At 31.8% G+C, this 57,671-nt stretch carries 62 protein-coding genes and 1 CRISPR repeat array (2 of these 63 only partly in view); of the genes, 57 read left to right on the forward strand and 5 right to left on the reverse strand.

What is annotated here, in order from left to right:
• The 36 genes from rplC to B8869_RS11195 all read left to right on the forward strand — a co-directional run.
• Positions 1 to 354, forward strand: the 3' portion of a protein-coding gene (gene rplC, locus B8869_RS11020) for a 50S ribosomal protein L3 (protein ID WP_084231652.1). The gene continues 279 nt to the left of window position 1, outside the view; only the last 354 of its 633 coding nucleotides appear in the window; its start codon lies beyond the left edge, outside the window; it ends in the stop codon at positions 352 to 354.
• Between the two features lie 18 nt (positions 355 to 372).
• Positions 373 to 996 carry a 50S ribosomal protein L4 gene (gene rplD, locus B8869_RS11025; protein ID WP_084231653.1) on the forward strand — a complete coding sequence of 208 codons (624 nt, stop codon included), beginning with the start codon at positions 373 to 375 and terminating at the stop codon, positions 994 to 996.
• The gene (gene rplW, locus B8869_RS11030) at positions 996 to 1,286 is read left to right on the forward strand and encodes a 50S ribosomal protein L23 (protein ID WP_084231654.1); all 291 of its coding nucleotides are present in this window, start codon (positions 996 to 998) and stop codon (positions 1,284 to 1,286) included. Before rplD ends, rplW begins: the two co-directional genes overlap by 1 nt.
• An 11-nt stretch (positions 1,287 to 1,297) precedes the next feature.
• Complete coding sequence (gene rplB / locus B8869_RS11035; protein WP_084231655.1) at positions 1,298 to 2,128, forward strand: 50S ribosomal protein L2; 831 nt, start codon at positions 1,298 to 1,300, stop codon at positions 2,126 to 2,128.
• Positions 2,129 to 2,142: 14 nt separating this feature from the next.
• The gene (gene rpsS, locus B8869_RS11040; protein ID WP_084231656.1) at positions 2,143 to 2,424 is read left to right on the forward strand and encodes a 30S ribosomal protein S19; all 282 of its coding nucleotides are present in this window, start codon (positions 2,143 to 2,145) and stop codon (positions 2,422 to 2,424) included.
• 13 nt (positions 2,425 to 2,437) lie between these two features.
• Positions 2,438 to 2,773 carry a 50S ribosomal protein L22 gene (gene rplV, locus B8869_RS11045; protein ID WP_040552264.1) on the forward strand — a complete coding sequence of 112 codons (336 nt, stop codon included), beginning with the start codon at positions 2,438 to 2,440 and terminating at the stop codon, positions 2,771 to 2,773.
• 11 nt (positions 2,774 to 2,784) lie between these two features.
• Positions 2,785 to 3,561, forward strand: coding sequence for a 30S ribosomal protein S3 (rpsC, locus tag B8869_RS11050; RefSeq protein ID WP_084231657.1), 777 nt, complete (start codon positions 2,785 to 2,787; stop codon positions 3,559 to 3,561).
• 24 nt (positions 3,562 to 3,585) lie between these two features.
• The gene (gene rplP / locus B8869_RS11055) at positions 3,586 to 4,017 is read left to right on the forward strand and encodes a 50S ribosomal protein L16 (protein WP_004820338.1); all 432 of its coding nucleotides are present in this window, start codon (positions 3,586 to 3,588) and stop codon (positions 4,015 to 4,017) included.
• Positions 4,007 to 4,213 carry a 50S ribosomal protein L29 gene (gene rpmC, locus B8869_RS11060; protein WP_084231658.1) on the forward strand — a complete coding sequence of 69 codons (207 nt, stop codon included), beginning with the start codon at positions 4,007 to 4,009 and terminating at the stop codon, positions 4,211 to 4,213. The genes rplP and rpmC overlap by 11 nt, the downstream gene beginning before the upstream one ends.
• Positions 4,214 to 4,216: 3 nt before the next feature.
• Positions 4,217 to 4,471: a 30S ribosomal protein S17 gene (gene rpsQ, locus B8869_RS11065; protein WP_004820342.1), complete on the forward strand. Its 255-nt coding sequence runs from the start codon at positions 4,217 to 4,219 to the stop codon at positions 4,469 to 4,471.
• A gap of 14 nt (positions 4,472 to 4,485) precedes the next feature.
• Positions 4,486 to 4,854 carry a 50S ribosomal protein L14 gene (rplN, locus tag B8869_RS11070; RefSeq protein WP_084231659.1) on the forward strand — a complete coding sequence of 123 codons (369 nt, stop codon included), beginning with the start codon at positions 4,486 to 4,488 and terminating at the stop codon, positions 4,852 to 4,854.
• Positions 4,855 to 4,867: 13 nt separating this feature from the next.
• Entirely contained in the window at positions 4,868 to 5,170 is a 303-nt protein-coding gene (rplX, locus tag B8869_RS11075) for a 50S ribosomal protein L24 (protein WP_004820345.1), read from the forward strand.
• An 11-nt stretch (positions 5,171 to 5,181) separates the two neighbouring features.
• A complete protein-coding gene (rplE, locus tag B8869_RS11080; RefSeq protein ID WP_084231660.1) occupies positions 5,182 to 5,724 on the forward strand; it encodes a 50S ribosomal protein L5 in 543 nt (180 codons plus the stop codon).
• A gap of 12 nt (positions 5,725 to 5,736) precedes the next feature.
• Positions 5,737 to 5,922 carry a type Z 30S ribosomal protein S14 gene (locus B8869_RS11085; RefSeq protein ID WP_084231661.1) on the forward strand — a complete coding sequence of 62 codons (186 nt, stop codon included), beginning with the start codon at positions 5,737 to 5,739 and terminating at the stop codon, positions 5,920 to 5,922.
• Positions 5,923 to 5,946: 24 nt separating this feature from the next.
• The gene (rpsH, locus tag B8869_RS11090) at positions 5,947 to 6,342 is read left to right on the forward strand and encodes a 30S ribosomal protein S8 (RefSeq protein WP_084231662.1); all 396 of its coding nucleotides are present in this window, start codon (positions 5,947 to 5,949) and stop codon (positions 6,340 to 6,342) included.
• Positions 6,343 to 6,351: 9 nt separating this feature from the next.
• Positions 6,352 to 6,888: a 50S ribosomal protein L6 gene (rplF, locus tag B8869_RS11095; RefSeq protein WP_084231663.1), complete on the forward strand. Its 537-nt coding sequence runs from the start codon at positions 6,352 to 6,354 to the stop codon at positions 6,886 to 6,888.
• A 10-nt stretch (positions 6,889 to 6,898) separates the two neighbouring features.
• A complete protein-coding gene (gene rplR / locus B8869_RS11100) occupies positions 6,899 to 7,261 on the forward strand; it encodes a 50S ribosomal protein L18 (protein ID WP_084231664.1) in 363 nt (120 codons plus the stop codon).
• A gap of 14 nt (positions 7,262 to 7,275) precedes the next feature.
• Positions 7,276 to 7,782, forward strand: coding sequence for a 30S ribosomal protein S5 (rpsE, locus tag B8869_RS11105; RefSeq protein ID WP_004820358.1), 507 nt, complete (start codon positions 7,276 to 7,278; stop codon positions 7,780 to 7,782).
• Positions 7,783 to 7,796: 14 nt separating this feature from the next.
• On the forward strand, positions 7,797 to 7,964 hold the full coding sequence (rpmD, locus tag B8869_RS11110) for a 50S ribosomal protein L30 (protein ID WP_004820360.1): 168 nt from the start codon (positions 7,797 to 7,799) through the stop codon (positions 7,962 to 7,964).
• Between the two features lie 13 nt (positions 7,965 to 7,977).
• Positions 7,978 to 8,427: a 50S ribosomal protein L15 gene (gene rplO / locus B8869_RS11115; RefSeq protein WP_084231665.1), complete on the forward strand. Its 450-nt coding sequence runs from the start codon at positions 7,978 to 7,980 to the stop codon at positions 8,425 to 8,427.
• The gene (gene secY, locus B8869_RS11120; protein WP_084231666.1) at positions 8,427 to 9,707 is read left to right on the forward strand and encodes a preprotein translocase subunit SecY; all 1,281 of its coding nucleotides are present in this window, start codon (positions 8,427 to 8,429) and stop codon (positions 9,705 to 9,707) included. The genes rplO and secY overlap by 1 nt, the downstream gene beginning before the upstream one ends.
• A gap of 9 nt (positions 9,708 to 9,716) precedes the next feature.
• Positions 9,717 to 10,364: an adenylate kinase gene (locus B8869_RS11125; protein WP_084231667.1), complete on the forward strand. Its 648-nt coding sequence runs from the start codon at positions 9,717 to 9,719 to the stop codon at positions 10,362 to 10,364.
• Positions 10,364 to 10,615 carry a KOW domain-containing RNA-binding protein gene (locus tag B8869_RS11130; RefSeq protein WP_084231668.1) on the forward strand — a complete coding sequence of 84 codons (252 nt, stop codon included), beginning with the start codon at positions 10,364 to 10,366 and terminating at the stop codon, positions 10,613 to 10,615. The genes B8869_RS11125 and B8869_RS11130 overlap by 1 nt, the downstream gene beginning before the upstream one ends.
• A 17-nt stretch (positions 10,616 to 10,632) precedes the next feature.
• A complete protein-coding gene (gene infA / locus B8869_RS11135; protein ID WP_004820369.1) occupies positions 10,633 to 10,851 on the forward strand; it encodes a translation initiation factor IF-1 in 219 nt (72 codons plus the stop codon).
• A 54-nt stretch (positions 10,852 to 10,905) separates the two neighbouring features.
• Positions 10,906 to 11,019, forward strand: a complete 114-nt coding sequence (gene rpmJ, locus B8869_RS11140; protein WP_004820371.1) for a 50S ribosomal protein L36 — start codon at positions 10,906 to 10,908, stop codon at positions 11,017 to 11,019.
• A 10-nt stretch (positions 11,020 to 11,029) separates the two neighbouring features.
• Entirely contained in the window at positions 11,030 to 11,392 is a 363-nt protein-coding gene (rpsM, locus tag B8869_RS11145; protein WP_084231669.1) for a 30S ribosomal protein S13, read from the forward strand.
• Between the two features lie 12 nt (positions 11,393 to 11,404).
• Positions 11,405 to 11,803 (forward strand): 30S ribosomal protein S11, encoded by a 399-nt coding sequence (gene rpsK, locus B8869_RS11150; protein ID WP_084231670.1) that lies wholly within the window; start codon positions 11,405 to 11,407, stop codon positions 11,801 to 11,803.
• Between the two features lie 31 nt (positions 11,804 to 11,834).
• The gene (locus B8869_RS11155; RefSeq protein ID WP_084231671.1) at positions 11,835 to 12,782 is read left to right on the forward strand and encodes a DNA-directed RNA polymerase subunit alpha; all 948 of its coding nucleotides are present in this window, start codon (positions 11,835 to 11,837) and stop codon (positions 12,780 to 12,782) included.
• 13 nt (positions 12,783 to 12,795) lie between these two features.
• Positions 12,796 to 13,137, forward strand: a complete 342-nt coding sequence (gene rplQ / locus B8869_RS11160) for a 50S ribosomal protein L17 (RefSeq protein WP_004820380.1) — start codon at positions 12,796 to 12,798, stop codon at positions 13,135 to 13,137.
• A gap of 132 nt (positions 13,138 to 13,269) precedes the next feature.
• A complete protein-coding gene (locus tag B8869_RS11165) occupies positions 13,270 to 14,256 on the forward strand; it encodes an IS30 family transposase (protein WP_084229742.1) in 987 nt (328 codons plus the stop codon).
• Between the two features lie 152 nt (positions 14,257 to 14,408).
• On the forward strand, positions 14,409 to 15,557 hold the full coding sequence (locus B8869_RS11170; RefSeq protein ID WP_084231672.1) for an ISL3 family transposase: 1,149 nt from the start codon (positions 14,409 to 14,411) through the stop codon (positions 15,555 to 15,557).
• A 282-nt stretch (positions 15,558 to 15,839) separates the two neighbouring features.
• Positions 15,840 to 17,084 (forward strand): ABC transporter substrate-binding protein, encoded by a 1,245-nt coding sequence (locus B8869_RS11175; protein WP_084231673.1) that lies wholly within the window; start codon positions 15,840 to 15,842, stop codon positions 17,082 to 17,084.
• Positions 17,085 to 17,097: 13 nt separating this feature from the next.
• Positions 17,098 to 17,946, forward strand: coding sequence for an ABC transporter permease (locus B8869_RS11180; RefSeq protein ID WP_084231674.1), 849 nt, complete (start codon positions 17,098 to 17,100; stop codon positions 17,944 to 17,946).
• Position 17,947: 1 nt separating this feature from the next.
• The gene (locus B8869_RS11185; protein ID WP_084231675.1) at positions 17,948 to 18,757 is read left to right on the forward strand and encodes an ABC transporter permease; all 810 of its coding nucleotides are present in this window, start codon (positions 17,948 to 17,950) and stop codon (positions 18,755 to 18,757) included.
• The gene (locus B8869_RS11190) at positions 18,750 to 19,763 is read left to right on the forward strand and encodes an ABC transporter ATP-binding protein (RefSeq protein ID WP_084231676.1); all 1,014 of its coding nucleotides are present in this window, start codon (positions 18,750 to 18,752) and stop codon (positions 19,761 to 19,763) included. Before B8869_RS11185 ends, B8869_RS11190 begins: the two co-directional genes overlap by 8 nt.
• A 14-nt stretch (positions 19,764 to 19,777) precedes the next feature.
• Positions 19,778 to 20,674, forward strand: coding sequence for a nucleoside hydrolase (locus tag B8869_RS11195; protein ID WP_084231677.1), 897 nt, complete (start codon positions 19,778 to 19,780; stop codon positions 20,672 to 20,674).
• Between the two features lie 41 nt (positions 20,675 to 20,715).
• On the opposite strand, the gene B8869_RS11200 is transcribed toward B8869_RS11195, so the two are convergent.
• Positions 20,716 to 21,291 (reverse strand): xanthine phosphoribosyltransferase, encoded by a 576-nt coding sequence (locus tag B8869_RS11200; RefSeq protein WP_084231678.1) that lies wholly within the window; start codon positions 21,289 to 21,291, stop codon positions 20,716 to 20,718.
• A 102-nt stretch (positions 21,292 to 21,393) separates the two neighbouring features.
• On the opposite strand from B8869_RS11200, the gene B8869_RS11205 reads away from it, so the two are divergent.
• From B8869_RS11205 to B8869_RS11825, 14 genes are all read left to right on the forward strand, one after another.
• Positions 21,394 to 21,915 carry a nitroreductase family protein gene (locus B8869_RS11205; protein ID WP_084231679.1) on the forward strand — a complete coding sequence of 174 codons (522 nt, stop codon included), beginning with the start codon at positions 21,394 to 21,396 and terminating at the stop codon, positions 21,913 to 21,915.
• The gene (gene tsaE, locus B8869_RS11210; protein WP_084231680.1) at positions 21,893 to 22,345 is read left to right on the forward strand and encodes a tRNA (adenosine(37)-N6)-threonylcarbamoyltransferase complex ATPase subunit type 1 TsaE; all 453 of its coding nucleotides are present in this window, start codon (positions 21,893 to 21,895) and stop codon (positions 22,343 to 22,345) included. Before B8869_RS11205 ends, tsaE begins: the two co-directional genes overlap by 23 nt.
• Complete coding sequence (gene tsaB / locus B8869_RS11215) at positions 22,339 to 22,998, forward strand: tRNA (adenosine(37)-N6)-threonylcarbamoyltransferase complex dimerization subunit type 1 TsaB (RefSeq protein WP_084231681.1); 660 nt, start codon at positions 22,339 to 22,341, stop codon at positions 22,996 to 22,998. Before tsaE ends, tsaB begins: the two co-directional genes overlap by 7 nt.
• A complete protein-coding gene (rimI, locus tag B8869_RS11220; protein ID WP_084231682.1) occupies positions 22,979 to 23,413 on the forward strand; it encodes a ribosomal protein S18-alanine N-acetyltransferase in 435 nt (144 codons plus the stop codon). The genes tsaB and rimI overlap by 20 nt, the downstream gene beginning before the upstream one ends.
• Positions 23,414 to 23,425: 12 nt before the next feature.
• Positions 23,426 to 24,424 carry a tRNA (adenosine(37)-N6)-threonylcarbamoyltransferase complex transferase subunit TsaD gene (gene tsaD / locus B8869_RS11225; RefSeq protein ID WP_084231683.1) on the forward strand — a complete coding sequence of 333 codons (999 nt, stop codon included), beginning with the start codon at positions 23,426 to 23,428 and terminating at the stop codon, positions 24,422 to 24,424.
• Between the two features lie 231 nt (positions 24,425 to 24,655).
• Positions 24,656 to 25,378 carry a CRISPR-associated endoribonuclease Cas6 gene (gene cas6, locus B8869_RS11230; RefSeq protein WP_084231684.1) on the forward strand — a complete coding sequence of 241 codons (723 nt, stop codon included), beginning with the start codon at positions 24,656 to 24,658 and terminating at the stop codon, positions 25,376 to 25,378.
• Between the two features lie 8 nt (positions 25,379 to 25,386).
• Positions 25,387 to 27,093 carry a type I-B CRISPR-associated protein Cas8b1/Cst1 gene (cas8a1, locus tag B8869_RS11235; RefSeq protein WP_084231685.1) on the forward strand — a complete coding sequence of 569 codons (1,707 nt, stop codon included), beginning with the start codon at positions 25,387 to 25,389 and terminating at the stop codon, positions 27,091 to 27,093.
• A complete protein-coding gene (gene cas7i / locus B8869_RS11240; RefSeq protein ID WP_084231686.1) occupies positions 27,090 to 27,974 on the forward strand; it encodes a type I-B CRISPR-associated protein Cas7/Cst2/DevR in 885 nt (294 codons plus the stop codon). The genes cas8a1 and cas7i overlap by 4 nt, the downstream gene beginning before the upstream one ends.
• The gene (cas5, locus tag B8869_RS11245; RefSeq protein WP_084231687.1) at positions 27,961 to 28,755 is read left to right on the forward strand and encodes a CRISPR-associated protein Cas5; all 795 of its coding nucleotides are present in this window, start codon (positions 27,961 to 27,963) and stop codon (positions 28,753 to 28,755) included. The genes cas7i and cas5 overlap by 14 nt, the downstream gene beginning before the upstream one ends.
• Before the next feature lie 11 nt (positions 28,756 to 28,766).
• Positions 28,767 to 31,058 (forward strand): CRISPR-associated helicase/endonuclease Cas3, encoded by a 2,292-nt coding sequence (locus B8869_RS11250; protein WP_084231688.1) that lies wholly within the window; start codon positions 28,767 to 28,769, stop codon positions 31,056 to 31,058.
• A gap of 11 nt (positions 31,059 to 31,069) precedes the next feature.
• Positions 31,070 to 31,561, forward strand: coding sequence for a CRISPR-associated protein Cas4 (gene cas4 / locus B8869_RS11255; protein ID WP_084231689.1), 492 nt, complete (start codon positions 31,070 to 31,072; stop codon positions 31,559 to 31,561).
• Positions 31,562 to 31,570: 9 nt separating this feature from the next.
• The gene (gene cas1b / locus B8869_RS11260) at positions 31,571 to 32,563 is read left to right on the forward strand and encodes a type I-B CRISPR-associated endonuclease Cas1b (protein WP_084231690.1); all 993 of its coding nucleotides are present in this window, start codon (positions 31,571 to 31,573) and stop codon (positions 32,561 to 32,563) included.
• 1 nt (position 32,564) lies between these two features.
• Positions 32,565 to 32,843, forward strand: coding sequence for a CRISPR-associated endonuclease Cas2 (gene cas2, locus B8869_RS11265; RefSeq protein ID WP_084231691.1), 279 nt, complete (start codon positions 32,565 to 32,567; stop codon positions 32,841 to 32,843).
• Between the two features lie 187 nt (positions 32,844 to 33,030).
• Positions 33,031 to 42,372: direct repeats of the CRISPR family, unit length 30 nt; unit sequence GTTTCAATAGAATCAAAGTGAAATGTAAAT.
• 130 nt (positions 42,373 to 42,502) lie between these two features.
• Positions 42,503 to 42,667: a hypothetical protein gene (locus B8869_RS11825; RefSeq protein WP_200806011.1), complete on the forward strand. Its 165-nt coding sequence runs from the start codon at positions 42,503 to 42,505 to the stop codon at positions 42,665 to 42,667.
• A gap of 667 nt (positions 42,668 to 43,334) precedes the next feature.
• Here the strand turns inward: B8869_RS11825 and B8869_RS12270 are convergent.
• Entirely contained in the window at positions 43,335 to 43,460 is a 126-nt protein-coding gene (locus B8869_RS12270; RefSeq protein WP_268802079.1) for a hypothetical protein, read from the reverse strand.
• Positions 43,461 to 43,960: 500 nt separating this feature from the next.
• Positions 43,961 to 44,947, reverse strand: a complete 987-nt coding sequence (locus tag B8869_RS11270) for an IS30 family transposase (RefSeq protein ID WP_084229742.1) — start codon at positions 44,945 to 44,947, stop codon at positions 43,961 to 43,963.
• A gap of 306 nt (positions 44,948 to 45,253) precedes the next feature.
• On the opposite strand from B8869_RS11270, the gene B8869_RS11275 reads away from it, so the two are divergent.
• On the forward strand, positions 45,254 to 48,691 hold the full coding sequence (locus B8869_RS11275; RefSeq protein ID WP_084231711.1) for a pyruvate carboxylase: 3,438 nt from the start codon (positions 45,254 to 45,256) through the stop codon (positions 48,689 to 48,691).
• A 145-nt stretch (positions 48,692 to 48,836) separates the two neighbouring features.
• On the opposite strand, the gene B8869_RS11280 is transcribed toward B8869_RS11275, so the two are convergent.
• Positions 48,837 to 49,859, reverse strand: coding sequence for an ornithine cyclodeaminase (locus B8869_RS11280; RefSeq protein ID WP_084231692.1), 1,023 nt, complete (start codon positions 49,857 to 49,859; stop codon positions 48,837 to 48,839).
• 210 nt (positions 49,860 to 50,069) lie between these two features.
• Here B8869_RS11280 and B8869_RS11285 point away from each other — a divergent pair, with 210 nt between their 5' ends.
• From B8869_RS11285 to B8869_RS11310, 6 genes are all read left to right on the forward strand, one after another.
• The gene (locus tag B8869_RS11285; protein WP_084231693.1) at positions 50,070 to 51,320 is read left to right on the forward strand and encodes a helix-turn-helix domain-containing protein; all 1,251 of its coding nucleotides are present in this window, start codon (positions 50,070 to 50,072) and stop codon (positions 51,318 to 51,320) included.
• Between the two features lie 169 nt (positions 51,321 to 51,489).
• Complete coding sequence (locus B8869_RS11290; protein ID WP_084231694.1) at positions 51,490 to 52,251, forward strand: mannonate dehydratase; 762 nt, start codon at positions 51,490 to 51,492, stop codon at positions 52,249 to 52,251.
• Between the two features lie 84 nt (positions 52,252 to 52,335).
• The gene (locus B8869_RS11295; protein WP_084231695.1) at positions 52,336 to 53,502 is read left to right on the forward strand and encodes an iron-containing alcohol dehydrogenase; all 1,167 of its coding nucleotides are present in this window, start codon (positions 52,336 to 52,338) and stop codon (positions 53,500 to 53,502) included.
• A gap of 68 nt (positions 53,503 to 53,570) precedes the next feature.
• Positions 53,571 to 55,097 (forward strand): NAD(P)/FAD-dependent oxidoreductase, encoded by a 1,527-nt coding sequence (locus B8869_RS11300; protein ID WP_084231696.1) that lies wholly within the window; start codon positions 53,571 to 53,573, stop codon positions 55,095 to 55,097.
• On the forward strand, positions 55,097 to 55,561 hold the full coding sequence (locus B8869_RS11305; protein WP_084231697.1) for a tRNA (cytidine(34)-2'-O)-methyltransferase: 465 nt from the start codon (positions 55,097 to 55,099) through the stop codon (positions 55,559 to 55,561). The genes B8869_RS11300 and B8869_RS11305 overlap by 1 nt, the downstream gene beginning before the upstream one ends.
• A gap of 250 nt (positions 55,562 to 55,811) precedes the next feature.
• Complete coding sequence (locus tag B8869_RS11310; protein WP_084231698.1) at positions 55,812 to 56,450, forward strand: hypothetical protein; 639 nt, start codon at positions 55,812 to 55,814, stop codon at positions 56,448 to 56,450.
• 538 nt (positions 56,451 to 56,988) lie between these two features.
• On the opposite strand, the gene B8869_RS11315 is transcribed toward B8869_RS11310, so the two are convergent.
• A protein-coding gene (locus B8869_RS11315) for a helicase HerA-like domain-containing protein (RefSeq protein ID WP_084231699.1) crosses the window boundary here: on the reverse strand, positions 56,989 to 57,671 show its final stretch. Its footprint extends 739 nt past the window's final position; the window shows 683 of its 1,422 coding nt (coding positions 740–1,422); its start codon lies beyond the right edge, outside the window — the gene reads right to left on this strand; its stop codon occupies positions 56,989 to 56,991.

The raw sequence follows: 57,671 nt of genomic DNA on the forward strand, positions 1-57,671 counted from the left end.
GACGAAATTAAAGTTGACATCTTCCAAGTTGGCGAATGTGTTGACGTAACTGGAACTTCAAAAGGTAAGGGAACTCAAGGTGTTATTAAGAGACACGGTTTCGCTCGTGGTAGAGAAACTCACGGTTCTAAGTTCCACAGAATGCCTGGTGGTATGGGAGCTGCTTCTTATCCTGGAAAAGTATTCAAAGGTCATAGAATGGCTGGAAAGATGGGTAATGACAGAGTTACTGTTCAAAACCTTGAAGTTGTTAGAATTGATGCGGATAAGAACCTAATTCTTGTAAAAGGAGCTGTTCCAGGAAATAAAAAGGGTCTTGTAACAGTTAGACAAACTGTAAAGAACCATAAGTAAGTGAAAGGAGGGTTTTAAATGCCTAAAGTTCAAGTTATTAATATGAACGGTGAAAATATTTCTGAAGTTGAATTAAACGAAGAAATTTTTGATATAGAAGTAAATGAACACGCTGTCTATCTAGTAGTAAAAAACATTTTAGCTAATAGAAGACAAGGAACAAAGAGTGCTAAAACTCGTTCAGAAGTGCGTGGTGGCGGTAGAAAACCTTGGAGACAAAAGGGTACAGGACGTGCTCGTCAAGGTAGTATAAGATCTCCTCAATTTAGAGGCGGTGGAGTTGTATTTGCACCAAAGCCAAGAGATTTCTCTTACACAACTCCTAAGAAAGTTAGAAGACTTGCTCTTAAGAGTGTGTTAACTTCTAAACTAAGAGATGGAGAAATAATTGTACTTGATAACATCAAATTTGATGAAGTTAAGACAAAGAACTTCCAAAAAATGTTAAACACAATAGGTGCTGACAGAAAAGCATTAGTGGTAACTGCTGAGAATGATAAAGATGTTGTAAGAGCTGGAGCTAACATAGCGGGAGTTCAAACTTCAGAAGCTCGTAACATCAATGTATATGACTTATTAAAATACAACTCATTAGTAATCACTCAAGATGCACTTAAAGTGGTTGAGGAGGTATTTAACTAATGAATTACTATGACATTATTAAAAAACCAATAGTAAGCGAAAAGAGTATGGACCTTATCGAAAATGGTAAATACACTTTCGAAGTTGATAAACATGCAACTAAAACTGAAATAAGAGCAGCAGTTGAAACTGTTTTTGGCGTAAAGGTTAAGACTGTAAGAACTATGAACATGGCAGGAAAGCTTAAGAGACAAGGTGCTCATCAAGGTAGACGTCCTAACTGGAAAAAAGCAATAGTTCAACTTACAGAGGATTCTAAATCAATTGAATTCTTTGATGGAATGGAATAAGGAGGTAGACAATGGCTATAAAAGGATATAAACCAACCTCTCCTGCGCGTAGACAGATGACTGTTTCTACTTTTGAAGAAATAACAAAAACCACTCCTGAAAAGAGCTTAACAGTAAGCTTAAAGAGTTCAGGCGGTAGAAATGCTCAAGGTAGAATCACTTCACGTCACAGAGGCGGCGGAGTTAAAAGAAGATACAGAATTATAGATTTTAAAAGAAATAAAGATGGAGTACCTGCTAAGGTTGCAACAATAGAATACGATCCAAACAGAACTTCATATATAGCACTTTTAAATTATGCTGATGGAGAAAAGAGATATATCATCGCTCCAGAAGGATTAAAAGTTGGAGATACTGTTGAATCAGGTTCAAATGCTGATATCAAAGTAGGTAATGCTCTTGAACTTAAAGACATTCCTGTTGGTACAACAGTTCACAATATTGAAATGACACCGGGTAAAGGTGGACAACTTGCAAGAAGTGCTGGTACAGAAGCTCAATTAATGGCTAAGGAAGGAAGATTTGCTCAACTTAGACTTCCATCAGGAGAGTTTAGAAGAGTGTTCTTAAACTGTAAAGCTACAATTGGTTCTGTAGGTAATGCTTCTCACGAACTTATCACTCTAGGTAAGGCTGGAAAGAGCAGATATCTTGGAAAGAGACCTCATGTAAGAGGAACTGTAATGAACCCTGTTGATCACCCTCATGGTGGTGGGGAAGGTAGAGCTCCAGTAGGTAGACCTTCACCAATGACTCCTTGGGGTAAACCAGCTCTTGGTCTTAAGACAAGAAAGAAAAACAAGAAGAGCGATATGTATATCGTAAGAAGAAGAACTAAGTAAGCGGGAGGTATAGAATGAGTAGATCACTTAAAAAAGGACCTTTTGCAGATGAACATTTGCTAAAGAAGATAGATGAATTAAATGAATCAAATCAAAAGAAAGTTATAAAAACATGGTCTCGCCGTTCAACTATATTCCCTGAAATGGTAGGACATACTATTGCAGTTCATGACGGCAGAAAGCATGTGCCAATTTTTATAACTGAAGATATGGTTGGTCACAAACTTGGTGAATTCGTTCCAACAAGAACTTATAGAGGACATGTTGCTAAGAACGAAAAGACTACAAGGAAGTAAGAGAGGGGATAAGATGGAAGCAAGAGCAATTGCAAAATATGTAAGAATTTCACCGCTCAAAGTAAACTACATCTGTGCTGAAATTCGTGGAAAGCAAGTCGACGAAGCCCTTTCAATGTTAAAGTTTACTCCAAAAAGAGGAGCTAAAGAACTTTATAAAGTGCTTCATTCTGCTGTAGCTAATGCTGAAAATAATTTAAATATAGATAGAGAAAATTTATACGTTAAGAATGCATTTGCTAATGATGGTCCTACAATGAAGAGATTTCGCCCTAAGGCTAAAGGGATGGCTTATCCAATACTTAAGAGATCAAGTCACATCGGCGTTGTAGTAGCAGAAATGGAATAAGGAGGGTATTAATGGGCCAAAAGGTTAACCCACATGGACTTCGTGTCGGCATAATCAAAGATTGGGATTCAAAATGGTATGCAAACAAGAAGAATTTTGCAGGACTATTAGTTGAAGACAACGAAATTCGTAAATATGTAAAGAAAAAACTTTATACAGCTGGTATTTCTAAAATAGAAATCGAAAGAGCTGCAAACAAAGTTAAGGTTTCAATATCTACTGCTAAACCAGGTATGGTAATTGGACGTGGCGGAGTAGGCGTTGAAGAACTTAGAGCTGAACTTGAAAAATTAACAGGTAAAAGCGTAGTAATTAATATAGAAGAAATTAAAAACCAAGATTTAGATGCAATACTTGTTGCTGAATCAATTGCTGAATCACTTGAAAGAAGAGTTTCTTTCAGAAGAGCAATGAAACAAGCTATTCAAAGAAGTATGAGATCAGGAGCACAAGGTATCAAAACAGCTGTTTCAGGTCGTTTAGGTGGAGCAGATATGGCAAGAACTGAAGGATATTCAGAAGGAACTATACCTCTACAAACACTAAGAGCTGATATTGATTACGGATTTGCTGAAGCTGATACAACTTATGGTAAGATCGGTGTAAAGGTATGGATTTATAAGGGAGAAGTTCTTCCAGGAGTGTCAGGAAACAGAGTTAACGATGACAACAGAAAAAGAAGACCTAAAAACAAAGATCAAAGAGATAGAGATAACAAGAACAACAGAAAGAGAAACTTTAGAAACGATCGTAATAACCAAAGAGGTTCTAAAGAAAGATCAAACTGAGCTTTTTAAAAGGAGGAAAACAGTATGTTAATGCCTAAAAGAGTGAAGTATCGTAGAGTTCATAGAGGTAGAATGAAGGGTAAGGCACTTCGTGGAAACACCCTTACTTACGGAGAATATGGTCTTCAAGCACTTGAACCTGCATGGATTACTTCAAATCAAATAGAATCGGCACGTCGTGCTATGACAAGATATATCAAAAGAGGCGGTAATATCTGGATTAAGATATTCCCTGATAAGTCAGTAACTGAAAAACCAGCTGAAACTCGTATGGGTTCTGGTAAAGGGGCTCCTTCATATTGGGTAGCAGTTGTAAAACCAGGACGTATCATGTTTGAAATGAGTGGAGTAAGCGAAGAAGTAGCTCGTGAAGCTATGAGACTTGCAGCTATGAAACTTCCAATTAAAACAAGATTCGTTATGAAAGAAAAGGATGGTGAATCTAATGAAGGCTAAAGAAATTCGCCAAATGTCAAGTGAAGAACTAAATAAAAGAGCAAACGAACTTAAGAATGAACTCTTCAACTTGAGATTCAGACTTGCAACAGGACAACTTGAAAATCCTGCAAGCATCAAAGCAGTAAAGAAAGATATTGCCAGAGTTAAGACCATTCTTAAAGAACGTGAATTAGAAGTTGGAAAGGAGGCATAATCCATGGAAAGAAATCATAGAAAACAAATCACAGGAACAGTTGTCTCCGATAAAATGGATAAAACAATAGTAGTAGCGGTGGAAACTTTCAAGGTTCACCCAATCTATAAGAAAAGATTCAAGAAAACCACTAAATTCAAAGCGCATGACGAAAAAAATGAATGTGGAATCGGCGATAAAGTAAGAATTATGGAAACAAGACCACTATCTAAAGACAAGAGATGGAGACTTGTAAATATTATTGAGAAAGCTCAATAAGTAAGGAGAGATCAATGATACAACAAGAAACTAGACTACGTGTTGCTGACAATTCCGGAGCTAAAGAACTACTTGTCATTAAAGTCCTAGGTGGTACAAACAGAAGAATCGCAAACATTGGTGATGTTGTAGTATGTTCTGTTAAAAGTGCAACACCGGGCGGTGTTGTTAAAAAAGGTTCTGTAGTTAAAGCAGTAATCGTAAGAACAAGCAAAGGAATTAGCCGTGCAGACGGATCATATATAAAATTTGACGACAATGCAGCAGTAATAATAAAGGATGATAAGAGTCCAGTAGGAACTCGTATCTTCGGACCGGTTACAAGAGAACTTAGAGGCGAAAACTTCATGAAGATTATCTCTTTAGCACCGGAAGTACTATAATCGGGAGGTAGAAATGCGTATTAAAAAAGGTGATACAGTTAAAGTAATTGCCGGAAAAGACAAAGGAGCTACCGGTAAAGTACTTAAAACTTTCCCAAAAGAAGATAGAGTTGTAGTAGAAAAGGTAAATGTAGTAACTAAACATTTAAAACCTAGAGGACCACAACAAGCGGGCGGTATTGAAAAGCAAGAAGCTCCAATTCATGTTTCAAATGTACAATACTTTGTAGACGGAAAAGTTTCAAAGATTGGTTACAGAATTGAAGACGGCAAGAAAGTTAGATATGCAAAATCTAACGGAAAAACTATTAAGTAAGGAGGTAGAATATGACTTCAAGACTACAAGAAAAATATAATAATGAAGTAGTAAACTATCTACTTGAAAAGTTTGGTTATAAGAACGTAATGGAAGTACCTAAGCTTGAAAAAGTTGTAATTAACATCGGACTTGGAGAAGCTAAAGACAATCCAAAACTTCTTGAATCAGCTATAAATGATTTAACTCTTATTTCAGGACAAAAGCCTGTTGTAACTTATGCAAAGAAGAGTATCGCGAACTTCAAACTTCGTGAAGGTCATAAAATAGGATGTAAAGTAACACTTAGAGGTCAAAAGATGTATGACTTCTTAGATAAATTAATGAACGTTGCACTTCCAAGAGTTAGAGACTTCAGAGGAATTAAGCCAACAGCATTTGATGGAAGAGGAAACTATGCTCTAGGCCTTAAAGAACAACTTATATTCCCTGAAATTGAATATGATAAAGTTGATGCTATAAGAGGTATGGATATTATCATAGTAACATCTGCTAACACAGACGAAGAAGCTAAAGCTTTCCTAGAAAAAATGGGAATGCCATTTACAAAATAGTAGGAGGTAACTGTGGCAAAGAAATCAATGGTTGCTAAACAAAAAAGAAAACAAAAGTTCAGCAGTCGTGAATATACAAGATGTAGTATTTGTGGTAGACCGCATTCCGTACTTAAGAAATACGGTATTTGTAGAATTTGTTTTAGAGAATTGGCTTACAAAGGACAAATCCCCGGAGTAAGAAAAGCCAGCTGGTAAACCTAAGAAGGGAGGCGAAAGCACATGATGACAGATCCAATCGCAGATATGCTCACCAGAATAAGAAATGGTAATAGCGCAAGACATAAGTCTGTAGATATACCTGCTTCAAACATTAAAAAAGAAATATCAAACATCTTATTAAAAGAAGGTTACATCAAGAATTTTGAAGTAATTGATGATGACAAACAAGGTGTTATTAGAATAGATTTAAAATATGGTGAAAACAATGAAAAAGTAATTAGTGGTATTAAGAGAATTTCAAAGCCGGGACTTAGAGTGTACGTTGGGAGTCAAGACGTGCCAAAAGTTTTAGGGGGTCTTGGAATCGCAATTATCTCAACTTCTAAGGGAATGTTAACAGATAAAGAAGCGAGACAAAACAACGTAGGCGGAGAAGTTATTTGCTACGTTTGGTAAGGAGGACATATGTCAAGAATTGGAAAAAAACCTATTGAGATCCCAAGTGGCGTTGACGTAAAGTTCGACGGAAATACAGTAACAGTAAAGGGTCCAAAAGGAGAATTATCTCAAACTTTTGATAGCTCCATGAAAATAAGCTTACAAGATGGAAGTCTTATTGTAGAAAGACCATCCGATAGCAAAAAACATAAGTCATTACATGGCCTTGTAAGAACTTTAATTCAAAACATGGTTGTGGGAGTTACTGAAGGTTACAAAAAAGAATTAGAAATAATTGGTACAGGATACAGAGCAGCTAAAAACGGTAAGAAATTAGCCCTAAACTTAGGTTTTTCACACCCATTAGAGCTTGAAGATCCAGCAGGAATCGAAACAGAAGTACCAGCTCCAACTAAAATCATCGTATCAGGTATTGATAAACAACAAGTTGGCCAATATGCAGCTTTAATTAGAAAATACAGACAACCTGAACCATACAAAGGAAAAGGTATCAGATATGTTGATGAATACGTAAGACGTAAAGTTGGAAAGACAGGTAAGTAGGAGGTAAACAGTGTTTAAAAAAATCGATAAAAATGCGAATAGAATAAAGAGACACAAAAGAATTAGAAATCACATCTCCGGTACCGAGTCACGTCCAAGACTTTCTGTTTTCAGATCAAGTGCACACATTTATGCACAAATTATAGATGATGTAAACGGAAACACACTTGTAAGTGCTTCAACTTTAGATAAGTCATTAGGACTTGAAAACACTAAAAACATTGAAGCAGCAAAGGTAATTGGAGAAACTGTAGCAAAGAAAGCTTTAGAAGCCGGCATTTCTGAAGTTGTATTTGATAGAAGTGGATACCTATATCACGGAAAAGTAAAAGCTCTTGCAGAAGCAGCAAGAGAAGCCGGACTAAAATTTTAACAGGGGAGGGAAATATGGAACGTTCATTAATCGACGCTAGAGAACTAGACCTTGAAGACAAAGTAGTAGCAATAAACAGAGTTGCTAAAGTTGTAAAGGGCGGTAAGAACTTCAGATTCTCTGCACTTGTTGTTGTAGGTGACAGAAATGGTCACGTAGGTATTGGAACTGGTAAAGCACTTGAAGTACCAGAAGCAATTAGAAAAGCAACACAAGATGCTAAAAAGCACTTAATAAAAGTAAACTTACTAGGAACAAGTATCCCTCACCAAATCACAGGAATTTTTGGAGCGGGTAAAGTATTTTTAAAACCAGCTAGTGAAGGTACCGGAGTTATAGCAGGTGGTCCTGTTCGTGCGGTATGCGAATTAGCAGGTATAACTGATATACGTACTCACAACTTGGGAACTTCAAATCCGAGAAATGTTGTTAACGCTACAGTTAAAGCACTTTCAGAACTTAAGAGTGCAGAAAGCGTAGCAAGACTTAGAAATAAGTCTGTAGATGAGATTTTAGGATAAGGGGGTAGAAGACTATGAAAATTAAATTAGTAAAGAGCCCTATCGGTAGACAAAAGACTCATAAGAAAACAGTTAAAGCACTTGGATTCAAGAAATTAGGACAAGTACTTGAAAAAGAAGATAATCCTCAAATCAGAGGTATGATAAAGCAAGTAGCATACATGCTTGAAATCGAAGAATAAGGAGGTGTAAGACGTGAAATTACATGACTTAAGACCTGCAGAAGGCGGCGGTGTAAGAGCCAAAAAGAGACTTGGTAGAGGTATCGGATCAGGTACAGGAAAAACTGCCGGAAGAGGACACAAAGGGCAAAACGCTAGAAGCGGTGGAGGAGTAAGACCTGGATTTGAAGGGGGTCAAATGCCTCTATTCAGACGTCTACCTAAGAGAGGTTTCACTAATAACTTCGCAAAAGAGTGGGCTATAGTAAATCTTGAAGCTCTTAACGTATTTGAAGAAGGAACAGAAGTTACACCTGAACTTTTAATAGAACAAGGTCTTGTTAAAGCAAGAAAAGCTAAAGACGGAGTTAGAATACTAGGCAACGGAGAAATCAATGTTAAGCTTACTGTAAAAGCTCAACACATCTCAAAGTCTGCGGCAGAAAAAATTGAGGCTGCGGGAGGAAAGGCCGAGGTGATCTAATGATTTCTACATTTAGAAATGCTTGGAAGATACCCAATTTGCGTAAAAAGATGATTTTCACTCTTTTAATGCTATTGGTATACAGACTTGGTTCACACATACCGGTTCCGTATATGAATGCTCAAGTCGTTCAAAAATTATTTAACGGAGCAAATCAATCAGTATTTGCTCTAATCGACTTGATGAGCGGTGGTAGTTTAAGTAACTATACAATATTTGCAGCTAATATATATCCTTATATTACTGCATCAATTGTATTGCAACTTTTGACAATAGCAATTCCTTCATTAGAAGCACTTGCTAAAGAAGGAGAAACAGGAAGAAAGACAATAGCAAAATACACTAGATATTTAGCTATAGTTATAGCTTTAGTACAAGCTTTAGGATATTCTTTCGGTTTCTTTGGAAAAGCTGTAATGGCAACAAACTTTATGGAAAAATCAGTAGTTGTTTTATCCATAGTAGCAGGTACAGCGTTTCTAATCTGGATTGGAGAACAAATTACAGAACACGGAATCGGAAATGGTATTTCAATAATAATATTTGCGGGTATCGTTACAAGATTCCCTAAAGATATAGCACAATCAATAGCTTTAGTAAAAGCAGGTAGAGCAAATCCTATATTCCTTGTTCTATTCTTATTGATTGTAATCGGAATAATCTTCTTTGTAGTTACACTTAACGAAGGTGAAAGAAGAATTCCAGTGCAATATGCAAAAAGAGTTGTAGGCAGAAAGATGTATGGTGGACAATCAACTCATATACCTATTAAGGTACTTATGACTGGTGTAATGCCAATGATTTTCTCAAGTTCAATCGTAGCAATACCAGCTACAATTGCAATGTTCACAAGAAATGAGTCAACAAAGAACTTTATATTAAAGTATTTCACAACACAAGGTGCAGTAGGAACTATACTTTACATTGTATTCACAGTACTTTTAATAGTATTCTTCACTTATTTCTATACATCAATTCAATTTAATACTGTAGAGTATTCAAAGCAAATGCAACAAAATGGTGGTTTCGTACCAGGAATAAGATCTGGTAAACCAACAAGCGAATATTTACAAAGAACAGTTAACAGATTAGTATTTCCAGGAGCTATAGCACTTGCGATATTAGCAATACTTCCAATACTACTTAATAAAATCAGTGGACTTCCATTTGCATTTGGTGGTACAAGTATGATAATCGTAGTAGGTGTAATCCTTGAAACTACAAGAACTCTAGAACAACAACTATTAATGAGACACTATAAAGGTTTCTTAAAGAAATAGGAGGAGAATATGAAGCTCGTTATACTAGGACCTCCAGGGGCTGGTAAAGGTACTCAAGCAGAGTCAATTATAGAGAAATATAACATTCCTCATATATCAACTGGAGACATTTTTAGAGAAAATATAAAAAATGAAACAGAACTTGGTAAAAAAGCTAAAGGTTACATGGACAAAGGACTTTTAGTACCAGATGAAGTAGTAATTGAAATAGTAGAAGATAGACTACAACGTGAAGACTGTAAAGATGGTTTCCTATTAGATGGATTCCCTCGTACAGTACAACAAGCAGTTAGCTTAGATGCTATGCTTGATAGAATGGGAACTAAACTTGATCGTGTTGTAAACATTGAAGTAGACCCTAAGATATTAGTTGAAAGAGCAGTTGGCAGAAGAATCTGTAAAACTTGCGGTGCAACTTATCACGTTAAGTTTAATCCTCCAATAGTTGAAGGAGTTTGTGACAAGGACAGTACACCTCTAATTCAAAGAGCAGACGATACGGAAGAAACAGTAAGCACGAGAATTAAGGTTTATTTAGACCAAACAACACCGCTTATTGACTATTACAAAGCTCAATCATTATTATTAAATGTTGATGGAGAGCAAGAAATAGGTGAAGTATTTAAAGCAGTAGTAAATGGGTTAGAAAATGACTAATGGAGTTAACAAATAATATAAAAATTGGTCAAGTTGTCAAATCGAAAACCGGGCGTGATGCAGGGGGAATATTTTTAGTCTATAAAGTTTTAGACAACGAATATGTTGAGATTGTAGATGGCAAGAGAAGAACGCTTGAAAAGCCTAAGAAAAAGAAGATGAAGCACTTAATGGTGTATAATGCTATAGAAGAGATTCATCCTCAAATCTTAGATGCTCACATAAGAAAGTTGCTAAAGCAATATATCTAAGAGAAAGGAGCCTTAGAGTGGCCAAAGAAGATGTAATTGAAGTTGAAGGAATAGTAGTTGATGCTCTTCCAAACACTCATTTTAAAGTTGAGTTGGAAAATGGACACGTTATTTTAGCTCATATCTCAGGCAAATTGAGAATGAACTATATAAGAATACTTCCAGGTGATAAGGTAACTGTTGAACTTTCCCCATACGATTTGACTAGGGGTAGAATTACCTGGAGAAAGAAATAATCCTATATCCGAAAGGAATACCCGTAAGGGCACATGAACTAGGAGGAATACAGAATGAAAGTTAGACCATCTGTAAAAAAGATGTGCGAAAAATGTAAGATAATTAAGAGAAAAGGCCGTGTAATGGTCATTTGCGAAAATCCTAAGCACAAGCAAAGACAAGGTTAAGGGGGAACTTATGGCAAGAATCGCTGGTATTGATTTACCCAGAGAAAAGCGTGTTGAAATAGGTCTTACCTATATCTATGGAATCGGAAGAAAGAGATCTCAAGAGATTTTAACTAAAGCCGATGTAAATTTTGATACAAGGGTTAAGGACTTATCTGAAGCGGAAGTAGCTCGTATAAGAGAAGAAATAGCTAATTACCAAGTAGAAGGAGATCTACGTCGTGAAGTTCAAATGAACATCAAGAGACTTAGAGATATCAACTGCTACAGAGGTATGAGACATAAAAAAGGCCTTCCAGTAAGAGGTCAAAAAACTAAAACTAATGCTAGGACAAGAAAAGGTCCTAAGAAATTAGTTTCTAAAAAGAAGTAAAGGAGGGGTAAAATGGCTAAAAAACAACAAAAAGCGACTCGTGTAAGAAGAAGAGAACGTAAAAACATTGAAAAAGGTCAAGCTCACATAGCTTCAACATTCAATAATACCATGGTTACCCTTACTGATATGTCAGGAAACGTAATATCTTGGGCAAGTGCTGGACAACTTGGTTTTAGAGGATCAAGAAAATCAACTCCTTTTGCAGCACAAGAAGCTGCACAAGAAGCTGCAAACAAAGCTAAAGAACATGGACTAAAACAAGTAGAGGTTTATGTTAAGGGACCGGGTTCAGGAAGAGAAGCTGCAATCAGATCATTACAAGCTTCAGGATTAGAAGTAACAATGATCAAAGATGTAACACCAATTCCACACAATGGTTGTAGACCACCTAAACGTAGGAGAGTTTAACGCACTCCTGTAGGCACAAAGAGGAGGACCCATGATAGAAATAGAAAAACCGAGCATTGAGATAGAAGAAATTAGTGATAGCGGTGAATATGGTAAGTTTATAGTAGAACCACTTGAAAGTGGCTATGGAATTACCATAGGGAACTCTCTTAGAAGGGTTCTTCTTTCATCACTACCCGGTGCTGCAGTTTCATTTATCAACATCAGAGGTGTTGAGCATGAATTTGATACAATTCCGGGAGTTCTTGAAGATGTACCGCAAATCATATTAAACATTAAGGGATTAGTTCTAAGAATGGATGAAGAGCTACCTGTTAAGCTTATTATTGAAAAGAAGGGCGAAGGGGTAATTACTGCATCTGATATTCAAGTAGGACCAGAAGTGGAGATAGTAAATCCTGATCACCACATTGCTACACTTAATGAAGATGCGGATGTCTATATGGAATTGACTGTAGAAAAGGGACGTGGCTATGAACCAGCTGAATTAAAGAAAGAAGAAATTTCTGAAATAGGCGTCATAGCAATAGATTCAAACTATACTCCAATTAAGAAAGTTAATTGGAAAGTTGAAAACACAAGAGTTGGACAAAGAACTGACTTTGATAAACTAATTCTTGAAGTTACAACAGATGGATCTATGAAAGCTGATGAAGCAACATCTCTTGCTGCAAAAATCCTAACAGAACACTTAGATTTGTTTATTGGTTTAACTGACCATGTGGATCAGGTCAACATCATGGTTGAAAAACCTGAAGATGATAAAGAAAAAGTTCTAGAGATGACAGTTGAAGAAATGGATTTATCTGTTAGAAGTTTCAATTGTCTAAAGAGAGCCAACATCAACACAGTTGAAGAACTTGCTTCTAAAACTGAAGATGAAATGATGAAGGTTAGAAATTTAGGAAGAAAATCTTTAGAAGAAGTTATTAATAAGTTAAATGAACTCGGACTTGGTTTGAGACAAGAAGACGAATAAAGAGGAGGGACACATGGCAAAGTTAAGAAAACTTGGTCGCCCAACTGCACATAGAAAAGCTATGCTTAGAAATCTTGTAACTTCACTTTTAAGAGAAGGACAAATAACTACTACAGTTACAAGAGCTAAAGAAACTAAGAGAATGGCTGAAAAAATGATCACTCTTGGAAAAAGAGGAGATCTTCACGCAAGAAGACAAGCTTTAGCTTATATATATGATGAAGATGTAGTTACTAAATTATTTACTGAAATAGCTCCAAACTATTCAGAAAGAAATGGTGGATACACTAGAATATTAAAGCTTGGTAACCGTCTTGGGGATGGCGCAGAAAAGGCTATAATTCAATTAGTATAAATAAGAGCCCATAGAGGCTCTTTTTTAATGGATAATTTATCATAACAAGTGCAACATAAATAAACTCATAGCTAATCAGCTGTGTTAATATGTAAGTGACCAAACAAAACATATTAAAAGGAGTGATTAACTATGAGCTATAACCATCTTACCATAGAAGAAAGATCTTGTATTTACCAATTTTTAAATTTAGGAATGAGTATAAGGAAAATTGCACAAGCACTTAAAAGGTCACCTAGTACAATATCTAGAGAAATTAAAAGAAATTCATCTAAGATAAAAGTTAGTAGGGGAAGTTACACTAAGTACTTTCCGATAAAGGCAAATGATAAATATATTGATAGAAGAAAAGACTGCCATAGAAAAAGTAAATTTTCTAAAGATGTTATTGATTATTTAACTGTAAAGATTAACGAACATTGGTCCCCTGAACAAATATCAAATAGAAACACAAATGAGATTCATGAATTACCATCTACATCAACGATATATAGAATGATACACGCCAAAAAGCTGCCAAAAACTAGTATGAAAAATTTGAGAAGAAAAGCTAAATTTAAAAGGCCAGCAGAAAAAAGAGGAAAATTCAATGATAAAGGTAGAACAATTAAGAAAAGACCTAAAGAGATATACAGAAGGCAAGAATTAGGCCACTGGGAAGCAGATACAGTGGAATCAGGCAGATTAGATCATAAAAGGAAAAGTAGATGTTGTTTCGTAACTTTAGCAGAAAGAAAATCTAGATATTATATAGCAATCCTAGTTGAAAATAGAAAGTCGGAAAGCGTAACACCAGCAATAATAAATGCATTAAAAGATTATCCAAAAGAATTAGTAAAAACAATAACCTTTGATAGAGGTAAAGAATTTTCAGAATTTGAGAAAATAGAAAAAGAATTAGGATGCAAAACTTATTTTTGTGATCCCTATTGTGCATGGCAAAAAGGTACAAATGAAAATAGTAACGGACTTTTGAGGGAGTTTTATCCTAAGGGTATGGATTTATCAGAAGTGAATATTGATGAATTAAATTATAACTTAAGTTTAATGAATAATAGACCTAGAAAATGTATAAAATATAAAACACCTAAAGAAGAACTTTTTGGTCTCTTACCATAGGTGTTGCATTTGATTTGACAATTCGTCTGCAAAAAAATTGCACTTATACGCTTTTAGTCCTAAACTTTAAGTAACCAACAACAAAGCTTGGAGGTGCATATAAGTGCAAAATAATAATATCATGAATTTGTTTGGTTTTAAAGATGTAGTTTTTGTATAGTGTTGATGAGAGTAATAATTTTGTTAATGTTCACGCTTCTGTTTCTAAGATGTCTATTTGTCCTCATTGTGGTTCTAAAAAGATTTGGGTTCATGATCATAGAATTCAAAAGATTAGGGATACTCACATCCGAGGTAAGAAATCTTTGATTTTCTTAAAGAAAACTAGATATGATTGTAAGTCTTGTGGTTCTCGTTTTGAGAGGAATCTTGATTTTATTGCCAAAGGTCATACTATGACCAATAGACTTGTTTTTGCTATTGTTTCTGAGTTTGATGAGCTTTATTCTATATCTTCTATTGCTAATAGGTATAATGTTTCATCAAACACAGTATTAAGAATTTTAAATTGTTTAAGTGCTTCTAGAGATAGGCTATCAGAAGTATTATGTATAGACGAATTTAAAGGTGATAGTGGAAATATTAAGTATCAGACTTCTCTTCTTGATGGATCTAAACACTCTATCATAGATATCTTACCATCAAGAGATAAGAATACATTGTATGGGTACTTTGAAAAGATACCAAACAAAGAAAGAAACGAAGTAAAATTTTTTGTAAGTGATATGTCTAAAACATTTAAATCAGTTAAGAAATCATTCTTTAAAAACGCAATACATATCATAGATAGGTACCACTTCATAAGACAAGTATCCTGGGCATTAGAAAATGTTAGAAAGAGAATACAAAAGGATGTATCATCAAAGCTTAGGAAATATTTTAAAAGAAGTAAGAGTTTAATTACAAAACCTGCCTCTAAGCTAACTTCAGAACAAGCTAATGAAGTATCACTTATGATTGAACTTAACAAGGAATTAAAAGAAGCATACAAGTTAAAAGAATTGTTCTACTGTGTGCCCTGTGGGTACCAGTATGTACTTAGTCAGCCAAACAAAACTAGAGCTAAAAAAGCTTTAAGAGAATGGATAAAAAGAGCAGATGAATCAAAATTAAAAGAATTTAAATCTTGTATCACTTCTTTTAATAACTGGTTTGAAGAAATATGTAATTCATTTGATTACTCTTGGTCAAATGGACCTCTTGAAGGAACTCATACAAAGATAAAAACATTAAAAAGAAATTGTTTTGGTATTAGAAATTTTGACTTGTTTAGAAAAAGAATTATGTTTTCATGTAAGTAGAGATTAGGAAAACGGGAAAATTTGCAAAACCCCTAGGGGTTTTATTTGCTATGCTTATTTTTAGTTGTTTTTTGCTATTTTAGTTTTGATATCTTTATTAGCGTCTATGTGCCCATTTTTACATAAAGAAAGAGACTCGAGTTAACGAGTCTCCCCAATATTTGACATAGAGCCTCTATAATTGTTACACTTATTTTTATGTCCAAATATTTGTAATTCATTTAAAAGTATAGTTATGATAAACTAAATGATAGGAAATATTTTTATTAAATAGGAGGATGTATGAAAAAGTTTTTAAAAGTCTGTTTGATTTTTGCTTTTGTATTATCTTTGGTAGCTTGTACGGCAAAAGAAGAGAAAAAAGCAGAAGATGTAAAAAAAGATGAAGTGTTGAGCTTAAACTTTGAAGACTACTTAGAAAAGTCTAAGGGCACAGAGGTTACGTTCTATGGTTGGGGTGGTTCAGACCAAACCAATGATTGGATAGACCACTATTTAGCTGATAAATTGAAATCAGAATATAACATAACACTTAAGAGAACAGGTATGAATATCGATGAAATACTTAATAATCTTCAAAACAGTGTTCAAGCAAATGAAGAAAAGGGAAATATCGATGTCATATGGATTAATGGTGAGAACTTCTATACAGCAATGGAGGGTAATTTGCTCTTTGGACCATTTGTAAATAAACTTCCAAACTTTGAAAAGTATGTAGATACAGAATCCGAAGATATTAAGTATGACTTTGGATATGAGACTAAAGGTTTTGAAGCTCCTTATGGCAAGGCGCAAGTAGTAATGATTTACAATTCGGATAAATTAAGTCCAATTACAAGTGCGGATGAATTTTTAGAAGCTGCTAAGGCAAATCCAGGTAAGTTGACTTATCCAGCACCACCAGATTTTACAGGTTCAGCGTTCGTTAGAAATATTGTATATGAAAAAGTTGGATATGAAAAATTAAAGGATATAGATCCTAAGGATAAAGAGGCTGTAAGAGAAGCTATGAAGCCAGCTCTTGAATATCTAAAAGAATTAAAGCCTTATTTATGGCAAGAAGGAAAAACATACCCTGCAGATTCAACTCAATTAGATAATATGTTTGCAGATGGAACAGTTTATTTTGATGTAAGCTACAATACAAACTTTGCTTCTAATATGGTTGATAAGGGAGTATTTGCACAGTCAACTAGAACATCAGTATTTGATAAAGGCACAATAGGCAACACCCATTTCCTAGCTATAGCAAAGAACGCACCTAACAAAGAAGGGGCAATGGTAGTTATAAATGAGATATTAAATTTTGAATCTCAAATGGAAAAATATAAACCTGAAGTTTGGGGAGATCTGCCAGTAATAGACAACTCAAAACTTTCAGAAGAAGAAAAAACAGCAATAGCAGGTGTGAAACTAGGTGTTGCAACAATAGCCCAAGATGAACTTATTTCAAAGAGACAACCTGAGTTACCAGCTGCAATGGTACCAGTGATCGAAGAAATATGGGCGGAAGAAATACCTAACTAAATAGGATAGGATAATGAATAAAAGATTAAGACCATACTTGGAAGTTATGCCAATTGTATTTCTTTTATTATTCATATTGATTATGGGAATATTCGGGGCTTTGATACAAAGCTTCGGATATTTTCCTATTATTGGATTAAAAGAATTTACAGTGAAATACTACATTCAAGTGTTTAAATCAGAAATATTTTTAAACAGTTTAATATATACAGTCTACACAACGCTTATATCATCTGTACTATCTGTTTGTATGGGCGTTATAATAGCAAGAATACTATTTAAAACTAAAATGAAAATAGAATTCTTTTATAAAATACCAATAATTATACCGCACATAACAGTGGTGCTTTTTGCTATTACATTTCTATCAGACACAGGTATTTTTTCAAGAATAGCTTATTTAATAGGCATAGAAAATTCACAGCAAATTTTTTCAAAAGTATTATTTAATAAAAATGGACTCGGAGTGATACTGTCTTATGTATGGAAGCAGACTCCCTATGTGATGTTAAGTATACTCACAGTATTAAAAAGAATGAATAGTAGCTATGAGGACGTTGCAGTCAACTTGGGGGCTAGTAGATTTTATACCTTTAGAAAAGTTACTTTACCTATGTTATTGCCTACAATACTATCTACATTCACGATAATATTTGCATTTTCATTTGGGGCTTATGAGATACCAATGCTACTCGGAGCGACCAAACCACGTGCACTACCTGTGCAAGCATTTATAGAGTATCAAAACCCAAACTTGTTAAATAGACCTTATGCTATGGCAATGAATATAGTGATAATTATATTTTGTGTGGGTTCTGTAATGCTCTTTAATTCAATTATTAGACGATTGGTGGAGAAATAATATGCATAAGAGATTTTTAGGGTGCAGATTGATTTTATGGTTGACTGTGATAGCTATAGTGCTCCCAATTTTTATTTTGATAGTCTGGTCGTTTACGAACAACTATATGTGGCCAAATATCTTTCCAAGCAGTTACGGTCTTAGAGGCTGGAAGTATGTTTTTCAAAATTCAAATAGAGTTTTAAATGCCTTAAGAAATAGTTTTATTATCTCAATGTTCACTACTGTTATAACTCTGATTATATCTATACCTTGTGCAAGAGCTTTGGCATTTGAAGAATTTAAGGGGAAAAAATTGGTTGAAGTATTAGTTCTTTCACCATTAGTTATACCGTCGGTTTCGATAGGCATGGGACTTAATATACAGTTTATAAAATTGGGGTTGGCACGTACATTCACAGGTATAGTGCTCGTGAGTATAGTGCCGTGCATACCGTATGCTGTGAGAATGATTGAGGAAGTATTTAGGATAGTGGGCCAAGAGCATTTCAAACAAGCCAAGGTATTAGGGGCAGATAATATATATATATTCAAGAAAATAGTGGTGCCTCTACTACTTCCGGGCATACTGTCATCTGGTATGATGTGCTATATAATTTCATTCAGCCAATATTTTTTGGCATATTTAATAGGGGGAGGCAAGATAATAACCTTCACTATGGAGATGTTTCCATTTATACAGTCTGGAGATAGAATGATGGGTTCTGTTTATGGAATAATATTTATATTTAGTACTATGTTTTTTTTAATAGCTATGGAGTTAATAATAAAGTATTTTTATAAAAAGGAAATAGAGGATTATTATGTATAGGAATGATGAGACTAAGTTGAGATTGAGTAAAATCGTTAAGAAATATGGGGAAAAAACAGTATTAAAAAGTTTGTCATTAGAAGTTAAATTAGGTGAGAAGCTTAGCATACTTGGGCCATCAGGTTGTGGCAAGAGCACTCTTTTAAATATAATGGCGGGGTTGATAGATGAGTTTGACGGCAATATATTTTTAAATCAGGAAGATATAACTACAAAGCCTGCTAATAAGAGAAATATTGTGATAGTTAGCCAAGATAATTTTTTGTTTCCACATATGAATGTGTATGAGAATATAGCTTTCCCGATGCGAGTTAGAAAGTTTGAAGAGGTTGAAATTAAAGTAAGAGTTATAGAACTTTTAAACGAGATAGGACTAAATGGATATGAAAATAAGAAGGTAAATAAATTATCCGGTGGAGAAAAGCAAAGGATAGCTCTTGCAAGAGCGCTAGCTGCAGAGCCGGAAATTCTATTGTTGGATGAAGCATATTCAAGTTTAGATACAAATCTAAGACATAAGATGAGAGAGCTTACCATATCATTACACAACAAACACAATATAACCACAATTTTGGTAACACATGACAAAGAAGAAGCTATGATGTTTAGCGATAGAATATGCGTAATGCTACAAGGCGAAGTAAAGCAAATAGACGAGCCACAAACCGTCTATAACATTCCAAGTTGTATAGAGGTGGCTAAGTTCTTAATGAGCGATAACTATGTAGGGCTAAAAGAAGCAATTGAAATTGGAGTTATAGATAGCAAAGATATTAGTGATTTTAAAGAAGAAAGTTCATTTTTAATTAAGCCAGAGGATATAGAATTAGGCTACTATAGAGATGGTGTTAAAGCAAAGGTAATAGACAAAAAATATTCAATAGGCAAGATAAAATATCAAGTTGAAATAAAGGGTTTTAGGTTGATCGTAGACTACTACAGACGAAATGAATTTGAAGTTGGAGACGAAGTTAGCATAAGAATTAAGCACTATGTAGTTTATTGATTGGAGAGTTATAAATGAAAAAAGTTATATTCGATTGTGATAATACCATGGGAATAGATAATCGTGATATAGATGATGGATTGGCTCTAGTATATTTGCTAAATAATGATGAAGTAGATTTAAAGGGCATAACTTGTACTTATGGGAATGATAGCTTAGAAAAAGTGTTTAAGCAAACCACAGAGCTTTGTAGAAGATTGCACATAGATGTTCCTGTATTAAAGGGCAATGGTAGTTTAGATATGCTAGATTATGTGGAATGTAAGTTTGAGACAGAAGAAAGTGAAGATTATTTATCGAATAAAGCTGCAAGATATATTGTAGAAATGGTAAATGAATCTCCAAATGAAATATCTATATTGGCTACGGGGTCTCTCCAAAATATATATGATGTTTGGAAAATTGATAACAGCATAGCAGATAAGATAAGAGAGATTGTGGTGATGGGTGGAATTACATCGGATTTATATTTTGACGGAAAAGTTATGAAAGAATTAAATTTTTCTGTTTGTAGCCAAGCTGCTCATTGTGTGATAAATGAATTTAAAAATTTGACAATACTCACTGGCAACAACTGTCTGGATATTGAGTTTACTCATGAGGATTTAGATAAGATAGAAAAAATAGGACAAGTAAAAAATAAGTTTATATACGATAAGATAATCAAGTGGATGAATGAATTTAAAGAGATGTATAATTATGATTCGATAGTTTTATGGGATGTTATAGCAGCCATATATTTGACTGATAAAAATTTATTTGAAGATAATTATGTAGATATAATTTCTACAGAAAAAGATTTGCTAAATGGAAGATTAGTTTTAGGAGAGAATGGGAAAAATACAAATTTGCCAGTGGCTAAGAATGCAAGCTTAATAAACCAAAAACTTATAGATACCGTATTTAAATAAAAAATCAGACTACTCAATGTAATCTGATTTTTTTAAGTATTTTATTTTCTAAATGTAAATTCTCCATTATCGATACTTTCGATAATAGCAAGAGATAGTAGGTCGTGTCCAGCATCTCTTATAATTTGTCCACCTTCTTGGAATCCTTTTTCTACCGCTACAGAAATTCCTTCAACTTTAGCTCCACTTTGTTCTGCAATAGATACTAAACCTTTAAGTGCGTTACCTTCAGCTAAAAAGTCGTCGATTAGAAGCAATTTGTCATCTTCATTTAAAAACTTTTTAGATACTGTAACGGTATATTCTTTATCAGTAGTGAAAGATTGAACTTTTGATTCATAAAGGTCGCCACCGATATTTTTTGTCTTTTGTTTCTTTGCAAAAACAACTGGCAAATAGCCGAATTTTTCTGAAACTACAGTAGCTAAAGCTATACCTGAAGCTTCGATTGTTAGAATTTTATTAATTCCTCTGTCTTTAAAATGGTTGTAAATTTCTTCACCTAGTTCGGATAAAAACTTTATATCAAGTTGGTGATTTAAAAAAGAATCAACCTTTATGATATTTGTTCCAAGTATATATCCATCTTTTTCAATTCTATCTTCTAATAGTTTCATTCAATCCTCCTAAAGTTATATTATTACAGAAAATTGGTTATTTTAAAAGAGGTTTAATAACATTTATAATATTTCTGTTATAATAATTTAAGGGAGGTAGGTATGTTTAAAGACTTAGTAGAGAAGAGAAGATCTATTAGAAAATATACAGAAGAGCCATTAAAAGATAGCGAAATACAAGATTTGATTTTGGCAGGACTAAAAGCCCCAACTGCAAAGAACTTAGATACAGTTGAGCTCATAGTGGTTGAAAATGAAAAGACACTCGAAGAGCTCTCTGAGTTTAGAGAAACAGCGGCTAAGCATTTAAAATATGCAAAGTGTGCAATTGCTGTAATATCGAATATAGAAGTTTCGCCAGATCACAATAGGCAAGACGCCTGCATAGCAGCTTCTTTTATATTGCTACAAGCTGAAGATTTAGATATAGGAGCTTGTTGGGTGAATGTATATAATAAATTCGACAAGAATGGAAAACCTGCCGATGAAAGAATAAGAGAAATACTAAACATTCCAAGTAAGTATAATGTGGAATGTGTTATTGCATTAGGATATAAGGCTGAAGAGCCTAAAGATAAAAAGGAAAAGAATTTTAAAGAAGATGTGCACTACGAAAAATATTAAATTAAATACATTGATAGATACAGAAAAGTTTGGAGAAAGCTTAGGTAAGATGCTAAGAGCTGGAGATGTGGTTTGTTTAAACGGTGAACTTGGAGTGGGAAAGACAACCCTAACGAAGAGCATAGCTAAGGGAATGGGAATAGAAGACTATATAACATCTCCGACATTTAATATAATAAATGAATATTATGGAGACCTTAACCTTTATCATTTCGACACATATCGTTTAGAAAATGTAGAAGAAGTTTCATACTTAGGATTTGATGAGTATTTTTATGGAGAAGGAGTCTGCGTGATAGAATGGGCAGACAGGATTAAAAGTTTTTTACCGGAAGAATACTTGGAGATAAACATTAGAGAAGATAGAACAGCACAATTAAAAGCTGTTGGAGAGCATTTTGAAGAAATATTGGAGAAGATAGAATGTTGACACTTGGAATAGATACATCAACCATGACAGCAACTGTCGGACTTTCAGACGGTCAAAAGGAAATAGTATCTTATGAAATTACAGAAGGAGTATTTAACTCAGAAGAACTTACAGATATGATAGAAGATATGTTTTCTCATGTTAAATACACAATCAAGGACGTTGAATTATTTGCGGTAGGAGTTGGACCGGGCTCATTTACAGGCACGAGAATTGCGGTTACAATGGCAAGGACTTTTTCACAAATTTTAAAGAAACCAATAGTGGGCGTATCTTCATTGAGAGCTATGAGCATGATTGATTCAAAAGAAGATGTATTGGTACTTGTTGATGCAAAGAGAAAGAGAGCTTATTACGGACTTTATTCTAGAAATGGAGAAGAAGTTATAATGGAAGATGGAATTAAAAATATAGATGAGATTCTTGAAACTATGGATAAGCCATTTAAAATAACAGGGACAGGCACTAAAGTTTTTGAAGAAAAATTAAATTCAGATAATATAATCAATAGAAATATAAGAGGAGTTAACATAGCTAAGCTTGGAGAAATGATTTACAAGGAAAGAGGAGCAGATAACTTAGAGGAAGTATTGCCAAATTATTTAGCAGTTTCTCAGGCAGAAGCTCAGTTTAATGAAAAACATGGACTTTAATATACGCAGAGCTAATTTTGAAGATTTAGATGGCATTCACAACGTTGAATCAAAATCATTCAGTGACCCATGGTCGAAAAGTCTTTTTAAAGTTGCATTGACAGATCCACTCACAGAGATATGGGTTGCAGAAACAGAAAAAATTGTAGGATTTATGATTTATTCTAAGTTGTTTGAAGTTAGCCTAGATAATATAGCAGTTTTAAAAGAGTGTAGAGGAAATGGAATAGGCAATAAATTATTAGAAAGACTTATGGAGTTTTCTAAAGAAAATGAAATAACCTTGGAAGTTGAGCACGATAACGAACCTGCAAAGAGTATATATGAAAAATTTGGATTTAAAATAGAGGGCATGAGACAGGATTACTATGGCAAAGGTCGACATGCGTATATAATGTGGAAAAGAAGTATTTAGTGGAGGAAGATAATGAACGTATTGGGAATTGAAAGTTCATGCGATGAAACATCAGTTGCCGTTGTAAAAGATGGCAGAGAGGTTTATTCTAATATCATTTCATCTCAAATAGCAACTCATCAAAAATTTGGTGGAGTTGTACCAGAAGTTGCTTCAAGAAAGCATGTAGAAGCATTTAATGGAGTACTTGAAACAGCTATGAAAGAGAGTGGACTTGAGTTTTCAGATATAGATTTAGTTGTTGGAACTAGGGGGCCGGGGCTTGTAGGCGCTCTTTTAGTAGGATTGTCAGGAGCTAAGGCAGTAGCTTACTCTTTGGGAGTCCCATTTGTTGGAGTAAATCATATGTTTGGACATGTGTGTGCAAATTATATAGCGCATAAAGATTTAAAACCACCATTTATTGGACTTATAGTTTCAGGAGGACATACATATCTTGTAAAAGTAAAAGATTTTGTGGACTTTGAATTGGTAGGAAGAACTCGTGACGATGCGGTTGGGGAAGCATTTGATAAAGTTGCAAGGAAGATGGGAATAGGATACCCAGGTGGGCCTATAATAGATAAACTTGCAAAAGAAGGAAAAGATGTATTAGATTTTCCAAGAGTAATGTTGGAAGAAGACAGCTATGATTTTTCATTTAGTGGTCTTAAGACAGCAGTAATAAATTATCTACATCAATGCGAACAGAAAAACGAAGAGTATAAAACAGAAGATGTAGCGGCATCATTCCAAGCTGCAGTTATAGATGTGTTGGTAGAGAAAGCTTTCAGACTTACTAAAGAAGAAAACATGGATAAAATAGTATTGGCCGGTGGAGTTGCTGCCAACGCAGGTTTGAGAAATGCACTTGAAAAAAGAGGAGAAGAAGAAGGAGTAAAAATATATTACCCTGATCTTAAACTCTGCACAGATAATGCAGCTATGATAGCATCAGCTGGATACTTCACCTATCTTTCAGGTGATTATGACAAAAAAGCATATGCAATGCCTAATTTAGGTTTGAAATAAGGAGAGTTGAAAGACTCTCTTTTTTATGCAAAGCAACCAAGAAGTTTGAATGGATAATTTCAATTTGATTCTATTTTAAATTTTTCTTTTGCAAATAAAGTAATTTACATTTCACTTTGAATTTATTTACAATTTATTATAACATAAATTGTCTTCCAAATAAAGTAAGGTTGACAAAAACGTTTGCCAAGAATATTATTATGGTAACAAGTAATAAAGGAGGTAGAATGAATGAGATTTAAGATAGATTTGCTTTTAAATAAAGATGAGATACTTAAAGATAAAAATCGTATCTTTATATCTTTATTTAAAACTATACTATTGGAATCGGATGAACAAACTTATCATGAGCTTTATGATAAGGGGAAAACGGAAAGAAAAGATTTCACATTCTCTATAAATATGCCAAAGTGCAAATTTAATAGAGAAACGATCAGTATTCCTGAAAAAAAGATTAGCTTGTTTTTTTCAGCTGCTGATTTGAAATTGGGAATAGCATTTTATAATGCCTTTATTAGAGCGAAAGGAAAAGTCATAAAGTATAAGGACTTAGAATTAAAAATAGTGAATATAGCACTTCATAAAGAAGTAGTATTCACTACTAATTCGACAGTATTTAGAACTAGTTCTCCAATTGTAATAAGAGAACATAACAAAGATACCAATAAAGACTGGTACTATGATCTATCAACAGAGGAGGGATATAAGCTATTTATTGAGAGTTTAAAGAATCAAGTACTATTGGATTTGCCTGGGAGTGAATATGATTTGAATGAATTTAAGGTTGAAGTAATTTCAAATAAGACAGTAAAAGTGAAGCATTATGGAATAGAAGTGCTTTCGAATTTGGCAACTTTTAAAGTTACTGCAAAACCTTACATATTAAGTTACATGTTAAATGCAGGGGTTGGAAGTTTTAAAAGTGCAGGTTTCGGGATGCTTACAGTAGTGTAGGAGGAGGTATGAGCAAGAATATTGAGTTAAAAGTATCTGATTGGATCTATAACGTAGGTTTATTAGGCCTATACAATATATTGGAATATAAAGATGAATTTGTTGAAGTAAAGAAAGATGGAATTAGCTTTGAACTCGAAGCTCTTGAAGGATTTGAAGAATATTATTTTAAATATTTGATTAAAAAATATTACAGTACATTGTCCATAAACAAGATAAATTCATTTGAAAATATTATCTCAAATTGGGAAGATGAAGATTTTAAAGTATTTGATGAAAAATCTTTAGAAACTCTTAATTTGCAAATAGAAAGCGTTAAAAAGTACATTACAAGCAATTCATACAAAAGTGCATATCAACTTATAGATAGTGAATTCAATCCACTAATTAAAGAAAAACAATTAAAGAAAATAAAATTGTCTAAAAAAGATACTATAGAAGGGAGACTAGAGGATATAAAAAATCAAGTTTCTATATTAAATGAAATTATAGAATATTTCAAAAGAAAGGATTCTATAAAATATATAGGAGCTAAAAATGTAATGTATACTTTAATTCGCAATGCTTGGGATAATGTGAGTATTTTAAATAGACAAAATAAAAATCCTGATATGTATGATGAAGTTGCAAATTATTTTGTGAAACCAGCGATTGAGTATTTAGACGGATATGAGAAAAGTAAAAATAAAGATAAATATTTATGTATGTCATGTGGTTCGAGGATTCCATCTTTGAATAACGATATTTGCTTTATAAGAGAATTAGGATTTGATACAAAGAAAAAAAATAGTCATGTATATGATTTTAATAATTATGTAGGAATATGTCCAATGTGTAAACTTGTGTACACGTGTATTCCAGCTGGATTTACTTATGCCTATAATAGGGGCTTGTTTGTAAATTATTCTAACAATTTTAAGAGCTTAATAGAAATAAATAATAATATCAAAGAGGATGTATTCAAAGAAACCAGTAAAAATACTTCAATCTATTATGCAATCCAAAAGAACATGGATGAAAAGTCAAATGAAGATATGAAGTATGAGTTATCAGATGTTCAAATAGTAAGATTTTTTAGAAATATTGATTCGGATCAGGTAAAGTATTCTTTCAATATTTTGAATAGACCAATTCAGAGAGTTATTAATGAGTGCTCAGGCAGTTTGAAATTTATCAGAGGGGCTTACTTTGAAGAAGGTAAGAAAAATGTATATGTTTATAATGAAGTAATGAACAATTTATTTAATAATCAAAATGATTTTTTAATTATTCATAAAATGCTTCATTATAAGATATCAAATCCAGATAAAACTAGGTATAGCAGTGAACATATTCAAAATGTCATTAGAATTAACAATAGTTATTTGAGGGAGGTTGGATATATGAATGACAAGAGTAATGGAAAATATTTATATTTTTCCAGGGTATCAGGAGAGAATTTAAGAGCTTCATATAAAAAAATGGATGCTGTAGAAAAGTTGAACGGAATAGCATATAGAATGTTGAATGCACTAAAAACCTCTAATAAGCATGCATTCATGGATACTTTGATTAAGGCGAGTATGTATGCAAATGAAGCAATAGATGATATATTTTCAAATACTATGGAAGATGATTTGAAGTTTAAAAATGCAGGATATTCATTTATAACGGGAATGTTAGGAAAACAAAACAATTCAAAGAACGATTCTGAAGATAATGGAGGAGAAATATGAATAATCAATTAAATCCAAAGGGATTAACTTTAACTATCATTTTTGAAGCTGAAAGTGCGAATTATGGCGAATCTGTAGGTAATGTGGCTTCACTTAAAAAAGTAGCAAGAAATAAAGGTGAACAATTTACGTATATTTCCAGACAAGCTCTCAGATACAACATAGTAGAGCAATTAGCTGAACCTATGGCAGATGTTAAAGAAGAAGGGAAAGGTGACAAAAAAGTTATTCAATTTTCTAAAGATGCAACTATAGATAAGTATCCTGAGATAGATTTTTTTGGTTATTTAAAAACTGAATCTGGAACAGGAGGAAAGAAAAGATCGGCAAAAGTAAGATTATCAAATGCAATTTCTCTAGAAACATTTAAAGGGGATTTAGACTTTTTAACAAATAAGGGATTAGCAGACAGATTGTCTAAAAGTATGAACATTGCTCAAGCGGAAATACACAAGTCATTGTATAGATATACTATAACAGTTGATTTAGACCAAATAGGCATAGATAAAGTTTATAACATTGAGATAGAAAATACTGAAAAAGCAAGAAGAGTTGGTAAGTTACTAGATACAGTTGCTTTATTATATAGAGATATAAGAGGTAGAAGAGAAGATTTAAAACCTTTATTTGCTATAGGTGGTGTTTATGATATTAAAAATCCATTTTTCAGTAGTGTTGTAGAGGTGAATGATGGAAAGATTGAAGTAGAGGCTATAACAGATTTACTTTATGAAAATATAAAAGAACAAACACATTGTGCGATTGTTAAAGGGAAATTTATAAATGAAAATGAAGTTATTGAAAAGCTAAATGCTGTTAAGATGCCTGAATTTTTCTCAGCTATAAAAGAAGAGGTGAAGGATTATTATGAGAGCCATTAAGATGGTGGCTTTTCAAGATCTAGTAAACTATAGAAAACCAATGAGTTTCCAAATTAAAGAAAGTTATCCTTTGCCACCTTATTCTACAATTATAGGAATGGTACATAACTTGTGTAAATATGAATCGTATATTCCAATGAAAGTAAGTGTTCAAGGGAAATATGTATCTAAGACAAATGATTTATATACAAGATATGAATTTAACAATGGGACCAAATTTGAGAAAGGAAGACACAATATAAATGTTGATGGGTACGGTGTAGCACAAGGAATTTCTACAGCAGAGCTTTTATCACAAATGGAGCTTATTATTCATATAGTGCCAGAAGATCAAGAAATAGTACAAGAAATTTATAGTTCATTAAAAACTCCGTGGGAATATCCTTCTTTAGGTAGGAGAGAAGATTTATTAAATATCAAATCTGTTGAGATAGTGGACATAATCGAAAGGAAGCTTGAACGTGAAGAGTATTTAGAAAATGACTATTATGCTTATGTGCCACTGAAGTATATACATTATAACGGAGAGAGTTACGAAGAAAGTTTGTATAATTCTTTTGAAAATATATTGATAGAAGATTCAGCTTTTAGCACGATTCAAAGCGGAACTAAAATGTTAATTAACAAAGATTATTTTTTAGAAAACTATGGAACTAACAAGAATATAAAAAATATTAGGTTGTGGAATAAGGTTGAAGTTATATATACTTCAAAGATTATAGCAACTAACGAAGGTAAAAAATGCGAAGATAGTGAAGGACAATTTGTATTTTTAGCTTAAGGAGTAATATTATGAAAAAGCAATTTTTAGCAAAGTCTAAACCAATAGAAACGATTCAAGAACACACTGATAATTTGTTAAGACAATTAGAAAAACTAAAGGATATATATCCAGAAATAAATGTTAATTGGGCTTTGCTAGAAATTGCATGTATATATCACGACTTAGGCAAGATGAATGATTTTTTTCAATATAAGATTAGAAAAGAAAAATTCAAAGGACTAGAAAATGAAATTCCACATGGAATTCTTAGCGCTTGTTTTTTAGATATTGAAGAATTAAGTAAGAAATACTCTCCTGAAGAAATAAATATATTGTATGCAGCCGTTTATTTTCATCATCATAGGAGCAAAATTAAACTTGTAGATAAGACAGACATTAGTCTAGCATGTGCCAATTTAGAAAAATATAGAGATGAATTTGAATATGATAAGTTTAAATTCCCAAAAAATATTGCATTAAACAGTAAATATATGCAGTTATCTGACATAAGTGGAGAAACTGAATTGTATTATAAATATGTAATGCTCAAAGGATTATTAAATAAAATAGACTACTCTGCAAGTGCGTATATAGATTCTTCAAATAAATATTTGGATGTTGAATTAAAAAATGATTTTCTTGAAGAAGCATTATCTAATTTTATGCGTAAGTTGGCAATTAGCTTAGAAAAGATGAATAAAGAAACTCCAGATTGGAATGAACTTCAAAAATACATGATGAGTAATCAAGAAAAAAATTTAGTTGTAATTGCTCAAACTGGCATGGGAAAAACAGAAGCTGGTCTTTGGTGGATAGGTAATAATAAGGGATTCTTTACTTTACCTATAAGAACTGCAATAAACGCCATATACGATAGAGTAAAAAAAGAGCTATTAGATGGAGAGAATTTTGATAATAAAGTAGGGGTTTTACATTCAGGAACGAAAAGCATATATCTAGAAGAATTAGATAAAGGTGAGATAAATAATTTAGATGAATATTTTTCAAGTACAAGACAACTTTCTTTGCCGCTAACTATCTGCACACTGGATCAGTTGTTTACATTTGTATTTTTACATAGGAATTATGAGTCTAAGTTGGCAACACTATCTTATTCAAAAATTATCATTGATGAAATCCAGATGTATAGCGCTGATTTGGTTGCATATTTAATACGCGGTCTTAAGATGATTCAAGATGTTGGAGGAAAATATGCAATATTAACTGCTACATTTCCAGGATTTTTGAAAAAACTGATGGAGAAAGAAGGACTTAAATTTGAAATGCCTGAAAAGGAGTTTGTTGATGATAAGATTAGACATAGTGTTGCTATAGTAAGAGATCAGTTATATGCAGAAGATGTGATTGAGAAGTATGACAATAATAGAGTCTTGGTAATTTGTAATACCGTAAAAAAATGTCAGGAAGTATATCAAGATTTGGAAAATATTATAAAAAAAGACAACTTAAATATTCCATTGAATATGCTTCATGCAAAGTACATAAAGAAGGACAAAGAGTGTAAGACAAAAGATATATTAAAATTTGGCAAATTATTTCATGATGAAAGAATTCCTAACACTGACAAGGGAATTTGGATTACATCTTCAATAGCAGAAGCTTCTTTAGATATTGATTTTGATATATTACTAACAGAATTATCAGAAGTATCGGGTTTATTTCAAAGATTTGGAAGATGCTATAGAAAGAGAGAGTGGACTGGAGAAGGATATAACTGTTATGTTTATGATGGAGGAGATAAAAAAACTTCTGGAATAGGTAATATAATAGATAAAGAGATTTTTAATCTTTCTAAGAAGTATATTAGAGAGTTTTTTGAAAATAATCCAAGTACATTGAGTGAGAGAAATAAAATGAAGTTAGTTGAAGAAATACTTTCGATGGAAAATGTTAGGGACACAGATTATTATCAAAAAATTAAGAAGACAATAGAATACATTAAGAATTTATTCCATGCTGAATTATCAAAAGAAGAGGCACAAAAGAATTTTAGAAACATATTGTCTGAAACCATAATTCCTAAAGGGATTTATGAAGAGAATATTGTTGAAATCAATGAATATATAGAAAAATTAAAGTCAAACGATAGTAGCCAATATGAGAAGTTAAGAGCAAGGAATGAATTGCTAAACTACACACTTGATATAGAAACAAGAATCTTAAATAAGATGGATTATATGGAAATTGATATTAATAGATATGAAAAACTCAAAATAGTTGATTGTGATTATGACTTTAGCTTGGGATTCAGAATAAAAGAGAAAGAAGAAAAGTTGGAATTATACGATAATTTCTTTTAGAGGTGAATTAAATGAAGCGGGTTACAGGACTGATGGTTTACTACTATCATGTTTGTAAAAGAAAATTATGGTATTTTGCTCATGATTTAAACATGGAACAAAACAGTGAAATTGTCGGAATGGGAAAATTACTCGATGAGACATCGTATGACAGAGAGAAAAAACACATCTTAATAGATGAATCCATAAACATCGATTTTTTAAAAGATTGGAAAATTGTGCATGAAGTTAAAAAATCAAAAACAATAGAAGAAGCTTCTATATGGCAAACCAAATATTATATGATGATTTTACAGGAAAAAGGTTTAGAGGTAGAAAAAGGAATTATTGATTTTCCATTACTTAGGAGTAGAGAAATAATAGAATTAAGTAAAGAAGATATAACCTATTTAAGAAGAGTTATGGTAGACATAGATTTAATAATTAATTCTGAAAAAGCACCTAATTTAACAGAGAGAAAAATATGTTCAAAGTGTGCTTATTTTGAATATTGTTATATATGAGGTGATAATATGCAAAATGATTACTATATTTTTCAAAATGGTGAGATTAAAAGAAAAGATAATACTATTACAATTATTACCGAAGATAATATAAAAAAAGATATACCTATAGAAGTAATATCTAATTTATATATCTTTGGTGAAGAAACATTAACAACTAAATTTCTAAATCATGCTGCAAGTTATAATATTGCTATTCATTTCTTTAATTACTATGGATTTTATTCGGGTTCATTTTTACCAAGAACAAAAAATTTAAGTGGTTATACGCTTATAAGACAAGCTGAACATTTTATCTATCCAGATTGCAGGTTAAAACTTGCTAAAGAATTTATAGAGGCTGGTTCATTCAATATATATCGAAATTTAAGGTATTATAGAGAAAGAGGTATTGATTTAGATGAAGAAATTTCTGAAATAAAATTTTTGCGTACAAAAATTAATACAGTAGACAGTGTTGAAGAATTGATGGGGATAGAAGGTAATATACGAAAGTATTATTATTCAACATGGAATAAAATAATAAAGCAAGATATTAACTTTGAAAAAAGAGTTAAAAGACCCCCGGATAATATGATTAATTCCTTAATATCTTTTATAAACACATTGGTATATACTAGCGTTTTGTCAGAAATATACAAGACTCAATTAAATCCTACAATCAGTTATTTGCATGTACCAGGGGAAAAGAGATATTCATTATCTTTGGATATAGCTGAGATTTTTAAGCCTTTGATTGCTGACAGGATGATTTTTAAATTATTGAATAAAAATATAATTACAGAAAGTGATTTTGAAGAGGAGTCAAACTTTTTATATATAAAAGACAATGCTAGACTGAAAATTGTAAAAGAGTATGATGAACGCCTTAAGAAAACTATAAAGCACAAAGAATTGAACAAGAATGTGTCATATAGATACCTTATGAGACTAGAAGCATATAAACTTATAAAGCATTTTACAGGTGAAAAAGAATACAAAGGATTTAAAATATGGTGGTAATATGTATATAATCTTAGTTTATGATATTACTTTAGATGAAGGTGGAGCTAAAGTTTCACGAAATACTTTTAAGATTTGCAAAAAGTATCTTACACATATTCAAAAATCTGTTTTTGAAGGAGAACTTGGAGAACTGCAATATGTCAAATTACAAAAAGAACTTTCGAGAAATATAAGAAAAGATAGAGATTCAGTGATAGTATTTCATAGTAATAATTCAAAATGGTTGAAAAAAGACTTCTTAGGAGTAGTGGATGATGCAACATCTCAATTTATTTGATATGTCGATGTGGAATTATGTTATAATGTATAGGTATCGACAGTATATATAAATTGACTTAGATACTAGCGTTATAATATATATTGACAAAAATATATTGTAAAGATGACAATATTTTTTTATAAAATTATTCATCGACAAAATAGTACATTTAAAGCATTGTATTTACTACTGTAAATTTGTACGTGTTTCAATAGAATCAAAGTGAAATGTAAATGTTGAAGAAGAGGTAAACAAGAAATTAGAAAATGAGTTTCAATAGAATCAAAGTGAAATGTAAATTTTAAATTGCTTATTTCAATGCGTTTTTCAACATTTGTTTCAATAGAATCAAAGTGAAATGTAAATTCAAAGTTTTTTAGCTTAGATTTCGCAAAATTTACCGTTTCAATAGAATCAAAGTGAAATGTAAATGATTTCAAGATAGAAAAAGAGTATTATACCAATTCGGTTTCAATAGAATCAAAGTGAAATGTAAATCTTTAACCTCTCTGTCTACAAAGCTTTTTAAAAATCTTGGTTTCAATAGAATCAAAGTGAAATGTAAATAATGATACAGAAGCTGTGAATCTGTATCAAAGAGTTGTTTCAATAGAATCAAAGTGAAATGTAAATTGGATTATTCCTGCTGATTTGATTGATGTACAGCAGGGTTTCAATAGAATCAAAGTGAAATGTAAATTTCGAAGTCTTTTGTTAAATCCCAAGATGATAGATTTAGTTTCAATAGAATCAAAGTGAAATGTAAATTTGTGGCCATCTATTAAAGCGAGGTAATGTCTCTTATGTTTCAATAGAATCAAAGTGAAATGTAAATTCAGGAACTAGTGGCTCTTTTAAATAAGTTGCTGGACGTTTCAATAGAATCAAAGTGAAATGTAAATATTTTTATGACGAAGAAAGCGGAAAAGTAAAAATCGGTTTCAATAGAATCAAAGTGAAATGTAAATCGTTAAAATACAATTAAGGAGGTTTTTTTAATGAATTGTTTCAATAGAATCAAAGTGAAATGTAAATCTTTAACCTCTCTGTCTACAAAGCTTTTTAAAAATCTGTTTCAATAGAATCAAAGTGAAATGTAAATTCGTTCCAGACCTTAAAAACTCCTTACAGGCCTTGCTGGTTTCAATAGAATCAAAGTGAAATGTAAATACATAGTTTTTATGATTTTTAGCATTAGCTCCAGCATGTTTCAATAGAATCAAAGTGAAATGTAAATCGTTAAAATACAATTAAGGAGGTTTTTTTAATGAATTGTTTCAATAGAATCAAAGTGAAATGTAAATAGTTAATGGGTGCGAATTTTAAAAACAGCTCATTGTTAGTTTCAATAGAATCAAAGTGAAATGTAAATAGTTAATGGGTGCGAATTTTAAAAACAGCTCATTGTTAGTTTCAATAGAATCAAAGTGAAATGTAAATACGCTTTAGGAGAGAATACGCTATCTAGTGCATAGCTGTTTCAATAGAATCAAAGTGAAATGTAAATACAAGATAATTTTTCAAGATGGTTCGCAGACAGGTTGTTTCAATAGAATCAAAGTGAAATGTAAATCCCTAGTCTTTTTTGTTATATGAAATTTTATTTTTCTAGTTTCAATAGAATCAAAGTGAAATGTAAATCTTTCAATATGTTTATTAAATTCCTTTAATATGTTGTGTTTCAATAGAATCAAAGTGAAATGTAAATGTAAGTTTGAAATTGAATTCTTTCATAAATTAAGTTAAGTTTCAATAGAATCAAAGTGAAATGTAAATAAGATAAAGACTATAGCTGCTCCAAATATCGCACTTTTGTTTCAATAGAATCAAAGTGAAATGTAAATTCACATCAAGAGAAAGCTATTTCTATAGCTTGTAAAAGTTTCAATAGAATCAAAGTGAAATGTAAATAGCATCTTCACAAGAGATGAGTTGGCATTTGAAGAATGTTTCAATAGAATCAAAGTGAAATGTAAATCAAGTCGGGCAGTTTGTGTCAAACTCAACTTTTCTGTTGTTTCAATAGAATCAAAGTGAAATGTAAATTATAGAGCCATCAGGGTTGTTTATTGTTCGTGTTTTTAGTTTCAATAGAATCAAAGTGAAATGTAAATAACAAATTGAAATACTGTTGTTAAACCGTCCCAAATGTTTCAATAGAATCAAAGTGAAATGTAAATTCACATCAAGAGAAAGCTATTTCTATAGCTTGTAAAAGTTTCAATAGAATCAAAGTGAAATGTAAATAGCATCTTCACAAGAGATGAGTTGGCATTTGAAGAATGTTTCAATAGAATCAAAGTGAAATGTAAATCATTTCAAAATGACAGGAAGCTTCAGCTTGAATCCGTTTCAATAGAATCAAAGTGAAATGTAAATACTTGTCCAAGCTATGTTTTATTAGTGAATCTAAGTTTCAATAGAATCAAAGTGAAATGTAAATAAAGATCCTTGGGGAGTTTATATAAATGCACTAAAGGTTTCAATAGAATCAAAGTGAAATGTAAATAATAGATTTAATATTGGAAAATTTAATATAAGAAGTAGTTTCAATAGAATCAAAGTGAAATGTAAATATCTCTGTGTGTTGATATTTCGTCCCACTCTTTAGTTTCAATAGAATCAAAGTGAAATGTAAATTTTCATTTTTAGGAGGAACAGACATGGATTTAATGCGTTTCAATAGAATCAAAGTGAAATGTAAATTGGATATGTAGCAAGAATCTCTTCTCTAGTAGCTTGTTGTTTCAATAGAATCAAAGTGAAATGTAAATTATAGTTTCATTTTCTTTAAGCTGTATATATTCTTTTAGTTTCAATAGAATCAAAGTGAAATGTAAATTTCAAGATTTTGGTAAAATTGCATTTACAGACAGGCAGTTTCAATAGAATCAAAGTGAAATGTAAATCTTAGGGAGCTTCTAGCACATGCTAAGACAGCTTGTTTCAATAGAATCAAAGTGAAATGTAAATACGTAATATTGTTGCGGAATTATCAACGAATCAAAATGTTTCAATAGAATCAAAGTGAAATGTAAATAAGAGCACTGCTTCGCAACTATGCTCTTTTAAATAAGGTTTCAATAGAATCAAAGTGAAATGTAAATAAGCTTTTGATGCTTTCAGTTGAGCATCGCTTGTTCTGTTTCAATAGAATCAAAGTGAAATGTAAATAATTATTTATGAATTGTTCCATATTTTCACTCCTTTTCGTTTCAATAGAATCAAAGTGAAATGTAAATGTTGATGTATAATCACCACCGCCGGAGCTTGTTGTTTTGTTTCAATAGAATCAAAGTGAAATGTAAATTACATTGAAAAAAATGTATGGACATACGGGTTAAAGTTTCAATAGAATCAAAGTGAAATGTAAATAGCACAATTCCGTTTAATACGCTTTCAACACTCACTCCTGTTTCAATAGAATCAAAGTGAAATGTAAATACTCCGTTATCGCCGTATATGTTTGTTACTTCGCTAGTTTCAATAGAATCAAAGTGAAATGTAAATTCCGCTAATGCTTGTTTAGCTTGTTCTTGTGCTTGTTTTGTTTCAATAGAATCAAAGTGAAATGTAAATTCTTTTGCCCATAAAGTTTGACCTTTTGTCAGATATGAGTTTCAATAGAATCAAAGTGAAATGTAAATCTATAGCTAGTCTGCCAGTTTCTCAATTCAACACTTTGTTTCAATAGAATCAAAGTGAAATGTAAATTGGTATAGTTTCTCTTTCAATATCAACTTTAGCTGTTAGGTTTCAATAGAATCAAAGTGAAATGTAAATTGGTATAGTTTCTCTTTCAATATCAACTTTAGCTGTTAGGTTTCAATAGAATCAAAGTGAAATGTAAATAAAACTCAAGGTAAAAATAACGGGCATACAGTTATTGCGTTTCAATAGAATCAAAGTGAAATGTAAATATACCTAGTGAGGATATACAAAAGCTATTTGAATTTGTGTTTCAATAGAATCAAAGTGAAATGTAAATATCTCTGTGGGTTGATACTTCGTCCCACTCTTTACTTTGTTTCAATAGAATCAAAGTGAAATGTAAATCTATAGCTAGTCTGCCAGTTTCTCAATTCAACACTTTGTTTCAATAGAATCAAAGTGAAATGTAAATGAATCTACAATTGAACTTGGAAATCAGAAACAAGGTGTTTCAATAGAATCAAAGTGAAATGTAAATGGTTCAACAGCATAAACAATAACATCTTTAGTTATCTCCGTTTCAATAGAATCAAAGTGAAATGTAAATCTATTAAAAGATAGCACAAGTTGCGAACGTCTTAATTTGTTTCAATAGAATCAAAGTGAAATGTAAATAAGAGATTAGAACAAAATCAAGAGTATCTAAATATGTTTCAATAGAATCAAAGTGAAATGTAAATAAAAACAAGAGAAAACAGTTAAGTTAAAAAAATTAGAGTTTCAATAGAATCAAAGTGAAATGTAAATTTAAATATATTGTCATAGTTGATATTAGGTCGGCGATTGTTTCAATAGAATCAAAGTGAAATGTAAATTGAGTAGATGTTACCTTTTACAAAATCCACTATAAAGTTTCAATAGAATCAAAGTGAAATGTAAATCTATATATATTACCATTATTATCTACAGCTATAGCGTTTCAATAGAATCAAAGTGAAATGTAAATCGGAATAACTATTTTCTCGCCGTAGGTAACTTTACTGTTTCAATAGAATCAAAGTGAAATGTAAATCTCTTTTTTATTGCAATTTTATAACAAGGGGGTGAAGAGTTTCAATAGAATCAAAGTGAAATGTAAATACAGTTCCAACTTTTTCGCAAAGAAGCTCATAATAAAGTTTCAATAGAATCAAAGTGAAATGTAAATAAGTATCGAGTGTTCACGAAAGAGGATTTAGGGAAGAAGTTTCAATAGAATCAAAGTGAAATGTAAATCAAAATTTTGATTTTCATAAAAGAGAGACAGAGCACGTTTCAATAGAATCAAAGTGAAATGTAAATATTCTTTACATGAATCAAGTCTCATAGCTCCAATATAGTTTCAATAGAATCAAAGTGAAATGTAAATTCTATAAACTCATGTGTTCCCTTAAATTTGTACTCTACGTTTCAATAGAATCAAAGTGAAATGTAAATCTATGCTTTCTTTATGCATTTGAGTAAGCTCATCCGTTTCAATAGAATCAAAGTGAAATGTAAATGAATATGATAAAAAAATTAATATCAAAGAAGAATATTTGTTTCAATAGAATCAAAGTGAAATGTAAATTTTATTCCAGTTAAATTTGTCTTATAAAGTGGAATATTGTTTCAATAGAATCAAAGTGAAATGTAAATACAAGAGCGCTAATGGATAGAGCTACTTTAAATTTGATGTTTCAATAGAATCAAAGTGAAATGTAAATAAGAAAACGGAGCAATGCTGTTAACTGTGTTCGGCAAAGTTTCAATAGAATCAAAGTGAAATGTAAATTGAGGTTTGGACAGACGAAGAAAATCTAATCGTAGGGTTTCAATAGAATCAAAGTGAAATGTAAATCTCTGCGCCAACAGAATGAGAGACAAAAAGGCTATGTTTCAATAGAATCAAAGTGAAATGTAAATGTTTATGAAATCCGCTTGTTGAACTCCCCCGTTTGTAGTTTCAATAGAATCAAAGTGAAATGTAAATCGTTAAAATACAATTAAGGAGGTTTTTTTAATGAACTGGTTTCAATAGAATCAAAGTGAAATGTAAATTTTAATATTTTCTTTTATTTCAGTTTTTGAATTATAGTTTCAATAGAATCAAAGTGAAATGTAAATATTGCTTTTGCTAACATGAACATGATTTCATTATATAGGTTTCAATAGAATCAAAGTGAAATGTAAATTCAAACCAAATAGCTCCACGTTTAACCCCGTTAAAATTGTTTCAATAGAATCAAAGTGAAATGTAAATTTTACGATAGCAGTATTTATCAACTCAACTTCGCTAGTTTCAATAGAATCAAAGTGAAATGTAAATGTGAACAATTAAATAGGATTTGCTATATGATGGAGCTGTTTCAATAGAATCAAAGTGAAATGTAAATGCCGATTAATCGGCAATTTAGAAAAAAGTAATGCGGCCGTTTCAATAGAATCAAAGTGAAATGTAAATTGATTTGTTTGGTGGCAGCGGTTCAACATTAATTGCGTTTCAATAGAATCAAAGTGAAATGTAAATGTCGCATCGTAGTTGTAGCAGACGAGCAAAGCTTTAGTTTCAATAGAATCAAAGTGAAATGTAAATATTTTTGACAGGGCGAGATATAATATAAAGACAGAGAGGTTTCAATAGAATCAAAGTGAAATGTAAATCTTGTTATTTCAACATTAGTTCCAGCTGATAACTTGTGTTTCAATAGAATCAAAGTGAAATGTAAATCCGTCAATTGCTGTTTCTATATCTTTTTCTCTTGTTTCAGTTTCAATAGAATCAAAGTGAAATGTAAATCATATTTGGCATTACTTTTTCATATTGAATCATATCATCGTTTCAATAGAATCAAAGTGAAATGTAAATATGAAAAAAATGACTACTGTGCCATTAAGTGAGTTTCTGTTTCAATAGAATCAAAGTGAAATGTAAATACAGAGAGATGCTTTAAGGTTGTTTGGTGTGGAATATAGTTTCAATAGAATCAAAGTGAAATGTAAATTTCCCATCATCAACTGTAACTGTAATTGTGTTTTGGCGGTTTCAATAGAATCAAAGTGAAATGTAAATATATACATCATAGCATGATCGTTATACTTGTTGAGTTTCAATAGAATCAAAGTGAAATGTAAATCTGCCGGAGCCAGCGCAATAGCTAATATAACATCGAGGTTTCAATAGAATCAAAGTGAAATGTAAATCAGAGATTTATACAGCTATTAAAGAATACAAAGGTGGTTTCAATAGAATCAAAGTGAAATGTAAATTTATACACATAGTAATATCCATTTTTTTCGCCGTTGTGTTTCAATAGAATCAAAGTGAAATGTAAATTTGTTAGACTATCAAAGACTTTATACTAAAGAACATGGTTTCAATAGAATCAAAGTGAAATGTAAATATATATCTACCATTTTCTATTTCATAATCAGTATAGTTTCAATAGAATCAAAGTGAAATGTAAATATAGTTTTAATAAATGTATTGGATTTATCAAAGAACAAGTTTCAATAGAATCAAAGTGAAATGTAAATATTCTTTTTACCAGGGCTTTTGGATGTGAGGTTTACGGTTTCAATAGAATCAAAGTGAAATGTAAATGCTAATTTAGGATTCATATTCAAATTAATATCGTATGTTTCAATAGAATCAAAGTGAAATGTAAATTGGAAGTAGACAAAGTAAATGTTTAATAAGAGTGTATGTTTCAATAGAATCAAAGTGAAATGTAAATCCCAATCGTCGCGGCTAAGACTGCAAGGGCAACACTTAGTTTCAATAGAATCAAAGTGAAATGTAAATTCTGCCCTACAGCTAAAGGGGTTATGTCTCCATATGCAGTTTCAATAGAATCAAAGTGAAATGTAAATTTGGCATTACTGTACTAAAAGTGTTGAGACTATAATGTTTCAATAGAATCAAAGTGAAATGTAAATCATGCTTTTGACGGCTGTATTGATTCTGATGTAAGGTTTCAATAGAATCAAAGTGAAATGTAAATATACAACTTATGGCTTAGCTAGTCAATCATCTAATGGGTTTCAATAGAATCAAAGTGAAATGTAAATTTTTTTAGAGAAAAGGAGTGGAAATATGGAACAATTCAGTTTCAATAGAATCAAAGTGAAATGTAAATAGAATATCAGAATCCAAAAATGATGGGTATGCTTCTATGTTTCAATAGAATCAAAGTGAAATGTAAATTTGATAGCATCTTGTAGTTTCATATACATTTCAAAGTTTCAATAGAATCAAAGTGAAATGTAAATCCGTTTATTTGCTTTTCAAATAGCTTAAAGTTTACGTTTCAATAGAATCAAAGTGAAATGTAAATCTTCAACAAGTTCTTCAAGTATCTCAAGTTTTCTATCGGTTTCAATAGAATCAAAGTGAAATGTAAATCTAACAAATTTCTACAGGAAGTCCTGTCAATTTTTGAAGTTTCAATAGAATCAAAGTGAAATGTAAATCGCACTACCGCCACTTCTTGGGAACTGTCCTTTTACGGTTTCAATAGAATCAAAGTGAAATGTAAATTTAGACGATAGTATCTATATGTATGAGTTAAAAGAGTTTCAATAGAATCAAAGTGAAATGTAAATTGTTTTTTTGTGCATTTAATTAATAGTGAGTTAAAAGTTTCAATAGAATCAAAGTGAAATGTAAATATAGCCAAACTTCCTAACACATCTTTAAAAGCAGCTTGTTTCAATAGAATCAAAGTGAAATGTAAATATATTCAAAAAAATCTATGTCTGATTTATTAAAACAGTTTCAATAGAATCAAAGTGAAATGTAAATATCAAGGTAAAGAACTTAAAAGAATTATCGATTCTAAGTTTCAATAGAATCAAAGTGAAATGTAAATCATCTACTCTATCAACTTCTTTTAATGTCAATTCAGAGTTTCAATAGAATCAAAGTGAAATGTAAATGCAGGGAATTGAAACAGACATGTCAACGCTGGAAAGGTTTCAATAGAATCAAAGTGAAATGTAAATTCAGGTAATGCTTCAAGTGTCAATTCAAAACCTGTTGCGTTTCAATAGAATCAAAGTGAAATGTAAATACTTTAGGTTTTGCGTATGATACATTTTTTACATCACGTTTCAATAGAATCAAAGTGAAATGTAAATTCAAGAACAATAAGAGATTTAAGCGTTTCAGAGATTTCAGTTTCAATAGAATCAAAGTGAAATGTAAATTAAAGAAAATGACGAAATGAAACAGTTTGTAAAGTCTGTGTTTCAATAGAATCAAAGTGAAATGTAAATCTAGTGGAGAAGAAAACATAATATATTTAGTTTCAAGTTTCAATAGAATCAAAGTGAAATGTAAATATGAGTATAGAGGTATCAATGTTATATTCTTATTTGGTTTCAATAGAATCAAAGTGAAATGTAAATAACTTCATGGAGCGGAGTTGTCAACAATTTGCCAAGTTTCAATAGAATCAAAGTGAAATGTAAATCTATTCAGTCTTTTAGCCTTGTAGCAAATCTGTTTCGGTTTCAATAGAATCAAAGTGAAATGTAAATACAGACGTACCTCTTGCTACAAGGGGGAGAATGGCTAGTTTCAATAGAATCAAAGTGAAATGTAAATAGTTCATTCCATCACTCCTCATAATAAAATGGTACTAGTTTCAATAGAATCAAAGTGAAATGTAAATATAGATTGCCAGACGGTAAGATGTATTACAACATAGCGTTTCAATAGAATCAAAGTGAAATGTAAATTTCTTCAGTATTAACACCAAACTCTGAATTTTTATCAAGTTTCAATAGAATCAAAGTGAAATGTAAATATAAATATGTGGATAAAGGTGTTGACAGATGGTATACGGTTTCAATAGAATCAAAGTGAAATGTAAATCAAAAAAGATGGCAAAAGGTAAGTGGAGTGACGAATATAAAATACAAAGGAAAAACCTTAAAAGCCGAAATACATTGGTATGAAGCAAATGGTCATATGAAAGAAATAAAAATACAAAGGGTGTTTGAGGATGAAAGTTAAATATCTAGGGAAAAGCGAAGGAATATCCCTAACAGAGAATAAAATATATGAAGCCCTAGGTTATGAAAGCGGATTTATAAGGATAATTGATGATACAGAAGAAGATTATTTATATGATCCGGAACAATTTGAGGTTTTAATAGAATCAAAGTGAAATATAAATTTGTTCTTCTTTCGTATAATACTCCGTTAAATGTGTTTGAGATTATGTTATTCAAATGAAAACTTAATGTGATTTTAATATATACTAAGAGAAAACAGGTAAGTATGAGATTCAAAATAACACTTTAAGTCGGCAAGTTTGAGAACAACAGTGTCTGAAATGGGGGGCGAAAGTTACTAAACTTTTAGGAATTAAAATTTGAATTTCAATAATGACATTGTAAATAAAATGCTTAAGAAGGTGAAATTATGGATAAAGAGATACAAAATTTTGTAGAAAAATTAGGATATAAAACAGTACAATATCTAGGGAACATAAAGGAGCTAAGATATATAATTTAATATATTTATAAGAATTTTGTTGCGAAGGATTGTATAGATATATTATCATGGAAGATGATAATATAAGAGCTTCAAGTGATGAAGAGTCACTTGCAATTATAGATTTTTTTCAGTGAAGCTGACGAAGAATGATAAGTTTGAGAATGATGTAATTTCCAATGAGAGTCGAACACTCTTGTATCTTAGATATTTTTTATCTTTATTTTCACTGCTCCATTTAGCGGAAGCTTTTCTTTGAGATTCTGTGCTTTTGCATTCTTTTTCTATTGTGTTTACCTCCTTTGTCTGTTAAAATATAGATAAGAATTAGAGAAAGGCTAAAAGCCTAACCCTTTGAAGATTTTGATTAGCTCCACAAGTGTTGTAAGTAAGTTAATAATTGCAGTTATTAACTCTAAGTACTCAGCATTGTGGGGTTTTTCTTTTTCTTCTTTCTTATCCAATTTTACCACCACCTTTAAGCCAAGAGGGTTACAAGGCTTTTACTTGACTTTCATCAACCTTGTAAATACAATATAAGATGCGTCTTAGTTTGAGAATGATGTAATTTCCAATGAGAGTCAAACTAAAGTATTTTGAGGTAATTTGAAGATGAATAAAGTTTTTCCTATAATAACGTTACTAACAATTTTTTTATGCTATTTTTGTATTTCAAAAAGAACATACCAACTAGAACATATACCATACTTAGCTACATATATATGATAGTGAACGTTCTCTTTTTAATAAGTTATGTTGTAAAGTATTTTTAATTAAAGCAATATTCTATACATGATTATTTGTTTAGAAATAATGTATAAAATTTATTGGTGTCGGAAGCGGAACTTGAATCCACACAGAACTGTACTCTAACATAGTCAAAATCAATCATAATATTTTAGAAAAGAGCATATACCGTTATGTTCTTTTTTTATGCGACGAATTGTCAAATCAAATGCAACACCTATGGTAAGAGACCAAAAAGTTCTTCTTTAGGTGTTTTATATTTTATACATTTTCTAGGTCTATTATTCATTAAACTTAAGTTATAATTTAATTCATCAATATTCACTTCTGATAAATCCATACCCTTAGGATAAAACTCCCTCAAAAGTCCGTTACTATTTTCATTTGTACCTTTTTGCCATGCACAATAGGGATCACAAAAATAAGTTTTGCATCCTAATTCTTTTTCTATTTTCTCAAATTCTGAAAATTCTTTACCTCTATCAAAGGTTATTGTTTTTACTAATTCTTTTGGATAATCTTTTAATGCATTTATTATTGCTGGTGTTACGCTTTCCGACTTTCTATTTTCAACTAGGATTGCTATATAATATCTAGATTTTCTTTCTGCTAAAGTTACGAAACAACATCTACTTTTCCTTTTATGATCTAATCTGCCTGATTCCACTGTATCTGCTTCCCAGTGGCCTAATTCTTGCCTTCTGTATATCTCTTTAGGTCTTTTCTTAATTGTTCTACCTTTATCATTGAATTTTCCTCTTTTTTCTGCTGGCCTTTTAAATTTAGCTTTTCTTCTCAAATTTTTCATACTAGTTTTTGGCAGCTTTTTGGCGTGTATCATTCTATATATCGTTGATGTAGATGGTAATTCATGAATCTCATTTGTGTTTCTATTTGATATTTGTTCAGGGGACCAATGTTCGTTAATCTTTACAGTTAAATAATCAATAACATCTTTAGAAAATTTACTTTTTCTATGGCAGTCTTTTCTTCTATCAATATATTTATCATTTGCCTTTATCGGAAAGTACTTAGTGTAACTTCCCCTACTAACTTTTATCTTAGATGAATTTCTTTTAATTTCTCTAGATATTGTACTAGGTGACCTTTTAAGTGCTTGTGCAATTTTCCTTATACTCATTCCTAAATTTAAAAATTGGTAAATACAAGATCTTTCTTCTATGGTAAGATGGTTATAGCTCATAGTTAATCACTCCTTTTAATATGTTTTGTTTGGTCACTTACATATTAACACAGCTGATTAGCTATGAGTTTATTTATGTTGCACTTGTTATGATAAATTATCATGCGTAAAATCACATAGAAATAGTATAGTCTAAAAGATTACATGTGCTCGATTTGAATAAAAAACTATCAAATCTTCAAATAATAGTATAAATTTATTTTTAATTCAATTAGGCTTTAAATAATCTTAAAAAAGATGTACAATAGATAAAAAGTTATAATAAAAATAGTTTTAATGATATAATTGCAGGGGGAGAAGATGGAAATTAAAAAGTTCAAGCGTATACTCGTTGCCAATCGTGGAGAAATTGCAATCCGTGTTTTTAGAGCTTGTAGAGAGTTGGGAATTCGTTCGGTAGCAATATATTCACAAGAGGATAGTCTTTCTTTATTTAGAACGAAAGCGGACGAAGCTTATTTAATAGGTAAAAACAAATCTCCAGTAGATGCATATTTAGATATAGATGAAATAATAAAACTTGCTCTTAACAAAGGAGTGGATGCCATACATCCGGGATATGGATTTTTATCTGAAAATCCTGAGTTCGCACAAAAATGTGAAGAAGCGGGCATCACTTTCATAGGGCCGACTCCTGAAATAATGCAAAGGTTAGGAGATAAAATTTCTTCTAAGATAGTAGCGCATGAAGCGGGAGTGGAAACTATACTGGGCGTGGATTCGCCTATAAAATCTGATGCTGAAGCTATGGAGTTTGCTAAAAAAGCAGGTTATCCTGTTATGATAAAGGCGGCTGCTGGCGGTGGCGGAAGAGGTATGCGTGTTGTAAACAATGAGGAAGAGCTTTTAAATAAATTCCATGCGGCTAAGAGTGAAGCTAAAAAGGCATTTGGAAATGATTCAATGTTTATAGAAAAATATTTAGAAAGACCTAAACATATAGAAGTACAAGTCTTAGGAGACTTATATGGAAATATAGTCCATTTATATGAAAGAGATTGTTCTATTCAAAGAAGACACCAAAAAGTAATTGAGTACACTCCAGCTTTTTCACTTCCAGAAGATTTGAGAAATAGAATTTGTGAAGATGCCCTTAAGATAACTAAGAGTTTAGGATATAGATCTGCGGGCACTGTTGAGTTTTTGGTAGATAAAAATCACAACCATTACTTTATAGAGGTTAATCCAAGAATACAAGTTGAGCACACTGTCACTGAAATGGTTACAGGGATTGATATAATTCAAGCACAAATCTTAGTAGCTCAAGGATATGCACTTAACAGCGAAGAAATAGATATCAAGAGTCAAAAAGATATTAAGTCAAGTGGATATGCAATTCAATGTCGTGTGACAACTGAAGACCCACTAAACAATTTTGCTCCAGACACTGGACAAATAACTTTATATAGGTCAAGTTCTGGATTTGGGGTAAGACTTGATGGAGGTAATGGATTCCAAGGCGCTGTAATAAGTCCATATTATGATTCGCTACTTGTAAAAGTAATTACTCATGGCAGAAGTTGGAACGACACTGTAAATAAGGCAATTCGTTCTATCAGAGAGTTAAAAGTGGGCGGAGTAAAAACAAATATAGGATTTTTACTGAATGTTTTAAATACAGCAGAGTTTAAAGACGGAAGTTGCGACACAGGTTTTATTTCTGACCACCCAGAGCTTTTCGATATAAAGCCAAAGTCTGATGCAGAACTTCATTTAATGAATTATATTGGGAACATTGTAGTAAATGATAAGAATACTCTTGATAAAAATACTTTTGATGTGCCTGTAGTTCCTAAGTTTGAAGTGAAATCAATTGAAGGAACAAAACAACTTCTTGATAAATTAGGTGCAAAAAAATTATCTGATTGGATATTGGCGCAAGATAGACTGTTGTTAACTGATACTACAATGAGAGATGCACATCAATCTTTAATGGCAACTAAGATGAGAACTAAGGATATGTTAAAGATTGCAGAAGCTACAAACTACAACATGAAAGAATTGTTTAGTGTTGAAATGTGGGGCGGAGCAACTTTTGATGTCGCTTATAGATTTTTACATGAAGATCCATGGAAGAGATTGGAGCTTTTACGTGAAAAAATGCCAAATTTGTTGATGCAAATGTTGATTCGTGGGAACAATACAGTTGGATATAAAAACTATCCAGACAATGTGGTTAAGAAATTTATCAGAGAGTCAGCTGAGACAGGAGTGGATGTGTTCCGTATCTTCGACTCACTTAACTGGTTAGATGGAATGAGACTTGCAATAGACGAAACTCTTGCAACTGGGAAACTTGCCGAAGGAACCATGTGCTATACAGGTGATATATTAGACGAAAGCCGTGACAAATATTCTTTAAAATACTATGTTGATTTGGCAAAAGAAATTGAAAAAACTGGTTGTCATATACTTGGAATAAAAGATATGAGTGGCCTTTTAAAACCTTATGCAGCTAGAAAACTTATAAAGGCATTAAAGAATGAAATTTCAATTCCAATTCACTTGCATACACATGATACAACTGGTAATGGAGTGGCTACAATTTTGATGGCTGCTGAAACTGGTGTAGATATAGTTGATACTGCGATAGATTCGATGAGTGGTTTAACTTCTCAACCAGCTCTAAACTCTGTTGTGGCAGCTCTTGAAAATACAAATAGAAGTACAGGGATAAGTCTTGACAGAGTAAATGAAATCTCAAACTATTGGTCAGCTGTAAGACCGGTGTATTCAAATTTTGAATCTGGACTAAAGAGTGGCACTACTGAAATTTATAAATACGAAATTCCGGGTGGACAATATTCAAACTTAAAGCCACAAGTTGAAAGTTTTGGCTTGGGACATAAGTTTAATGAAGTTAAAGAAATGTATAGAGAAGTAAACCAAATGGTTGGAGATATTATAAAAGTTACTCCGTCTTCAAAAATGGTAGGCGACATGTCAATCTTTATGGTTCAAAACAACTTAACTCCGGAAAATATTTATGAAAAAGGAGCTAATTTAGACTATCCAGATTCAGTGGTGACTTATTTCAAGGGAATGATGGGACAACCTTATGGAGGATTCCCTGAAAAACTACAAAAGATGGTTTTAAAAGATGAAGAGGCAATTACTGTAAGGCCAGGTCTTTTATTAGAAGACGAAGATTACGAAAAAGATAGGGAAGAGTTAAAGAAGATACTAAGAAGAGAACCAACTGAAAAAGATTTAATATCTTATTCTCTATATCCTAAAGTGTTTGAAGAATATGCTAAGAACTTTGATGAATATGAACAACTTTGGAGAATGGGTTCAGATGTATTTTTCCATGGATTAATGGAAGGAGAGACAGCTGAAATTTCTGTTGATGACGGCAAGAATTTAATAGTAACTCTTGTTGAAGTTGGAAAGATAAAAGAAGATGGAAAGCGTAGTTTAACATTTGAAATAAATGGATTACGTCGTTCAATAGAAATTGAAGACAAGACAAAGAGATCAAGTTTAAGTGTAAAAGCAGAAGAGGTTAGACTTGCAGATGAAGAAAATAAATCAGAAGTTGGCTCCTCAATACCTGGTACAATAGTTAAAATATTAGTTAAACCAGGAGATATCGTAAAAGAATCTCAACCATTGATGGTGGTAGAGGCTATGAAGATGGAAACAAATATAATTGCTACACAAAATGGTAAAGTCAGAGAGATTTTGACTAAAGAAGGGGAAAGTGTAGTAAGCGGTCAACTTGTAGCAACAATAGAAGATTAAAATTATAATAAAAATAAAGGTAGTGTCTCAGTGAGAATAGGCTGAGATACTACCTTTAAACTATTTTTACAGAAAAGTAAATTTACAACTATTATTTAAATTAGCAAATAGTGAGCAAATTTATGCATTAACAATATTAATATAATTATTTAATTAAGCTATATAGGTCTTTAGGATTGTCAATAAGTGGAACTAAAACTTCTTCAGTACCAATGTTGTTGTCTTTAGCTAATTGATAAATCAATCTTAAGATTGAGAAATCTTCAAGCGCAAATCCAACTGAGTCAAAGATTGTGATATCATCTTCTTTTCTATCGATACGTTTTTGAGATTTTATAACTTCAGCAATTTCAGTTACCTTAAAGTCATCTGCCATGTGTTGGATTTCGCCTTCGATTCTGCTTTGAGGTTCAAATTCTACATAAACATCTCCCATAAATAGAATATCAGATTCTAATTCTGTCTTTCCTGGGCAATCTCCACCAACGCAGTTTATATGCATTCCAGGTTCAATCATATCTTTTGTAAGTATAATTGAGAACTTCTTATCTGCTGTAACAGTTGTTACTATATCAACACCCTTACAAGCTTCTTTTGTGCTGCTACACTTAGTCACTTTCAAATCTGTGTATTTAGAAAGGTTAGATATAAGTCTATCAGTTGCAGCTTCATCAACGTCATAACAATTTATTTCTTCTATGCCTAGTAGCTTATGGAAAGCTATAGCTTGGAAATCACTTTGACATCCATTACCTATAAGAGCCATCTTTTTAGGATTTTCTTTTGCTAAATATTTTGCAGCCATAACTGAGTTAGTTGCAGTTCTTATAGCTGTAAGCAAAGTCATTTCACACAAAAGAAGAGGATATCCACTTGAAACTTCAGCTAATAAACCTATAGCCACAACAGTAAGCAGATTATTTTTAGGATTGTCCGGATGACCATTTACATACTTACAAGTAAACGTTTCCTGATTACCTACAGGCATTAATTCATTTACGCCAACAGGAGAATGGTGTGTAGGTCTAGGGATTTTAGCAAAATCTTCCCAATTGCCATAGTCTTCTTCTAAATATGGAATAAGTTTTTCCATAATAGATTCAACACCAACTTCTTTTATGTAGTTGGACATAGTTTCTAAGTCGATATATTTAGTTTTAATTTTCAATTAAATCTCTCCTCTCAATATTTTAAATTTTGTGTTGGACTAAGCTTAATCTTTAAATTGAGAATAACAAAATGTATAATTAATATCAATAGAATTGAATTCTTATGTGAATTTTACATAATAGTCAGTATAAATTGTCTTGTATTTTATTCGATAAAATATAAGATTATTATATAAAATCTGTAATTAGATATCCGAGGATGTGATAAAATGAGCAAGTCTTTTGATGAAAAATTTTTACTACAAACAAATCAATGTTCACCATACGATGTGACTTCAATATGCTCTTGTGATGTGGAACTTGCTTCGGAACCTACAGATGCAATTTTACATCAACAATCAAGGTTTTGGATAATACTTGATGGCAAGGCAGAAATCAACATCCAAGGCAGAATATATGATGTCGAGAAGAACTCTCTTGTTTGTATCGTGCCATACCAGTACACAAAAATAATAAAAGTAGAAAAGCCCTTGGTGTATAGTTTGGTTGTTTTCAATTTTGAATTGTTCAACGAGCTTATAAAAATACATATGAATTTTTATAATGAAGATATAAATCTGATTAAACTAATATCAGTTAGTAATGTTGTGAAATGTGATGATGAAAAATTTGAACAGGTAATTAACATTTTTGAAAAACTAAAAGATGAATTGGGAACAGAGTCATTAAACTTTCAAGTTAAGCCTAAAAATAATTTTACTGGAGTGTATGTCAGCTCACAAATTTTAGAGCTTATATCTCTCTTTTTAAGAGAGAATAAGCAAAAGACCAAAAAAGAATTGGATAGTGAAGAAAATTATAGCCACATAATCCAATATATATACATGAATTTAAGACAAAACATAACTTTAAAAGAGCTTTCTAAAATATTTTTTATGAGTCCTTCGAGTATAAGCAGCTACATAATGAAAATGACGGGTTATAACTATTCAGATTTAGTTTTTCAAATGAAAATTGCGAGAATACAAAACTTCCTGCTTTATACGGATATGACTTTAGATGAAATTTCAACTTTTTTAAGATATGCAGATTCATCTTATGTATCAAAAGTGTTTAACTCAAAAGCAGATATAAATATCAGTGAATATAAGAAAACTTATAAAAAGGTGAATACGATTTGTAAGATTAAGGAAAGTCCTGTTTCATACAAGGTTGTTGATTATATCTATAACAATTATGATTTGGACCTCAACATAAAAGATGTATCTCATAAATTTGGAATAAGTGCATTAGATGTGAATTATCATTTAAAGTTTCTTGTGGAGAAGAATTTCAACTGTTTTTTAAATTATGTAAGGGTAAACAAATCGGTACAAATGTTAATTGATACTGACAAACCTATCACAGAAATATCCAAAGAAGTTGGTTACGACAACAGTAGGACATATAATAGGAATTTTAAAAAATTTTATAATACTAACCCAACTGATTTTAGGGAGAGAGTTAAAAATAAAAATTAAAAATTCAATATTCAATATTCAATATTCAATATTCAATATTCGTTGATTTGCAATAATTATTGCAACACTTAGCTTAATAAATTTAATTCATGTGGCTACTTGGAAGAAATGTTGTAAGGAAAGGGAGCAATTAGAAGCACTCTTAAAAAGTATTTGTAGGTGACTGAATATGAAAATGACTTTTAGATGGTATGGAAATTCTGATCCAATATCATTAGAATATATAAGACAAATTCCTGGTTGTTCTGGAATTATGGCTATGATGGATGATTTCAAAGCTGGAGAGGTATGGGATAAAGAAATATTCAAAGCCTTTGTAGAAAAGGTTAATGCTGCGGGCTTGGAAGTTGAAGTTATAGAAAGTATCAATGTGCATGAAGATATTAAGATGGGATTAGATACTAGAGATCAATATATCGAAAACTATAAGCAATCAATAAGAAATGTTGCTGAGTGTGGAGTTAAGATGGCAGTTCACCCAGATGATCCAGCTTGGCCGGTGTTTGGTATACCTAGAATAACTCACACTCCGGAACAATTGGAAAAGATAGTTAATTTGGTTGACTCTCCGTCAAATACACTTTGTCTATGCACAGGTTCTTTAGGTTCTGATCCTAATAATAATCTGCCGGAGATTATAAGAGAATTTGGAAAGAGAAATAAAATTGGATGTGCTCACGTGAGAAACATCAAATTCTTAGGAGAGAGAAACTTCTATGAATCTTCACACTTAACTTCTGCGGGAAGTTTGGATATGTTTGAGATAATGAAAGCATTCCACAACACAGGATTTGATGGATATATTAGACCTGACCACGGAAGAATGATTTGGGGAGAAAAAGGTAGATCTGGATACGGCTTATATGATAGAGCTTTAGGACTGACATATTTAAATGGTCTGTGGGAAGCTTTAGAAAAACTAAATAAATAAAACAATGCCCTTAAAGCGACAGTTTAAATTGTCACTTTAGGGGCATAATTGTATTAGTGGAATTAATCGAAAAGGAGTTAATTTATGAAAGATTTTATTTTTTATAATCCAACAAAGATACTATTTGGAAGAGAAGAATTAAAGAGTTTAGGTAAAGAAATAAAGAAGTATGGTTCAAAGGTATTGCTCACTTATGGTGGGGGCAGTATTAAGAAAAATGGAATTTATGACAATGTTGTGAATATACTTAGAGAAGAAAATATTGAGTTTGTGGAATTAGATGGAATAGAACCTAACCCAAGAGTTGACTCTGCAAGAGAGGGAGCGAGATTAGCCAAAAAGCATGGGTTGGATTTTGTTTTGGCAGTTGGTGGAGGATCGGTTGTAGACTGTTCTAAACTTATAGCTGCAGCAGCTCTAACTGATGCGGATGCATGGGACATAGTGATAAAAAATCATAAAGTAGAAGAAGCTTTACCTTTGGGAGTTGTGCTAACACTTTCTGCCACAGGTTCAGAGATGGATGCGGGTTCTGTAATAACCAATCTTGAGACAAAGGAAAAGTTGGCATGGGGTAGTGAATTTGCAAGACCTAAGTTTTCTATTTTGAATCCGGAGCACACTTATTCTGTAAATAAATGGCATACTGCTGCCGGGGTTGCAGATATAATGAGCCACACAATGGAAAACTATTTTACAACTTATGATGAATGCTATTTGCAAGATAGTTTTGCGGAAGGGGTTTTAAAAACTTGTGTTAAATATGCTAAAACAGCTATAGAAAATCCAACTGATTACGAAGCCAGAGCTAATTTGATGTGGTCAAACACATGGGCTATTAATGGATTGTTGGAAACTGGAAAAGATACTGATTGGAGCGTGCATGCTATGGAGCATGAGCTATCAGCATACTATGACATAACTCACGGGGTTGGACTTGCCATACTCACTCCAAGATGGTTAGAACACGTTTTGAATGAAGATACAAAGAAAAAGGTAGCAAGATTTGCAAGAGAAGTTTTTGGAGTGCTTGGAGATGATGATATGGAAGCTGCTAAAAAGGGAATAGATGCTCTACATGATTTCTTTGTTGGGATAGGAATTCCAATGACTTTAAAGGAAGTTGGAATAGGCGAAGAACACCTTGAAGAGATGGCAGAGAACACAATCAAGCACTGCGGCGGAGTTATAAATGGTTTCCAAGATTTAAATACTCAAGATGTACTTGAGATTTATAAGAAATCGCTATAAAATGTATTTATAAAAAGTTAAATAGATTATAAAGTAGTAGCGAAAGCTACTATTTTTTTGGAGATTTTATGATTATTATAAAAAATATAACTATGCCGACAGATGATACTAAAAAGCTACAGCAAAAGTTAAAGAAGATTTTAAGACGAGATAAATTTGATTGGGAAATATATAGAAAATCAATAGATGCGAGAAAGGGAATAAGCTATAACTTTCAAGTTTTAATTGATGTAGATATGCCTCAGTCTGAAATGGATAAGATAAAGGGTGCTCAGTATTATGAAGAGGAAAACTTTGAAATCGGCGTGAAGAATCCGCCAAAGGAAGTGGCGATAGTTGGAAGCGGACCGGCAGGTTTATTCTGTGCATATATATTAAGTCAGTACGGAGTTAAGGTAAGAATTTATGAACAAGGTGAGCCGGTTGAAAAGAGAATGGAATCCATAGAGAACTATTTGAAAACGGGAAAATTAAATATAAATTCAAATATTCAATTTGGAGAGGGAGGAGCTGGAACTTTTTCGGACGGAAAACTTACGGCTAGATCTAAAGACAAAAGAGTAAGAGAAGTTTTAAAGATATTTAAGTTTCACGGAGCACCGGAAGAAATAATGTACGACTCAAAACCACACATAGGAACGGATATTTTACAGAGTGTAATAGTTTCTATGAGAGAAAAGATTATAAAAAATGGTGGAGAGTATTATTTCTCACACAAGTTTGAAGATTTAAAAATCGAAGATAGAGTTGAAAATATAACTGTAAATGGAAATGAGATAAAAGCTGATAGATATGTTTTGGCACTTGGAAATTCTTCGAGAGAAGCATTTGAGTTATTATCTAAAAAAATAGAGATGGAGAATAAACCATTTGCCGTTGGTTTTAGAATTGAGCACAAGAGAGAAGATGTAGATTTTGCTCAGTACAAGGTAAAAGATAAACTGCCGGCAGCTAGTTATCAGTTGAGTTATAATGATAAAGAACTTGGAAAGAGCGCGTATACATTCTGTATGTGTCCTGGAGGATATGTTGTAGATGGTTCGAGTGAGTTGGATAGAACTTGTATAAACGGAATGAGCTATCACAGTAGAGATGGAGAAAATTCAAATTCAGCGCTAATTGTAACAATTGATAAAAATACTTTTGGAACAGATGTATTAGACGGAATGAGATTTCAAAGAGAAATTGAATCTAAAACTTATGCGCTTGGAAAGGGAAAAGTTCCCGTTCAAAGACTTGGAGACTTCATTAAGGATGTAGAGACATCTGAATTTGGAGAGATTAAACCTAGCGCAGAGAACTATGTAAAATCTAATCTTAGAAACATCTATCCAAGAGAGATAGAAGAGATGATCATAAGAGCTACTGCTTATATGGGCAGGAGATTAAAGGGATTTGACTCAGAAGATTCTGTTTTATCAGCAGCTGAAACGAGAAGCTCATCTCCGGTTAGAATGTTAAGAGATGAAAATTTAAAATCCATAGGGATTGATAATTTGTATGTCATTGGAGAAGGTAGTGGCTATTCTGGCGGGATAGTATCTTCTGCAATAGATGGGATAAAGGCAGCGGAAAATATTTTAGGAGGAAATTGATGTTAAATATAGTTTTATATGAACCGGAAATACCACATAACACTGGTGCGATAGCAAGAACTTGTGCACTTACAAATACAAGGTTACATTTAATTGAGCCATTGGCATTTGATATAAGCGATAAAATGGTAAAGAGAGCGGGACTTGATTATTGGCCATTAGTAGACATAACAGTTTACAAAAATTACGATGAGTTTTTAGAAAAAAATCCAAATGCAACTGTATATTATGGAACTACAAAAACAGAGCAATTGTATACAGATGTAGAGTATAAAGATGAAGACTTTATAATGTTTGGACCAGAGACAAGAGGTATACCTGAAGATATACTTTTCAACGATTTAGAACATTGTGTAAAAATTCCAATGATTACTTCGATAAAGAGAAGTTTAAATTTAGCCAATTCAGCAAATATTGTTTTGTTTGAAGCTCTTAGACAGCTTAATTTTCCAAATTTAGGATAAGTCCATACAAGGGGTTTATTTTAGTATGGATAAAATATTGTTTTTTTTTTTGATAATATAAAGCTGGTAGTTAGAGCAAGCGGATTTACAGAAGAGGAGAAAATCGTTATGAAAAAGATTAATCCTAAAAGATATAAAAACGGAGACAACCTATGGTTAATTATAAGTTAGAGTATAATTAACCATAAGTTGAGAGATTATGTAGAAGAATATACGAAAACTATTTTATTTAAATTAAGGAGGAGAACGTGTGCATAGAACTTTAAAAAAATCAATTATAACTACGATTTTAATGTTATCGATAATTTTTACAAATTTATCTACAGTTTGCGCGGAAAATGCAAATCAGGCAATGAAAAATGATATTATTGAGGTTAGCACGAGATATATAGATCCGAAATTGAATGATAATGTGTACCTTGTTGAAGAGTATTTTATAGATGGAAATTTTTATAAATTTATGCATAAAGTAGAAGATGGCTTCAATATAGTAGAAGTGAGTGGAACTGAAAATATGATTATTAAAGCTCCTATAAATTCTAATGAAAACCAATTTTCATCTTCAGCTAAAGTATTATATAAAACTGCATATTCTGATGAATGGCACCAATTAGGCGAAACTGTAACTAATGAGCGCTTAACAATTGAAAGTTCTCAAGCGGCTATAGCTACAGCTCTTTCAGTTATTTTTGGAGGTCCAATAGGAGCATTTTTGGGAATAGCTGGTGTTTTAAGAGGAATAAGTGCCGGCAGATATTTGAATGTGACTTGTGTTAGTGGTGGTAAATGGAGAAATTCTGGAACTCATATAGAATATCAGAAATATGCTAAAGTATATGACTCAAATGGAAATCTTATAGGTACTACTTATTGGAGCTCAGTGAGATAATGTTTAATAATTTTAATTTTCTTACTGACATAAGAACAATATATTATATGTTAATGCAATTTATATTGTTTATGTATCCACTAAAAACTTATGGGGATTATAAACTTGGTAAAACAAAATTTTACTATTGCATTATATCAACAATAATTTTCTTTACATTTAATTACTTATTTCTATCTTATAAATACCAATAAATACTAAATTCTTTATAAATAATATTGTTATAGTTATTATATAAGTTTAAGCAAAGAGTAATAACATTTTGATTAATTATTTAAAGAGTACACTAAAAATTTTTATCAAGTATCTTGTATAAGAGATAGAATTTTAAAAATCTAAAAAAATAAATTATTATAGATTAATTAAGGTACTTTCTGCAAAAAAACAATTTAATTTGTTACAGAAAGTACCTTAGTTAAGAATGTTAATATGAATTTATAGGTTTAAGTTATAGAGCATTTTCTAGAAAAAATATTCAAACTAATTAAAATTAAATATTTTTTATTTGAACAATGTTATAAATTTTTGAAAAAATAATTTATAATTTTTTTAGAGAGCCAATAAGACCGCGAGCAAGGCTTGAACCAATTTGCCTTGTAACGCTACGCATAAATGAATTTAAAATTTGGTCTACTGGCGAAGAAGTTCTTCTTGAAGTTGATTTATTCTCTTGTTTTGGAGGAGAGTTTTTCATTTTTTCTTCAAGCACTTCGTACGCAGATTCTCTATCGATTATTTCGCTATATTTTGAATAGAGCATGTCATTATCAACTAAATTTAAAGTTTCCATTGGAGTTAGCGGAGTGAAGCTTGAATGAGGAGGAAGTATCATTGCTTTTTCAACTATTTCAGGACTTCCATCTTCGTTTAAAAATGAAATTAAAGCCTCGCCGGTTTTTAAATTAGTGATTTCATCTTTTAAATTTAAATTTTCATTTTGCCTAAAGGTTTTTGATACACTGTCTACAACTTTTAATTCAGACGGACTAAAAGCTCGTAATTGATGCAGCACTCTATTTCCAAGTTGCGAACTTATCTTGTCAGGAATATCGAGTGGGTTTTGAGTCACAAAGAATACACCAACGCCTTTTGAGCGTATAAGTCTGACAACTTGCTCGATTTTATCTTCCAAAACTTTAGGTAAGCTATCAAATAACAAGTGAGCTTCGTCAAAGAAGAAAACTAATTTAGGTTTTTCGGGGTTTCCAACTTCTGGAAGAT

Origin of the sequence: Peptoniphilus asaccharolyticus DSM 20463, assembly GCF_900176115.1 — a bacterium.
Lineage (GTDB): Bacteria > Bacillota > Clostridia > Tissierellales > Peptoniphilaceae > Peptoniphilus > Peptoniphilus asaccharolyticus.

Coding starts and splice junctions, on each gene's coding strand:
- B8869_RS11270 (WP_084229742.1), bottom strand. CDS start 44,947: ATGAGCTATAACCATCTTACCATAGAAGAAAGATCTTGTATTTACCAA.
- rpsS (WP_084231656.1), top strand. CDS start 2,143: ATGAGTAGATCACTTAAAAAAGGACCTTTTGCAGATGAACATTTGCTA.
- B8869_RS11190 (WP_084231676.1), top strand. CDS start 18,750: ATGTATAGGAATGATGAGACTAAGTTGAGATTGAGTAAAATCGTTAAG.
- cas1b (WP_084231690.1), top strand. CDS start 31,571: ATGCAAAATGATTACTATATTTTTCAAAATGGTGAGATTAAAAGAAAA.
- rpsM (WP_084231669.1), top strand. CDS start 11,030: ATGGCAAGAATCGCTGGTATTGATTTACCCAGAGAAAAGCGTGTTGAA.
- B8869_RS11130 (WP_084231668.1), top strand. CDS start 10,364: ATGGAGTTAACAAATAATATAAAAATTGGTCAAGTTGTCAAATCGAAA.
- B8869_RS11300 (WP_084231696.1), top strand. CDS start 53,571: ATGATTATTATAAAAAATATAACTATGCCGACAGATGATACTAAAAAG.
- cas6 (WP_084231684.1), top strand. CDS start 24,656: ATGAGATTTAAGATAGATTTGCTTTTAAATAAAGATGAGATACTTAAA.
- rpmJ (WP_004820371.1), top strand. CDS start 10,906: ATGAAAGTTAGACCATCTGTAAAAAAGATGTGCGAAAAATGTAAGATA.
- rpsH (WP_084231662.1), top strand. CDS start 5,947: ATGATGACAGATCCAATCGCAGATATGCTCACCAGAATAAGAAATGGT.
- B8869_RS11155 (WP_084231671.1), top strand. CDS start 11,835: ATGATAGAAATAGAAAAACCGAGCATTGAGATAGAAGAAATTAGTGAT.
- rplF (WP_084231663.1), top strand. CDS start 6,352: ATGTCAAGAATTGGAAAAAAACCTATTGAGATCCCAAGTGGCGTTGAC.
- B8869_RS11175 (WP_084231673.1), top strand. CDS start 15,840: ATGAAAAAGTTTTTAAAAGTCTGTTTGATTTTTGCTTTTGTATTATCT.
- B8869_RS11200 (WP_084231678.1), bottom strand. CDS start 21,291: ATGAAACTATTAGAAGATAGAATTGAAAAAGATGGATATATACTTGGA.
- rplB (WP_084231655.1), top strand. CDS start 1,298: ATGGCTATAAAAGGATATAAACCAACCTCTCCTGCGCGTAGACAGATG.
- B8869_RS11180 (WP_084231674.1), top strand. CDS start 17,098: ATGAATAAAAGATTAAGACCATACTTGGAAGTTATGCCAATTGTATTT.
- rplV (WP_040552264.1), top strand. CDS start 2,438: ATGGAAGCAAGAGCAATTGCAAAATATGTAAGAATTTCACCGCTCAAA.
- tsaE (WP_084231680.1), top strand. CDS start 21,893: ATGTGCACTACGAAAAATATTAAATTAAATACATTGATAGATACAGAA.
- B8869_RS11205 (WP_084231679.1), top strand. CDS start 21,394: ATGTTTAAAGACTTAGTAGAGAAGAGAAGATCTATTAGAAAATATACA.
- B8869_RS11305 (WP_084231697.1), top strand. CDS start 55,097: ATGTTAAATATAGTTTTATATGAACCGGAAATACCACATAACACTGGT.
- tsaD (WP_084231683.1), top strand. CDS start 23,426: ATGAACGTATTGGGAATTGAAAGTTCATGCGATGAAACATCAGTTGCC.
- rpmC (WP_084231658.1), top strand. CDS start 4,007: ATGAAGGCTAAAGAAATTCGCCAAATGTCAAGTGAAGAACTAAATAAA.
- cas5 (WP_084231687.1), top strand. CDS start 27,961: ATGAGAGCCATTAAGATGGTGGCTTTTCAAGATCTAGTAAACTATAGA.
- B8869_RS11290 (WP_084231694.1), top strand. CDS start 51,490: ATGAAAATGACTTTTAGATGGTATGGAAATTCTGATCCAATATCATTA.
- B8869_RS11285 (WP_084231693.1), top strand. CDS start 50,070: ATGAGCAAGTCTTTTGATGAAAAATTTTTACTACAAACAAATCAATGT.
- cas2 (WP_084231691.1), top strand. CDS start 32,565: ATGTATATAATCTTAGTTTATGATATTACTTTAGATGAAGGTGGAGCT.
- B8869_RS11295 (WP_084231695.1), top strand. CDS start 52,336: ATGAAAGATTTTATTTTTTATAATCCAACAAAGATACTATTTGGAAGA.
- rplW (WP_084231654.1), top strand. CDS start 996: ATGAATTACTATGACATTATTAAAAAACCAATAGTAAGCGAAAAGAGT.
- B8869_RS11825 (WP_200806011.1), top strand. CDS start 42,503: ATGAAAGTTAAATATCTAGGGAAAAGCGAAGGAATATCCCTAACAGAG.
- cas7i (WP_084231686.1), top strand. CDS start 27,090: ATGAATAATCAATTAAATCCAAAGGGATTAACTTTAACTATCATTTTT.
- rimI (WP_084231682.1), top strand. CDS start 22,979: ATGAAAAACATGGACTTTAATATACGCAGAGCTAATTTTGAAGATTTA.
- rplX (WP_004820345.1), top strand. CDS start 4,868: ATGCGTATTAAAAAAGGTGATACAGTTAAAGTAATTGCCGGAAAAGAC.
- rplQ (WP_004820380.1), top strand. CDS start 12,796: ATGGCAAAGTTAAGAAAACTTGGTCGCCCAACTGCACATAGAAAAGCT.
- rplP (WP_004820338.1), top strand. CDS start 3,586: ATGTTAATGCCTAAAAGAGTGAAGTATCGTAGAGTTCATAGAGGTAGA.
- rplN (WP_084231659.1), top strand. CDS start 4,486: ATGATACAACAAGAAACTAGACTACGTGTTGCTGACAATTCCGGAGCT.
- B8869_RS11250 (WP_084231688.1), top strand. CDS start 28,767: ATGAAAAAGCAATTTTTAGCAAAGTCTAAACCAATAGAAACGATTCAA.
- secY (WP_084231666.1), top strand. CDS start 8,427: ATGATTTCTACATTTAGAAATGCTTGGAAGATACCCAATTTGCGTAAA.
- rpsC (WP_084231657.1), top strand. CDS start 2,785: ATGGGCCAAAAGGTTAACCCACATGGACTTCGTGTCGGCATAATCAAA.
- B8869_RS11195 (WP_084231677.1), top strand. CDS start 19,778: ATGAAAAAAGTTATATTCGATTGTGATAATACCATGGGAATAGATAAT.
- B8869_RS11185 (WP_084231675.1), top strand. CDS start 17,948: ATGCATAAGAGATTTTTAGGGTGCAGATTGATTTTATGGTTGACTGTG.
- cas4 (WP_084231689.1), top strand. CDS start 31,070: ATGAAGCGGGTTACAGGACTGATGGTTTACTACTATCATGTTTGTAAA.
- tsaB (WP_084231681.1), top strand. CDS start 22,339: ATGTTGACACTTGGAATAGATACATCAACCATGACAGCAACTGTCGGA.
- rplD (WP_084231653.1), top strand. CDS start 373: ATGCCTAAAGTTCAAGTTATTAATATGAACGGTGAAAATATTTCTGAA.
- B8869_RS11125 (WP_084231667.1), top strand. CDS start 9,717: ATGAAGCTCGTTATACTAGGACCTCCAGGGGCTGGTAAAGGTACTCAA.
- rpsE (WP_004820358.1), top strand. CDS start 7,276: ATGGAACGTTCATTAATCGACGCTAGAGAACTAGACCTTGAAGACAAA.
- B8869_RS11165 (WP_084229742.1), top strand. CDS start 13,270: ATGAGCTATAACCATCTTACCATAGAAGAAAGATCTTGTATTTACCAA.
- rplE (WP_084231660.1), top strand. CDS start 5,182: ATGACTTCAAGACTACAAGAAAAATATAATAATGAAGTAGTAAACTAT.
- rpsQ (WP_004820342.1), top strand. CDS start 4,217: ATGGAAAGAAATCATAGAAAACAAATCACAGGAACAGTTGTCTCCGAT.
- rpsK (WP_084231670.1), top strand. CDS start 11,405: ATGGCTAAAAAACAACAAAAAGCGACTCGTGTAAGAAGAAGAGAACGT.
- cas8a1 (WP_084231685.1), top strand. CDS start 25,387: ATGAGCAAGAATATTGAGTTAAAAGTATCTGATTGGATCTATAACGTA.
- rpmD (WP_004820360.1), top strand. CDS start 7,797: ATGAAAATTAAATTAGTAAAGAGCCCTATCGGTAGACAAAAGACTCAT.